Origin of the sequence: Mucilaginibacter rubeus, assembly GCF_014643835.1 — a bacterium.
Lineage (GTDB): Bacteria > Bacteroidota > Bacteroidia > Sphingobacteriales > Sphingobacteriaceae > Mucilaginibacter > Mucilaginibacter rubeus.
In genome coordinates this window covers 1-57,671 of record NZ_BMKD01000002.1, presented here as the reverse complement: position 1 = coordinate 57,671, position 57,671 = coordinate 1, and the positions used below count along the sequence as shown (strand labels likewise).

50 protein-coding genes (1 of these 50 running past the window's edge) are annotated in these 57,671 nt (G+C 44.5%); 28 read left to right on the top strand and 22 right to left on the bottom strand.

Annotated elements, in window-relative coordinates; genetic code table 11:
- The 5 genes from ppsA to IEX80_RS06830 all read left to right on the top strand — a co-directional run.
- On the top strand, positions 1–1,486 hold the 3' portion of the coding sequence (gene ppsA / locus IEX80_RS06850; protein ID WP_090526119.1) for a phosphoenolpyruvate synthase. 1,151 nt of this gene lie to the left of the window's left edge; 1,486 of the gene's 2,637 nt are visible here — the last part of the coding sequence; its start codon lies off the left edge, out of view; its stop codon occupies positions 1,484–1,486.
- Between the two features lie 168 nt (positions 1,487–1,654).
- A complete protein-coding gene (locus IEX80_RS06845; RefSeq protein ID WP_090526118.1) occupies positions 1,655–3,046 on the top strand; it encodes an MATE family efflux transporter in 1,392 nt (463 codons plus the stop codon).
- A gap of 46 nt (positions 3,047–3,092) precedes the next feature.
- Complete coding sequence (locus IEX80_RS06840) at positions 3,093–3,467, top strand: DoxX family membrane protein (protein ID WP_090526117.1); 375 nt, start codon at positions 3,093–3,095, stop codon at positions 3,465–3,467.
- Between the two features lie 116 nt (positions 3,468–3,583).
- Positions 3,584–3,817 carry a hypothetical protein gene (locus IEX80_RS06835; RefSeq protein WP_090526116.1) on the top strand — a complete coding sequence of 78 codons (234 nt, stop codon included), beginning with the start codon at positions 3,584–3,586 and terminating at the stop codon, positions 3,815–3,817.
- 301 nt (positions 3,818–4,118) lie between these two features.
- A complete protein-coding gene (locus IEX80_RS06830) occupies positions 4,119–5,207 on the top strand; it encodes an MBL fold metallo-hydrolase (RefSeq protein WP_188832462.1) in 1,089 nt (362 codons plus the stop codon).
- 101 nt (positions 5,208–5,308) lie between these two features.
- Here IEX80_RS06830 and IEX80_RS06825 read toward each other — a convergent pair whose 3' ends face one another.
- The 7 genes from IEX80_RS06825 to IEX80_RS06795 are packed head-to-tail and all read right to left on the bottom strand — an operon-like array spanning position 5,309 to position 12,271.
- Positions 5,309–6,661, bottom strand: coding sequence for an alkaline phosphatase family protein (locus IEX80_RS06825; protein WP_188832461.1), 1,353 nt, complete (start codon positions 6,659–6,661; stop codon positions 5,309–5,311).
- Positions 6,662–6,674: 13 nt separating this feature from the next.
- A complete protein-coding gene (gene eboE, locus IEX80_RS06820) occupies positions 6,675–7,886 on the bottom strand; it encodes a metabolite traffic protein EboE (protein WP_188832460.1) in 1,212 nt (403 codons plus the stop codon).
- A gap of 21 nt (positions 7,887–7,907) precedes the next feature.
- A complete protein-coding gene (locus IEX80_RS06815) occupies positions 7,908–9,080 on the bottom strand; it encodes a 3-dehydroquinate synthase (protein ID WP_188832459.1) in 1,173 nt (390 codons plus the stop codon).
- A gap of 30 nt (positions 9,081–9,110) precedes the next feature.
- The gene (gene eboC / locus IEX80_RS06810) at positions 9,111–10,001 is read right to left on the bottom strand and encodes a UbiA-like protein EboC (RefSeq protein ID WP_229701546.1); all 891 of its coding nucleotides are present in this window, start codon (positions 9,999–10,001) and stop codon (positions 9,111–9,113) included.
- A gap of 2 nt (positions 10,002–10,003) precedes the next feature.
- Positions 10,004–10,990 (bottom strand): TatD family hydrolase, encoded by a 987-nt coding sequence (locus tag IEX80_RS06805; protein WP_188832458.1) that lies wholly within the window; start codon positions 10,988–10,990, stop codon positions 10,004–10,006.
- 9 nt (positions 10,991–10,999) lie between these two features.
- Positions 11,000–11,872, bottom strand: coding sequence for an EboA domain-containing protein (locus IEX80_RS06800; RefSeq protein WP_188832457.1), 873 nt, complete (start codon positions 11,870–11,872; stop codon positions 11,000–11,002).
- Between the two features lie 36 nt (positions 11,873–11,908).
- Entirely contained in the window at positions 11,909–12,271 is a 363-nt protein-coding gene (locus tag IEX80_RS06795) for a transmembrane 220 family protein (protein WP_188832456.1), read from the bottom strand.
- Positions 12,272–12,646: 375 nt separating this feature from the next.
- Between IEX80_RS06795 and IEX80_RS06790 the strand changes: the two genes are divergently transcribed.
- Positions 12,647–14,017 (top strand): alpha-L-fucosidase, encoded by a 1,371-nt coding sequence (locus IEX80_RS06790; RefSeq protein ID WP_188832455.1) that lies wholly within the window; start codon positions 12,647–12,649, stop codon positions 14,015–14,017.
- A gap of 88 nt (positions 14,018–14,105) precedes the next feature.
- On the opposite strand, the gene IEX80_RS06785 is transcribed toward IEX80_RS06790, so the two are convergent.
- Positions 14,106–15,632, bottom strand: a complete 1,527-nt coding sequence (locus tag IEX80_RS06785) for a gluconokinase (RefSeq protein ID WP_188832454.1) — start codon at positions 15,630–15,632, stop codon at positions 14,106–14,108.
- Between the two features lie 24 nt (positions 15,633–15,656).
- On the bottom strand, positions 15,657–16,523 hold the full coding sequence (locus IEX80_RS06780; RefSeq protein ID WP_188832453.1) for an AraC family transcriptional regulator: 867 nt from the start codon (positions 16,521–16,523) through the stop codon (positions 15,657–15,659).
- A 247-nt stretch (positions 16,524–16,770) separates the two neighbouring features.
- Here IEX80_RS06780 and IEX80_RS06775 point away from each other — a divergent pair, with 247 nt between their 5' ends.
- The 8 genes from IEX80_RS06775 (at position 16,771) to IEX80_RS06740 (ending at position 29,143) form a co-directional block, all read left to right on the top strand.
- Positions 16,771–17,724, top strand: coding sequence for an RraA family protein (locus tag IEX80_RS06775; protein WP_188832452.1), 954 nt, complete (start codon positions 16,771–16,773; stop codon positions 17,722–17,724).
- 24 nt (positions 17,725–17,748) lie between these two features.
- Positions 17,749–19,032, top strand: coding sequence for a mandelate racemase/muconate lactonizing enzyme family protein (locus IEX80_RS06770; RefSeq protein ID WP_176627197.1), 1,284 nt, complete (start codon positions 17,749–17,751; stop codon positions 19,030–19,032).
- Between the two features lie 12 nt (positions 19,033–19,044).
- A complete protein-coding gene (locus IEX80_RS06765; protein WP_188832451.1) occupies positions 19,045–20,166 on the top strand; it encodes a bile acid:sodium symporter family protein in 1,122 nt (373 codons plus the stop codon).
- 172 nt (positions 20,167–20,338) lie between these two features.
- On the top strand, positions 20,339–21,175 hold the full coding sequence (locus tag IEX80_RS06760; protein ID WP_188832450.1) for a fumarylacetoacetate hydrolase family protein: 837 nt from the start codon (positions 20,339–20,341) through the stop codon (positions 21,173–21,175).
- 50 nt (positions 21,176–21,225) lie between these two features.
- On the top strand, positions 21,226–22,941 hold the full coding sequence (locus tag IEX80_RS06755) for an IlvD/Edd family dehydratase (protein WP_188832449.1): 1,716 nt from the start codon (positions 21,226–21,228) through the stop codon (positions 22,939–22,941).
- A 16-nt stretch (positions 22,942–22,957) separates the two neighbouring features.
- Positions 22,958–24,274 (top strand): gluconate:H+ symporter, encoded by a 1,317-nt coding sequence (locus IEX80_RS06750; protein WP_188832448.1) that lies wholly within the window; start codon positions 22,958–22,960, stop codon positions 24,272–24,274.
- Positions 24,275–24,460: 186 nt separating this feature from the next.
- Positions 24,461–27,619, top strand: coding sequence for a SusC/RagA family TonB-linked outer membrane protein (locus IEX80_RS06745; protein WP_188832447.1), 3,159 nt, complete (start codon positions 24,461–24,463; stop codon positions 27,617–27,619).
- 12 nt (positions 27,620–27,631) lie between these two features.
- On the top strand, positions 27,632–29,143 hold the full coding sequence (locus tag IEX80_RS06740; RefSeq protein WP_188832446.1) for a SusD/RagB family nutrient-binding outer membrane lipoprotein: 1,512 nt from the start codon (positions 27,632–27,634) through the stop codon (positions 29,141–29,143).
- Between the two features lie 344 nt (positions 29,144–29,487).
- Here IEX80_RS06740 and IEX80_RS06735 read toward each other — a convergent pair whose 3' ends face one another.
- Positions 29,488–30,207 carry a Crp/Fnr family transcriptional regulator gene (locus IEX80_RS06735; RefSeq protein WP_176627185.1) on the bottom strand — a complete coding sequence of 240 codons (720 nt, stop codon included), beginning with the start codon at positions 30,205–30,207 and terminating at the stop codon, positions 29,488–29,490.
- A 176-nt stretch (positions 30,208–30,383) separates the two neighbouring features.
- Here IEX80_RS06735 and IEX80_RS06730 point away from each other — a divergent pair, with 176 nt between their 5' ends.
- Both IEX80_RS06730 and IEX80_RS06725 read left to right on the top strand, forming a co-directional pair.
- Positions 30,384–30,809, top strand: coding sequence for a DUF983 domain-containing protein (locus tag IEX80_RS06730; RefSeq protein WP_188832445.1), 426 nt, complete (start codon positions 30,384–30,386; stop codon positions 30,807–30,809).
- Complete coding sequence (locus tag IEX80_RS06725; RefSeq protein WP_229701545.1) at positions 30,809–32,521, top strand: SulP family inorganic anion transporter; 1,713 nt, start codon at positions 30,809–30,811, stop codon at positions 32,519–32,521. The genes IEX80_RS06730 and IEX80_RS06725 overlap by 1 nt, the downstream gene beginning before the upstream one ends.
- 8 nt (positions 32,522–32,529) lie before the next feature.
- On the opposite strand, the gene IEX80_RS06720 is transcribed toward IEX80_RS06725, so the two are convergent.
- The 7 genes from IEX80_RS06720 to IEX80_RS06690 all read right to left on the bottom strand — a co-directional run bounded on the left by IEX80_RS06720 (position 32,530) and on the right by IEX80_RS06690 (position 36,267).
- A complete protein-coding gene (locus IEX80_RS06720; protein WP_090526096.1) occupies positions 32,530–32,766 on the bottom strand; it encodes a hypothetical protein in 237 nt (78 codons plus the stop codon).
- A gap of 91 nt (positions 32,767–32,857) precedes the next feature.
- Positions 32,858–33,037 (bottom strand): BF3379 family histone-like protein, encoded by a 180-nt coding sequence (locus tag IEX80_RS06715; RefSeq protein WP_090526095.1) that lies wholly within the window; start codon positions 33,035–33,037, stop codon positions 32,858–32,860.
- A 100-nt stretch (positions 33,038–33,137) separates the two neighbouring features.
- Entirely contained in the window at positions 33,138–33,518 is a 381-nt protein-coding gene (gene gcvH / locus IEX80_RS06710; RefSeq protein ID WP_188832444.1) for a glycine cleavage system protein GcvH, read from the bottom strand.
- Positions 33,519–33,617: 99 nt separating this feature from the next.
- Complete coding sequence (locus IEX80_RS06705) at positions 33,618–34,211, bottom strand: class I SAM-dependent methyltransferase (protein ID WP_188832443.1); 594 nt, start codon at positions 34,209–34,211, stop codon at positions 33,618–33,620.
- A 46-nt stretch (positions 34,212–34,257) separates the two neighbouring features.
- A complete protein-coding gene (locus tag IEX80_RS06700) occupies positions 34,258–34,923 on the bottom strand; it encodes a class I SAM-dependent methyltransferase (protein ID WP_188832442.1) in 666 nt (221 codons plus the stop codon).
- Between the two features lie 44 nt (positions 34,924–34,967).
- On the bottom strand, positions 34,968–35,228 hold the full coding sequence (locus tag IEX80_RS06695) for a hypothetical protein (RefSeq protein ID WP_188832441.1): 261 nt from the start codon (positions 35,226–35,228) through the stop codon (positions 34,968–34,970).
- Between the two features lie 16 nt (positions 35,229–35,244).
- Positions 35,245–36,267 carry an LLM class flavin-dependent oxidoreductase gene (locus IEX80_RS06690; RefSeq protein ID WP_188832440.1) on the bottom strand — a complete coding sequence of 341 codons (1,023 nt, stop codon included), beginning with the start codon at positions 36,265–36,267 and terminating at the stop codon, positions 35,245–35,247.
- A 139-nt stretch (positions 36,268–36,406) separates the two neighbouring features.
- Here IEX80_RS06690 and IEX80_RS06685 point away from each other — a divergent pair, with 139 nt between their 5' ends.
- From IEX80_RS06685 to IEX80_RS06650, 8 genes are all read left to right on the top strand, one after another.
- Positions 36,407–37,243, top strand: a complete 837-nt coding sequence (locus IEX80_RS06685) for a helix-turn-helix domain-containing protein (RefSeq protein ID WP_188832439.1) — start codon at positions 36,407–36,409, stop codon at positions 37,241–37,243.
- Positions 37,244–37,316: 73 nt separating this feature from the next.
- Positions 37,317–37,859 (top strand): YbhB/YbcL family Raf kinase inhibitor-like protein, encoded by a 543-nt coding sequence (locus IEX80_RS06680; protein WP_188832438.1) that lies wholly within the window; start codon positions 37,317–37,319, stop codon positions 37,857–37,859.
- Positions 37,860–37,877: 18 nt separating this feature from the next.
- Positions 37,878–38,801, top strand: coding sequence for a ketopantoate reductase family protein (locus tag IEX80_RS06675; protein WP_188832437.1), 924 nt, complete (start codon positions 37,878–37,880; stop codon positions 38,799–38,801).
- A 545-nt stretch (positions 38,802–39,346) separates the two neighbouring features.
- Positions 39,347–40,993, top strand: a complete 1,647-nt coding sequence (locus tag IEX80_RS06670; RefSeq protein WP_188832436.1) for a hypothetical protein — start codon at positions 39,347–39,349, stop codon at positions 40,991–40,993.
- Between the two features lie 268 nt (positions 40,994–41,261).
- A complete protein-coding gene (locus tag IEX80_RS06665) occupies positions 41,262–41,864 on the top strand; it encodes an RNA polymerase sigma-70 factor (RefSeq protein ID WP_090526084.1) in 603 nt (200 codons plus the stop codon).
- 69 nt (positions 41,865–41,933) lie between these two features.
- Positions 41,934–42,938, top strand: a complete 1,005-nt coding sequence (locus IEX80_RS06660; protein WP_188832435.1) for a FecR family protein — start codon at positions 41,934–41,936, stop codon at positions 42,936–42,938.
- Positions 42,939–43,168: 230 nt separating this feature from the next.
- Positions 43,169–46,501, top strand: a complete 3,333-nt coding sequence (locus IEX80_RS06655; protein WP_188832434.1) for a TonB-dependent receptor — start codon at positions 43,169–43,171, stop codon at positions 46,499–46,501.
- A gap of 20 nt (positions 46,502–46,521) precedes the next feature.
- Entirely contained in the window at positions 46,522–48,084 is a 1,563-nt protein-coding gene (locus IEX80_RS06650) for a RagB/SusD family nutrient uptake outer membrane protein (RefSeq protein ID WP_090526081.1), read from the top strand.
- Positions 48,085–48,354: 270 nt separating this feature from the next.
- On the opposite strand, the gene IEX80_RS06645 is transcribed toward IEX80_RS06650, so the two are convergent.
- Genes IEX80_RS06645 through IEX80_RS06635 form a run of 3 tightly spaced genes read right to left on the bottom strand, consistent with a single transcriptional unit; the run spans position 48,355 to position 51,429 of the window.
- Positions 48,355–49,032: an ABC transporter ATP-binding protein gene (locus IEX80_RS06645; protein ID WP_090526080.1), complete on the bottom strand. Its 678-nt coding sequence runs from the start codon at positions 49,030–49,032 to the stop codon at positions 48,355–48,357.
- Position 49,033: 1 nt separating this feature from the next.
- Complete coding sequence (locus IEX80_RS06640) at positions 49,034–50,293, bottom strand: ABC transporter permease (RefSeq protein WP_090526079.1); 1,260 nt, start codon at positions 50,291–50,293, stop codon at positions 49,034–49,036.
- Positions 50,290–51,429: an efflux RND transporter periplasmic adaptor subunit gene (locus IEX80_RS06635; protein WP_090526078.1), complete on the bottom strand. Its 1,140-nt coding sequence runs from the start codon at positions 51,427–51,429 to the stop codon at positions 50,290–50,292. Before IEX80_RS06635 ends, IEX80_RS06640 begins: the two co-directional genes overlap by 4 nt.
- A 224-nt stretch (positions 51,430–51,653) precedes the next feature.
- Between IEX80_RS06635 and IEX80_RS06630 the strand changes: the two genes are divergently transcribed.
- From IEX80_RS06630 to IEX80_RS06615, 4 genes are all read left to right on the top strand, one after another.
- A complete protein-coding gene (locus IEX80_RS06630; RefSeq protein ID WP_188832433.1) occupies positions 51,654–53,066 on the top strand; it encodes a L,D-transpeptidase scaffold domain-containing protein in 1,413 nt (470 codons plus the stop codon).
- 147 nt (positions 53,067–53,213) lie between these two features.
- Entirely contained in the window at positions 53,214–54,506 is a 1,293-nt protein-coding gene (locus IEX80_RS06625) for an NRAMP family divalent metal transporter (RefSeq protein WP_188832432.1), read from the top strand.
- A 258-nt stretch (positions 54,507–54,764) separates the two neighbouring features.
- A complete protein-coding gene (locus IEX80_RS06620) occupies positions 54,765–55,280 on the top strand; it encodes a flavodoxin domain-containing protein (RefSeq protein WP_188832431.1) in 516 nt (171 codons plus the stop codon).
- On the top strand, positions 55,270–55,524 hold the full coding sequence (locus IEX80_RS06615; RefSeq protein ID WP_188832430.1) for a hypothetical protein: 255 nt from the start codon (positions 55,270–55,272) through the stop codon (positions 55,522–55,524). Before IEX80_RS06620 ends, IEX80_RS06615 begins: the two co-directional genes overlap by 11 nt.
- Before the next feature lie 10 nt (positions 55,525–55,534).
- Here IEX80_RS06615 and IEX80_RS06610 read toward each other — a convergent pair whose 3' ends face one another.
- Together IEX80_RS06610 and IEX80_RS06605 are read right to left on the bottom strand one after the other, a co-directional pair.
- A complete protein-coding gene (locus tag IEX80_RS06610; protein ID WP_188832429.1) occupies positions 55,535–56,371 on the bottom strand; it encodes a phytoene/squalene synthase family protein in 837 nt (278 codons plus the stop codon).
- Positions 56,372–56,524: 153 nt separating this feature from the next.
- Entirely contained in the window at positions 56,525–57,418 is an 894-nt protein-coding gene (locus IEX80_RS06605; protein WP_188832428.1) for a MerR family transcriptional regulator, read from the bottom strand.
- Between the last annotated feature and the right edge of the window lie 253 nt (positions 57,419–57,671).

Below are 57,671 nucleotides of genomic sequence, written 5' to 3'. Positions count from 1 at the left end.
AAATCTGTTGAACGTGTTGGGGCATTCAGATCCGCTCATAAAAGACGCACTGATGACTGTAATCGATCGAAACTTTGTAAAAGAGGACCCTGAAGCCAATATTCCCGGACAGGTTAAAGGTCATCACGGGATGTCAGCGTCGGATATACTCACGGAAGTAGGGAACGACGTGGGAATTGTTGCCGATCTCATCAATAGCAGTGAAAAGTCGGTATCAGCATTGAAAGATAACATCCGGGCAAAAACAGGACCCGATGTATTTGATTACATCCTGGACGATATGCAGCAACGGAGGCAGCTGTCTTTAGAAAAGAAAAATCTGAACGTGATCATGGCGGCCATCCATGCATCGGCCTGGATCAATGACAAGATGAAAGAGTGGCTTGGTGAAATCAACGCAGCAGATGTTCTGTCGCTTTCTGTTCCAAACAACATTACCTCAGAAATGGGCCTTGAACTTTTGGACCTGGCGGATGTGATTCGTCCCTATCCGGAGGTCATCGCCTATCTGCAAGGGGCAAAACAGAATAATTTATTGAATGGGTTATGCCAGTTGGAGGGCGGATCGCAAGTACACGACGCTTTCATTGCTTATCTTAACAAGTATGGTATGCGTTGCGCCGGCGAGATCGATATTACCCGTACCCGATGGAGGGAAAATCCAGGTGCGCTGGTTCCGATGATCTTGAGTAATACCAAAAACCTCGAACCAGGGGAGAGCACCCGAAGATTTAAGCAGGGGAAGCAGGCAGCCTTAGAAAAAGAACAAGACTTAATGTTGCGCTTGAAACAATTGCCTGATGGTGAAGAAAAAGCCCGGGAAACGAAGCAGATGATTGACCTGTTGCGGAATTTTATCGGCTACCGCGAATATCCGAAATACGATATCGTGAGCAGGTACTTTATCTATAAGCAGGCTTTGCTTCAGGAAGCCGAACGCCTTGTAAAAGCCGGTGTGCTTCATGATGAAAAAGATAGCTATTATCTTTATTTTGAAGAGTTGCAGGAGGCGGTGCGTACCGGAGAAGTAGATTACCAGCTTATTGACCAGCGCAAAACGGATTATCAATTTTATGAAAAGCTGACGCCGCCACGAGTTATTACATCTGAAGGTGAGGTAATAACAGGTCATTACAGACGGGAAAATATCCCGGCAGGGGCCCTGGCCGGTCTCGCTGTTTCTTCCGGCATAGTTGAAGGGCGCGCACGAGTGGTGCTAAACGTAGAAGGTGCTGATCTGGAAGATGGCGATATCCTGGTTACAACCTTTACCGACCCAAGCTGGACCCCTTTATTTTTAGCCATCAAGGGCGTGGTTACGGAAGTTGGCGGACTGATGACACATGGCGCGGTAATAGCCCGTGAATACGGTTTGCCGGCGGTTGTTGGCGTGGAAAACGCGACCAAGCTGATTAAAGACGGTCAACGCATTCGTGTGCATGGAACCGCAGGGTATGTGGAGATTATGAGCGAAGCAGACGTGTAGTGGAAATAATCTTGTCGCGAATTACCCCCGGGATTGTCGCTTTTGCACACTGCGAAACACCGGCGTGCATCCCATCTTTGTATCGTTGATTAAGTTTATGATCAATTAGGATCGTGTTACGAAAACAACAAAGTAAACCGTACAAAATTTTTAAACAAGCAAATAACGATGAGTACAATACAAATTACAAGCTCAAAGCTTTGGAACGCCATTAAGCTTTCTCTAAACGGCGAGCAGCAGGATTATACACAAGGCAGTATCCCGAAAGCCATCTTTTTACTGGCTATCCCAATGATCCTGGAATTAAGCCTGGAAAGCGTTTTTGCGGTGGTAGATATGTTCTTTGTAGGTAAACTTGGACAAAACGCTATAGCCACGGTAGGTTTAACGGAGTCGGTGATCACCATTGTCTATTCCATCGCTATTGGCTTAAGCACCGCGGCCACGGCAATCGTAGCGCGAAGGATTGGTGAAAAGAAACCGGAAGCCGCGGCACATGCAGGAGCCCAGGCGCTGGTAATTTGCCTGATTACAACTATAATAGTAAGCATGGCTGGTGTTTTATATGCACCTGAGATCTTAAAGTTAATGGGTGCAAGCGAAGAAGTGGTGAGGGACGGAGCTATTTTTACCCGGATCATGCTGGGCAGCAGCCTTATTATTATCCTGTTGTTTCTGATCAACGGAATTTTTCGCGGCGCGGGTGACGCCGCCATGGCGATGAAGAGCCTTTGGATTGCAAGCATTATAAACATTATTCTCTGCCCGGTTTTCATTCACTTTTTTGGGTTGAAGGGCGCTGCTATGGCCACCGTAATTGGAAGGAGTTGCGGGGTGACCTTCCAGGTATACCACCTGTTTAAAGGCAGCGGCATTCTGAAATTTCGCAGTGTCCACTTTAATTGGGATCCCGCTGTGGTAAAGACCATCATCGCTGTGGCCTGGCCGGCAACCTTTCAATTTATCATTGCAAGCGGCAGTTGGATCATCTTGACGCGGTTGGTTGCTGAAACCGGCGGTACAGCAGCTTCAGCCGGCTACCAGATCGCTTTTCGGAATTTTGTTTTCTTTATTTTACCATGCTGGGGGTTAAGTAATGCTGCTGCGACCCTGGTAGGGCAAAATTTAGGTGCAGGTCATGTTGAAAGGGCGGCTCAAAGTGTGTTGCTTACGGCGCGATATAATGCTGTATTGATGAGTTTCGTCATGCTGCTGTTCCTGTTCTTTGCCCGTCCCATCATCAGCATATTTACAACCGAACCCGTTATTTTGAACTTTGGCAGTACGGCGCTCCGGATCATCGGTTCGGGATTTATTTTTTATGCTATAGCCATGGTCATGAGCCAGGCCTTAAACGGGGCCGGTGACACCAAAACGCCTACATGGATCAATTTTGGGTGCTTCTGGCTTTTTCAGGTGCCTTTAGCTTACTTACTCGCAAAAGGCTTAGGATGGCATTCGGCAGGCGCCATCGCAGCGGTGCCCGCGGCGGAGGCGCTTTTAGCCCTGGTTTCCTGGTATTACTTTAAAAAAGGGAACTGGAAAAAGGTGAAAGTGTAAGGCCGTCCATATTGAATTACTAAAAAACAATTAAACCACATAAAAAATGAAAAACAAAATCCTATTCATTGCATGCCTGTTATTCGGGCTGATGTTTATCAATGCAGGCCTGAACAAGTTTTTAAATTACATGCCTGTACCAAAAGATATGCCGCCAAATGCTATGGCCATGTTTGGCGCCATTATGCAGATCAAATGGCTGATGCCACTTATCGGCATCGCCGAAATTATTGGAGGGATCCTGGTGATTATTCCCCGTTTCAGGGCTTTAGGCGCGGTGATCATTTTTCCAGTTATGGTTGGCATATTGTTAACTGTTATTTCTTTATCTTCGGGAATACCGATGGTGCTTGTGCTTTGGGCGGTGCTCATCTGGGTGCTATTTGAAAACAGGGAGAAATATTTTCACATGATCCGGTAGCGGATGGCATAGTCTGGCTATTCCGCAACTAAATAATAACCGTCCGGTGAATTGGAAATTACAAATGATTATAGGCAAGTCGTGTTACGTATTTGAGAGACTTTATTAAAAATCACATGAAACTTTTTGAAAAGGAAACGGGCAAAACAAACTGTGTCGGGGTAACCGGAGCTTCTGCAACCGGGGCATCAGCAATTGCTGTGTTAGCATTGGGATCTATGGCTATTGGCGCGATTGCTATAGGCGCATTGGTGATTAGCCGAATCATGGTTAAAAAAGCTGTAATCAGAAACCTCCATGTCGGTAATCTCAGCGTAGATAACCTTGTAATTAAAAATCGCGAAGATTAGCACGTCCCTGGGGGATCCGGTTACGTTGAATTGAGGTGGAGTAAAGTGTTATCAGAGTTGTTTCTGAGTCTGCCCTTGTTCCCACGATAATTTCGTCTCGCCGTCGATAGCCAACAATATCGTTCTCGGACACTGGCCGGCTTGCGTCGGAAACTCACCTGCCTTAAAATCGTCTTTTGTTATGTTTTGAAATAAATTCAGAACGGCCGGCTCAAATTGTGGGAATATGGCAGCCGGGAAGACAGATTACGCATCGATAAAATAAATGTTGTTTTTAAGCGTTACATTCATCATTTAGTGCATGAAAAGAGCGTGTTTGGGAATTGTGTTGGCTGCACTGTTATTATTGACGGTCGACGGTTGCGGCGTAGTTAAATCTCTGGGTAAAAATCCGGATGGCGAAGAACTTACCCGGTTGGATTCTTTACCAAATTATAAAAATGGAGCTTTTATAAATTTGGCTGAACTTTCCGATTCTACGGTCAAACGTAAATTTCTTTTTTTGAGCAGACGTCCTGAAACCATCAGGCCTTCTCATGCACTTCCGTGGATTAAAACCGATCTGAATTCATTAGCTGCTCCTGCACCTACGATCGTTTGGTTTGGACATTCGTCTTTACTTATAAAAAGCGGACAGTTTAATATGCTCATTGATCCGGTTTTTAGCAATCATGCCGGACCGGTGCCCGGATTGATTACCGCATTCCCGGGTACAAAGCATTATCACGCCGATGATATGCCTCAAATAGATGCGCTGATCATTTCTCATGATCACTACGATCATCTGGATTATCGAACTTTGAAAAAATTAAAAGATCGTATTAAAATGGCTATCGTGCCGATGGGAGTAGGCGCTGATCTGGTATACTGGGGGTTTGACCCTAAAAAGATCATCGAACTTAATTGGAACCAATCGATTACGTTGTCCGGTGGTATTCGGATTACCGCCACCCCAGCCCAACATCGCAGCAATCGTACGTATAAGAATGAGAATAAAACATTATGGGCCTCTTACGTTTTTCAGATTGGCAGTTATAGGCTGTTTTACAGTGGCGATAGCGGGTACGGGCCGCATTTTAAACAAATAGGCCAGCAATTCGGGCCATTTGATCTGGCGTTTTTGGAATGCGGACAGTATAGCCCCAATTGGCCATGGACGCACCTGTGGTTAGGGCAACCCGCACAGGCTGCTGCTGACCTGCATGCCCGTTTGTTACAGCCTATTCACTGGGCTAAGTTTATTGAAGCTAACCAGCCCTGGAACGAACCGATAAAAAGGCTTGTGCCTGCAGCAAAGGAGTTGGGTGTCGAACTAAACGTTCCGCGTATTGGGGAGCCTTACACTTTAGGCAGCCCCCTCAAACAGGTTGCGTGGTGGAATTTTGAATAACTGCTTTTGTAATATTGAACAGTTAATAAAAAGGACCATATCGGATGGCAGGATGATCATTTGAACAACCGGCAATCAGTATACAAGGCCAGCTTAGCTAATCAATTTTTCAGGTGCCTCCAGATGATATCATGAATGTCGGTCGCTATCAGGTCCTGTTTTTCCAATGGGTTATCGGTAATGATCACCGGCTGATATTCTGACGGTACATCCACCCGGCCATGAGAGCCTTTAATCAGGGCGGCATCCAGGGGAATGACATCCATCACATACCTGAAACCAGCCTTTTTGCGCAGCAACTTGTAGCCGGCGCGGAGCTTTGAGCTCATAAACATCTCAACAGGATCATAACCCGGTTTTTTATGGATGTCAACTACGCGCGCGTAATCCGGGGCAAGCGCGTCATCCAGCCAAAAGTAATAAGTGAACCAACTTCTTTCATCAGCGATCAGGACCAGGTCGCCGGCCCGGGGATGGTCGATGTGATATGCGGCCTGCTCTTCCCGGGTAAGCACCCGTTCAACACCAGGCACGGCTTCAAGCAGCGCTTTGACTTTTGCCGTTACGCTCGCATCGTTGATGTAGACATGTGCCAGTTGGTGATCAGCTACCGCAAAGGCTTTTGAAGCGCCAGGGTCAAGTATCTCCAGTCCACGCTCAATCCTGATGCCTAACAAGCCGTTTTGCCTCAATACCCGGTTTAAATGAACCGGGCGGTCCACCGGGGAGATACCATATTCGGAAAGGATAATGATCTCGGCATCTTTTTTCCTGTAAAACGAAACCAGATCTTCGATAATTTTATCAATATCATTCAGGTCTTTGGCAATAATTGGTAAATCCGGACCGAATTTTTGCAGGCAATAGTCCAGATGAGGCAGGTATATCAGTGTTAGCGTCGGGTCATGCAGCGTATCTGTTTCCATTGCAGCGTCAGCTATCCAACGGCTTGATTTGATATTGGCGCCGGGCCCCCAAAACTGAAAAAGCGGAAACTGGCCCAACTTCGCCTGAAGGTGGTCACGCAGGTCGGCAGGCTCCGAGTAACAATCCGGTATTTTTCGTCCGTCGGCAAGGTAATTTGGCCTGGGCGTCACGGAGTAATCCGCCGAGGAGTACATATTGTACCACCAAAACATTATCGAGCTCGTGAAAGATGGATCTTCGCTCTTGGCCTTTTCCCATATTTTCTGTCCTTCAACGAGTTTGTTTGACTGCTTCCAGAATTTTACTTCACAATCCGCGCGGTCATACCACCCATTACCTACAATGCCATTGTCAACAGGAAATTTGCCGGTGACGTAGGCGGACTGCATGGCGGTGGTAACAGCAGGCAATACAGGCGTTATATGCGTCAAATGTCTGCCTTTGATGTAAGATTTAAGAAATGGCGTATGCTCGCCGATCAGAGACGTGGATAAACCCACTACATCGATAACTACCGTTTTATTCATATTGGCTTCTTTCTTATGATATTTGCGCTTTAACCCAATCCAATTCCCGGATGATCGATTGCGTTAAGGGTGCTTTCAGCTCATCCGGTAATACACTCCAGGTATATGTTTCCACTTCCAGGTGTTGTGTAAAAGCAGCGTTCCTGAATTTGTTGAGCACTCTGACAATATCGTTTTGTGTTGATTGCACCACACCCATATCCTCAACAAAAACAGGCACATGAAAGTGCGCACGCCATTCATTGACTGCCGGGGTCTGGTTATCTGCCAGGGCTTCCGGTAAATCCGGATAACGGATCAATTCTCCATTTGCGGTTTTCGCGATCACCTGGTGCAAATACGTTGGCTCGTTGAATCTGGCAAGCTCGTCGGTCACCTCGTCCCTCATCGCCAATTCCGCCGGAAGATGGGCCTTCAAGGCAGCACTGATTTGTATCTTGCCTACCTGGATACCTTTCGCGGCCAGTTCGTCAATGACGCACTCATGTTCCTCATAGCCGATAGCAAAATGGCAAACGTCATAGCATAGGTTAATGTGTTGTTTGACAGCTTCTTCTGCATCAGCCGGAGACAGGCCAAACTGTTCTCCCAACAATAAAATACCACGCGGCAACAGGTCGTTTTCAAACCAATCTATAAACTCCCGGCCTGATTCCAGGAAGCCATCCGGCTCGGGTTCGATATCCAGGTGCATCAGGACTCCGGCCGAACTGTATATTTTAAAAAGTGCAGCCATCACTGTTAAAATATTCTCCGTGGCGATCGCCCTTGCAGTGTTCCTGGCCTCACCGGCCGCATGCCATGGTTTATAGCTTAAGGGTGAGGTTGAAATCCCTCCCTGCAAACCTTCAGGAAGTAATTCGCCCAGTATATGAAACAGGCGTAAGGTATAATCCACGCGCTCAACTGTTGTCCAATCCGGCGCATGCACTTCGTCCTTAACTACGGTGTTATGGAAACCGCCATAGGGGAAACCGTTCATCGTGAAAACATAAGCATCATGATCAAACAGCCATTGTTTAAACTCCGCTAAATTATCTTCCTCTGCCAGCAAACCCAGGCTGGCCATATTAGAAAGGCGCAGGCCAATACCCATTTGTTCCTTCCCCGCAAGGGCAGCCCTGATTGCCGGGAAATGGTTTTTCAGGGCCCCGAAAGTTTCCGGCCAGTTCTCCGCGGGATGGATATTCGTACAATAGGTCAGGTGCGCTGCATTTATTTTCATGAGGGCAGATGTTTGTATTGTTTAAATTTGCGTTTGCTGAAGTTCGAATTGCCGGTTGTATAGTTCAATACTCGCTTGTTTCAAAAGCTGGGTATCAATTTCATGCACCTCGGCACCTTCGCCAATAGCATTGAGTAACGTAATGGTGAGCTCCCCGCCTAAATGCTCGCGAAACTCCTCCAGGCCGTGCAATAATGGGCTGTCATCTCCGTTGATCTTTAAGAGCCCATGGCTGATTTCAAAACCTAAGTTTTGGATCAGGCTTACCACGCGCTCACTGTCCGCAACGGTTAAACGGCCGCAAAGGCAGGAATAAACCGTATCCAGGGCTATCCCCATGGCTACTGCTTCACCATGTCGAACGTCGAAACCGCTGAGAAATTCCAGTTTGTGCGCGCTCCAATGCCCGAAATCCAAAGGGCGTGATGAGCCGCTTTCAAAGGGGTCGGCGCCGGCAATGTGCTGCATGTGCAGCTGCGCGCAGCGCCAAATCAGGTAATTCATTGCTGTCGCGTCGCGGCTCACGAGGGCGGGTGTATTCTGTTCTATCCAGTTGAAAAAAACAGGGTCTTTGATCAAGGCAACTTTGATAGCTTCGGATATTCCGGAACGCCAGTCTCGGTCGGTCAGCGTGGTCAAAAACTGGTCATCATTAAAAACAGCGGCAGGCGGTGCGAATGTGCCCAGAAAATTCTTTTTCCCGAAATAATTGATGCTGTTCTTCACGCCGATCCCTGAATCGTTCTGAGACAGCACAGTTGTTGGTATGCGGATAAGCTTTACTCCCCGGTGGGCTACTGCAGCAGCATAACCTGCCATATCCAATACGGCCCCGCCACCAATTGCTGCGATGTATGAATGCCGGTCTATACCGTAATTATTTACCGCTTCGAGGATCATATCAAAATAGCGTTCATCATTCTTTACGTACTCGCCGCCGGGTATCAGCAAGATCTCGGGCACCAGATGAACAGCAGTATGCGCCTGAAAATAAGAACTGATATCAGAGCATAAATGCTCGTGGGCGTCGGCCACCCCCTGATCCACCACAAAAAGAATCTTCCTTAACGCGCCTGAAGTAGCAGCGTTTGTCAGAAAATCGTTCAGAAGGGGATTGTCCTTTGCGAATAAAGCCGAAGTAAAAAAGACGTTATAACTATATTTTACGCTGAAGTTCTGTTGCAAATGTTCCATCGGAGGAAGATCTATTGTTATTGAAATTAATTAGGTGACTGCAAAGGTTTTCGACAGCCACATGGAGAGTGGTAAGAGGCAGGCGATCATCAGGGCGAATGTAAGTGAGCTGAATGTGGCAGACCAGGAAGCGTCCATCAATATCAGGGAGATCACCCCGGCCTTTACGGCATTACCAATATTTTTGCCGATAGGCTCTCTTATAGCTCTGAGCAACGGTTTGGATATCATCCAGGTAAAGGGTAAGATGAAAAGCAGTGACCATAGCAGCCGGTTATTAACGTACGAAAAGTAGCTGATAAAGGCGATGACCGAGGCGTACAAAAATGCCGCTATATACAAGTTGTTCCTTTTGCCCCCATGAACTTCGCCACGACTGGTCAGGGTGATCGAGAATATGTAAACCACAGGCACCAATGCTAACATTGACCAATGGTTGAGCGCATCCGGTATGATGCTGACTCCGAGCAACAGGTTTAATCCCCGGCACAACCCCATATTAAGCGGCCCGAAAAAGGGATGATGCTTGCCAAACTTGTCGTAGAGCAGCGCGCAGAGCGCGATAGCTGCCGCGAGTATACCAGATGCCGCCGAAACGAGAAATGCCAATAAAATGCCTGCGCTTAACAACAACGTGCCGAGCACTGAAGCTTCCGGTAAACTAACCTTGCCTGAGGGGATAGCCCTTTCAGGCCGTTCAATCTTATCAGTCTCCACATCGAAAATATCGTTAAAAACAATACCGCCGCCGTAAAGACAAGCTGTGGAAAGGCAAAGGAGGAGGGCCGTTGGCCAGGCTCTTTCCGTTAAAGTACCCGGAGCACTGGCAATAGCGATCCCCGCCAGAATATCTGCGACCGAAGTAACAATATTGGCGGGCCGCATGAGCTGAAGATAAATGTACAGTTTCCTCAAGATCACGATTAGCTAATGATGATGGATGATTTATCGATTCTCGGTTGCTGGCCGCCGCGCAATATACTGTTACCTTCAAATTTTACGCTTTGATCAACGTTCCTCACCGCGGCGAAATCAGTTTCATCGAGCTGTCCGCTTTGGGCAAAAGCGGTAATTGCGTTACCGTAGGTGATCAATTGGATATCTTTGTCACTGATACCGCGTATTTTCATTAGTGCGGCGGTTTTCGGCACAGCCAGGGGATCACTGATGCCCCAATCAGCAGCCGAATTGACCATGATCCGCTCCGGGCCATATTGTCTGGCGATTTCAACCATGCGCTCATTACCCATTTTGGTGAAGGGGTAAATCGTGAATGCGGCCCAAAAACCCCGGTCAAGGACCTCTTTAACGGTCTCCTCGTTGTTATGATCAATGATGACCTTATAAGGATCAATGCCATGTTCTATCGCGATGTCCATACTACGGCGTGTGCCGTTTTTCTTGTCGCGGTGCGGCGTGTGGACCTGTACCGGCAGGCCGGCTTCCCTGGCCAGTTCCAGTTGCAAGCGGTAATATTTTTCTTCAGCGGCTGTTTGATCGTCGAAACCTATTTCACCGATACCCACAACACCCTCTTTATAAGCAAACAGCGGAAGTATTTCCATCACTTGTTCTGCAAGGCTTTCATTGTTTGCCTCGCGGGAGTTAAGCCCTATGGTGCAATAATGTTTAATGCCAAACTGCGATGAGCGGAATCTTTCCCAGCCAACCAGGCTGCTGTAATAATCGCGAAAGCTGTCAATGCCCGTCCGGGGCTGTCCCAGCCAGAAAGCCGGTTCTATCAGCCCAACCACGCCCGCATCAGCCATAGCCTGGTAGTCATCAGTAGTACGGGATGTCATATGTACATGCGGGTCAAAAAAACGCATACCTTTTACGGCGGTTATGTCAAATGACTCTGGTTTTTCGCCAGGTATTTGCTCTCTGTTTTCAAAATTGCTGCAACACATATCCCAAAATTAATTTTTTGTATCGTTAATAAATTCGTTCCAACTCGTTTTTCTGCCCGCCGCCATCTTTATAGGATCAACTTTCAACAATTCTTTTGCTGGCTGAAAGCCACTTTCGGCAATAGCTAATGCCACCGCTTCCCTTTCAAGTTCGCTTAAACCCGGTAATCCTTCCTTGATGTCCTGCAGTATCGCTTCATCCATAAAGTGACTTACTAATCGCCATAGCATAGGATCTGTACTCCGGCCGGCTGACCAGCGCTCTCGCGCGTAATCGATCAATGTATGTGCAAGGCTGGCATTGGCACGCTGGTCCAATCCCGTGATCAGTTCCAGCTTTTTTTCGGTGAAAAGTGCCTTTAGCACCATTTGGTTCCAGGCCGGCTCGGGCAGGTTTTCCGTAGGGTAGGGGTTGTGATACATAATCGCTTCGAGCACAACGCCCAGATTGCTGCGGTTACCTTCCGTACAGCGTTGTACCCATATCGGGGAGTAAGCAAGCAGAGGCAAAGCCGAATATAAAGCCACCAATTCGTTCATTTCAGCAGCTAAAAATAGGTTTTCGATATTGCTTTTATAACGCTCCTTATCGGTGGTATCAAGCGTTAACAACAGCCATACCCTGGCAAGCCTGTCAACCGACCATCCTGCGATCGAAAAATCTTTACGGATAGCCGATAAACCAGCTTCGTTTTCAGGACCGGCATTGACCGGCGCTTTTCCTGTCTTACGCGGCAAAGCGGCAAAGGCAGCATTAAATGCTGTAGCAGATGCAGCAGGGGCTCCCAGGGCCAGCAGCCAGTCTTTTGCATCCGGGCTTACATGCGTTACAATGAGATCTGTAAGCAGGGGTTTAAATTTTTCTATATCATAAGTGAACATATCTTCAAATCATCAGGGTTGACCGATCTGTGCTGCTCAGGCCGCGATATAATTGATGAGCAATGCGCCGGCAATGATCAGCAAGCCAAAGAACTCCCTCGTTTTTTCTATATAAGGCTTGTCTGCCTGCATCGTTTCTACCAAACTTGGCCTGTTATATTTTGTTACCCAGTCGCGGACACCATCTTTAGAAAAATAAATGATACCTGCGTGAACAAGGTATATCGCGATCAGGCATAGATACAACTTCGGATAAACCTGGTGAAAAACTACTAGCCCGCAACACACCGCCGCACTAAGGTAGATTGGTACCCAAAGCCATGGATCGACATCATTCAGGTTAAGGTAAGCGAAAACCAGGAAAGAAAGACAGAAAATGATATTTATAATAGCAATCATATTGAACAGATCGGAGCCAGGCAAATTAATAAATGTAATGTAATCTAAGGCTCATATATCAATATATATTTTCTTACGCTTGACAACTTCATTTTCTATTGGAGATGGACAACGGTTTTGCATTGTAACCAGGTAAAAACGCTTACATATCGGAAGTGATGAGTTTTTGCTAAGCCGGAAGGGACACCGGCCGGAGGTCGTTTTTGTATAAAATAAAGTCTGGTTTAGGAAATTCAGCACCGCCGACTTTAATTAATTTAGCGTGGCGTACACCTTAATTATTAAACCGTCCTGAAAAACGTTGGGTTTATTATTATACAAAAGGTTTAAACCATTGCTATTTGGCTGAATTGTTACTGTACGAATACCCTAATTATGTTTAACAAAAAAAACACGATCAAGGCGGCTTGCTTGCTGCTAACATTATTGAGCCATTCTTTTGTGGTGAAGAGCCAGCAAATGAGCGACGCAGAAAGAAAGTCAATGGAAAAAGGTAAGGTATACCCCGCATTAAAGGGTGCAGGGCAGGGTGTATCGGACCCGGGCTCTAATCTTCCGCCCGAAAAGATGCAATGGTGGGCAGATCAGAAATTTGGGATGTTCATCCATTGGGGCTTATATGCAATTCCAGCCACGGGTGAATGGACCATGTTCAATCAAAAGATACCGGCAGAGGAATATGCCAGGTTAGCCGATCAGTTTAACCCAAAACATTTTAGCGCCACAGAGTGGGCTAAGGTAGCCAAAGAGGCAGGTATGAAGTATATGGTAATGGTTAGCCGCCATCACGATGGCTTTGCCCTTTGGAACAGCCCCTCAAGTTACCGGCATTTTGATAGTTGGGAAACTGCCGCTCACCGTGATTTTGTAAAGGAATATACTGATGCGTGCCGTAAAGCTGGCCTCTATGTAGGTATTTATTATTCCCCTCTGGATTGGCGTTTTCCTGGTTATTTCGACCCCAAAGGGCTTCCTGACAACGCTGCCTTGCTCAAAAAACAAACATATGGGCAGGTAGAGGAGCTAATGAAGAATTACGGCAAAATAGATATTTTGTGGTATGATGGCGGCTGGCTGGCGCATAAAGGTACCGATGCTGACGCTGCCTGGTTTTGGGAACCATTAAAACTTAATGCTATGGTACGTAGCTACAACCCGGATGTGGTCATTAATCCAAGATCAGGCATGGTGGGAGATTTCCAGACCGACGAAGGTGGCGCGGATGTTAAAGGGCCTATTATTTCCTTCCCTTGGGAAAAATGCTTGAACCTTAACGAAACCAGTTGGGGATACAATAAAGCTCAGCGATTGATGCCGCTGAAAAAGATTATAAACATGCTTGTTAATACCGTTGACCGCGGCGGAAATATGTTATTAAATGTTGGGCCGGATCCGGACGGTGTTATTCCTCCTGCTCATGTGGATCGCCTGAGAGAAGTGGGGCAGTGGTTAGCAAAAAATGGCGAGAGCATATATCAAACGCGTCCGGGGCCTTTTCAACCTGTTGATGATTTCTACGGAGCCACAAGCAGGGGTGATAAAATATATATCCACGTGCTGAAAATGCCGGCTGGAGATACTGTCATTAAATTACCGCCTGTTAAACAAACTATTACACATTGCAGGGTACTGCATGGTAAAAAAGTTAAATTTCATCAGGATTCAACGGGTATTAATCTTGACTTAGCCACAGTAAAACTGGATTCACTGGCAACCACTTTGGAGTTAAAAACAAAAGGTAACTAACTGTTTCAAATATCCTAAAGTTGAGCTAAAACTGGGGCTGTAAAATAAACTGTGTCAATCCCAGCCCGGTTCCGGCCACCTTGTTAATTTATTGACTATACCGTTGTTGCAAATCAGAAATAGCGTCAAATTCATCAGCGACTTTTGTTATCAGACTTTCAAATACTTTAAAATATTGGGCATACACCTTGTGGTTTTCCGCGTTGGGCAAATAGGTTTGATGCATGGTTACCGTTTTGGAGGCTTCTTCTAAAGAAGGATAAATACCCATCTCGGTCGCGCTTAGCAGGAACGCACCTTTGCCTATGCTATCCGCATGGTTAAGTGTGCTTACGGGTTTATTAAACAGGTCGGCTATAATTTGAGTGCAAAAGGGTATAGACGCGAAACTGCCGTTGATAGACAGGCTTTCGATATGACGGTGCTTTTCCAGCGTACGCCCAATACTGTACATCTCATATAAGATACCCTCAATGGTGGCCCGTATAAAGTGTTTGCGCTCGTGCCTGATGTTAACGCCAAAATAACACCCCCTCGAATTGGGGTTCCAGATAGGAGCCCGTTCGCCGTGCAAAAAGGGAAGAAAGATCAAACCGCCCGAGCCGACTTCGACACCCGCAGCTTCCTCTATCAGCATTTCCATTGATTGATCGATATCAAAAGCCTCCCGAAAATCACCAAATTGTTTCGCAAACCAATTGAATATCACACCACCATTACTTGTAGGCCCTCCGGTGATGATATGCTTATCGGTAAGCAGATAGTTGAAAATCTGCTGTTTGGGGTCTTCTATTATTTTATCGCCAATGATCCGGAACGCGCCGCTATCTTCAATGGTAATAGTGGCCATACTGTTTTCCCAAACGCCCGCGCCCAGTGTAGCCAGGCAACCATCACTTGATCCAATCAGGATTTTAACCGTTGGCGACAGTTTTAAAACCCTTTGATATTCTTTTTTCAGCGTTACCCCCGAATAGAAAACCGGGTGCAGATCCGGAAGCTCCTGTGGTGTTATGCCGGCAAACTCTAATGCAGCCTCATCCCAGGTTAATTTATGAATATTCATTAGGCCTGTTGCAGATGCTATACTGTAATCTATCACACAGTCTCCTGTTAGTTGCTGAATGATATAGCTTTTTATAGGCATAAACTTTTGTGCCTGTTTGAATTTTTCGGGTTCGTGGTTTTTCATCCAGGCAATTTTAATTAACGACGACATCGGGTGGATGGGAGTGCCGGTAGCCCTGTAAATCTCCTCGCCCAGGCCGCTTTGTTTAAGTTCTGCGGCCTCTTTTTTGCCCCGGTTATCAGCCCAGGTAATAGCGTTGCCTAACGGTATGCCATCCTTATCCACCGCCAGTAAACTGTGCATAGATGAGCCAAAGCAGATACAGGTTACGGTATATTTTTTTGGGTAGATCTTTTCATTAAGCAGATTTTTCAAAATGTAGAGCATGGTAATAAACATCTGCTCAGGGTCCTGTTCGCTATGGTCAGGTTGTTCATGAAAGGTGGGATAATGCCCCTTTGACGAACTGATCAAGTTACCGGAAAGATCAAAGGCGAAGACCCTTACAGCGTCTGTGCCCATTTCTATGATGATAATACAATTCATGATGTATATTGATGATCTGGTGTTTTATTTTTTTCTGAACTCGCTTGGGGTGTACCCGGTAAGTTTTTTAAAGGTTGTGGAAAAATGCTGAGACGAATAAAATCCTGTGCTCAGCGCTATGTCGGTAACATTTACCTCGTTTTTTTTAAGCAGTTTGGTGGCTTCGGTTATCCTTATGTTGATTAAATAGTTTAGAGGTGAAAAGCCTGAATAGTTTTTTACTTTTTCCGTGAAGGCAGTAGTCCCCATGCCTGTCAGTGCGGCCATTTCTTCCACCGTCCATTGGTGGGCAAGGTTTTGCCGCAACGTTTGCTCCAGCTTTAAAAATGTTTGAGGGAAATCTCTCCTTGAATTATTTTGCCTGATCAATTGCCTGCTGATCAATACAAAAAGCTCATCAAGCAGCTGGTTTACACGTGTGTAAAAGCCCACCTCCTCATTTTGCAGTTCCAGTTGTAAATTATACATTAAAACCTGCGCTTCTTTCAGTTTTAAAACAAGCTGTTGTTTATTGACGAGCAAAATCTGGTTGATGGATAATTTTTCCTTTTTACTAAGCCCGCTCCATTTGCCCAGCAAAAGCTTTCCACAATCTTCGGCAGAGATCTTTAACCCAAATAGAGCGCCGATATTTAATATCCCGCTTTCCCCGCCAATGCGTTGCCCGGGCAATACTAAGGCAAAATCGCCCGGATATAAGGTATGTTGTTGTAAATCAATCATCCAACTGAATTTTCCCTCTAAAATATAATACAGGCAAATGCAGTCTGTAACGTTGCTGTTAAAGGAATTGAGTTGGATAGTATTGTTCTTTTTGTGGGTAAACTCCAGAATATGCGGAAAATGCATAAGTTCTTTAGATATGCCCTGCTGAAGTATCAATTGATTCATTCAGTATAATAATTGGTATACGTTGCTGCCGCCTCTGTACTGCAACGGTTATCGGGCATCCAACAGGGGGCGCCCATTGAAAGCAAGTTTACACATTACAAAACTAAAATTTGTATAAAAACCAACGCTGTTTTTTAATGGTATTTTCCGGGTTAAATATTATGATACTTTGTAAGTATTATAACCAGTTACAACCAACACCAAAGCCGCTACTCCCCTTAATAGTGTGCGTTTTAAATTTATTACGATGAGAAAATGTTTTCTTCTTTGCCGTATTGCGGGTATTGCATTGCTGCAATGCTGTTTGTTTTTTCATCACGCCTTCGCGCAACAAATATCCAGGGACGAGTTGCTTTTCCTTACTCCGGAATGGAAGGGTGAGCGCTTTGCCGACGGGCGTCCGAAGGTATCCGACAATATTTTGGCCCGGATGAAGCACGTTAGTATTGAAGAAGCCTGGGCCGTTTTAAAAAACGCAGGCTACGGCTACCAACTCACCGAAAACTGGCTGGTAATAAACCCGGATAGCGTTTTGGTTGGCCGCGCGGTAACCGCGGTTTTCATGCCTGCGCGCCCCGATGTATGGAAAGCGATTGACGACAGGGGCAAAACCCAGGGAAAAAAAGGGCAAAACACCTGGCCGGTAGACCTGCTGGTAAAAGGCGATGTGTACGTGGCCGATCAGTTTGGGGCTCATAAAAACGGGCCTACCATTGGCGATAACGTCGGTAACGCTATCTACGCGAAAACCGGTAACGGTATAGTTTATAACGGCGCGGTGAGGGATCTGCGGGGATTAAAAGAGATAGGCGGCTTTACATCCTTTGTAGAAAGCTATGATCCATCGTACCATAACCCGCCCGGCGACCTGAACACCATGATTGTCGGGATCAATCAGCCTACCAGGATCAAGCAGGCTACCGTAATGCCCGGAGATGTGGTTTTGGGCGAGAATGGCGTAGTCATATTTATCCCGCCGCACCTGGCCGAAAAGGTAGTGACCACCTCCGAAGTGGTGAGGTTACGGGATATGTTTGGCCACTTGCGGTTAAAAGAAGGTAAATACACAGCCGGGCAAATAGATGCCCGCTGGAGCGCGGATATCGAAAAAGATTTTTCCGCATGGCTTAACGAGCACATCAATGAACTGCCGGTACCCAAAGAGCAGATCCAAAATATCCTGAAAAACCGGACCTGGTAAATAAATCTATCCTAAATATAAAATATGTCAAACTATCAAAACAGGCGCAGCTTTCTTTCGAAAACTGTATTAGCCGGTGCAGCCGTACTGGCAGGACCATTAAATAAAACATTTGGGCAGGGGTTAATAGATGCCAAAGAGCGTACCCCGCAGGCATCATCCCCATCCGACCTTAAAATTACAGAAGTTAAGTGTGCCTACGCGGGCGGCGGGCTTTTTGTAAAAATATATACCAACCAGGGCATCTGGGGTTCGGGCGAAGGGGTTGATGCCATAGCGGGAACGTATTACCTGGTTAAACGGTTGGAATGGATGCTGAAAGGCCGGAGCCCCTTAAACCCAAACCGGATAGCGGAGGAGATCAGGAAAGCTCATTTTTTTGCCGGGGCGCAGTCAGGTATGTTTGTCGCAGTGCTTACTGCGGTTGAGGCAGCCCTTTGGGATTTGACAGGTAAGGCTTTAGGCTTACCGGTTTACCAGTTATTAGGCGGTAAATACCGTGATAAATGCCGCGTTTACTGTGATACAGAATTATACACAGCCACAAACCCGGTGCCTGATGATTATGCAAAGGCTGCCCGCGGCGCGGTTAACCGCGGTTATACTGCCGTGAAATTTGATATTGATGATGCCCGCGATCCGAATAAATTCGACCGTTATAACTGGACTGCCAGTAATGCCGAGCTCGACAGGATGTATAATGCCATAGCCGCCGTGCGGAAAGAGGTAGGGCCCAATATTGATATCTGCGTAGATATGCACGGCCGTTACGATGCTACAACTGGCCGTAGGGTTGCAAAAATGATGGAACCTCTTAATTTAATGTGGCTGGAGGAACCAGTACCTGCAGATAATATTGATGTGTACAAAACAATAACCCAGGAAACAAGCACGCCAATTTGTGCCGGGGAAAATTTTTACCTGGCCTATGGTTATACCAGGCTGCTTTCGGAAGCCGGAATTGATATTGTGATGCCCGATCTTCAAAAATGCGGCGGGCTGGGCGAGGGGCAGCGGATAGCTAACCTTGCCAACTTATATTATGTGCCGTTTTCGCCGCACATGGTGGGATCTTTCCTGGGGGCTATGGCAACCGCGCATGTTTGTGCCTCGGTACCCAATTTCCATATCCTGGAATGGCAAACGTTGAGCGATACCGAGCCAAAATGGAAGGAAATAGTACAATACGATAAACCCTTTATTGAGAAAGGTTTCCTGGTGCTATCTGACAAGCCCGGAGTGGGTGTTGAGATCAACGAGGAAGGGTTGAAGAAATACGCGATGCCCGGAGTCCCTTTCTTTGCTTGATCAATGCCGGGTATGAATACTTTTTTCAAAGTCACTATCACGTTAACCATCGCTGCGTTTGCCGCTGTACTTATTGTGATACCTAAAGGCCTTGGATACACAGGGCCTTATGTACTTGCATTTTTTATACTGCTTGCAGTAAGCCTCTGTGCTTCGCCAAAAACCAAAAGCTTTTCTTATACGGTATTGATTTTTGGCGCGGCGGCCATGGCGCTTTATTATCCTGGTTTTTTTATCAGTTATGGCAATTTTAAATATGCCACACTTATTATCCCGCTAATACAGCTCATCATGTTTGGCATGGGCACTTCCATGCATTACCAGGATTTTCTTGGCGTGTTAAAGTCGCCCGGAGGAATCATTATAGGGGTGGTGAGCCATTTCATTATAATGCCCTTACTTGGCTTCAGCATCGCGACACTGAGCGTAAAATTAGCCGGAATGCCTGCCGAGATAGCGGCCGGCATTATACTGATCGGTTGTTGCCCTAACGGCATGGCATCCAATGTGGTATCCTATCTGGCGAGGGCAAACCTGGCGCTCTCGGTTACTATAACCAGCATTTCCACCATGCTGTCACCGGTATTGACACCATTTTTAATGAATTTACTTGCCGGTCCGCTTATTAAAATAGACCCCTGGTTAATGGTGGTGGATATTTTTAAAATGGTCATGATACCCATTGCTTTGGGTGTGCTGTTTTCTTCAATAGCCAAAACACGCAGTACATGGCTAAAAAGGATAATGCCCATGATATCCATGGGAGGGATTATCTGTATCATTATTATTATAACAGCCGCGGGGAGAGAAAGCCTGCTTAAAGTTGGCCTGCTACTGGCATTTTTGGTATTGCTGCATAATATTGGCGGCTATTTACTTGGCTTTTGGTCGGCTAAGGCATTTGGAATGGAAGAACGTGACTGCCGCACCATCGCTATAGAAGTAGGGATGCAAAATGGGGGGATGGCTGCTGGACTTGCCAAAGCGATGGGCAAAATCGCTACGCTGGGCCTTGCCCCGGTTATCTTTTCAACTTTCATGAATATTACGGGCTCATTGCTGGCTTCTTATTGGCATAAAAGAAAGCCCGGTCCCGCACACGAGACTACTTTGCAAAATTCTGCTGAGAACTAAGGTGGCACTGGGTTTTTACGCTAAGTTTTTTGTGTAAAAATCAACACTGTGTTTTTTTGGAAGCTTAAGCGATTTGCTTTAGCATTCTTTGTACATAACCAAGTAACCGATTTGTTACACTTTTTGATAACGAAATAACTGCCGCATAAACGCCGGACAGCAATAAATAGCTATGCATATATTTAAAACCAACGATAAAGTTATTGTAAAATACGCCGGTCTGTTATACAGTTCGCCGGATTGGACCTGGGACAATTTTATAAACCGACAGGCATTGCACGGCGAGGTTTTAAAAGACCTCCAAAGTATTGCATCCAACTCTTCGTTGGCTCATCATCTGGAAAACATAAGCGCTCCCATTGCCAACCAAGAGATTTGGGCGTCGGGTGTCACTTATCTGCGCAGCAAAGATGCCCGGATGGAAGAATCTAAAGATGCCGGTGGAGGTGATTTTTATGCAAGGGTTTACAGCGCCGAACGTCCTGAGATATTTTTTAAATCATCTGCATCCCGTGCGGTTGGCCCCGGCGGAACGGTTCGCATCCGGAAAGATTCGGAATGGAACGTTCCGGAGCCCGAGTTGGTATTGTTCATTTGCAGCGCGGGGACTATTGAGGGTTATATGATTGGCAATGACATGTCCTCAAGAGATATCGAAGGAGAAAATCCCTTATATCTTCCTCAGGCTAAATCATACGACGGAGCCGCCGCGGTTGGCCCGTGTCTTTATGTGCCGGGAACAGCTATCCCGCCTGACACCGAAATTCAAATTGAAATAGTGAGAGATAATGTTCAGGTATTTGCCGACACCATATTGATCAGCAGGATGAAGCGTACGCACCAGGAGCTTGCCGGTTACCTGTTTATGGAGATGTCATTTCCTGCAGGTGCATACCTGATGACCGGTACCGGTATAGTGCCCCCGGATTCTTTCACACTTAACTACGGCGATGTGATTAGTATTACAATAAGCAATATAGGAACACTTACAAACCTGGTGGGCAAATAATTGCATCAGGGCAACGATATCAATTAAATAAAATTATAAAAGAAAATAAAATGTCACAGTTCAGAAGTGCCGATTGGTTTGGAAAAACAGGTAAAATGGGGTTCTTATACAGGAGCTGGATGAAAAACCAGGGTGTGCCTACCGACCTTTTCGACGGAAGACCGGTCATCGGGATCTGCAACACCTGGTCGGAGCTAACCCCTTGCAATGCACACCTACGGGACCTTGCCGAAGCTGTTAAACGCGGGGTTTACGAAGCAGGCGGTTTCCCGGTAGAGTTCCCGATCATGTCCTTAGGCGAAACTTTGCTAAAACCAACCGCTATGCTGTTCAGGAACCTGGCCAGTATGGACGCGGAAGAATCAATTCGCGGCAACCCGATAGATGGCGTGGTATTGCTGACCGGCTGCGACAAAACTACACCATCTACCATGATGGGAGCGGCCAGTGTAGGCTTACCTACCATCGTAGTGCCGGGCGGGCCAATGCTCAACGGTAAATATCGCGGCGCTGATATCGGATCGGGCACAGCGGTATGGAAGCTGACCGACGACCTCAAAACCGGTAAAATAACCAGCGATGAATACCTTGCTGCTGAAAGCTGCATGTCAAGAAGTGCAGGCCATTGTATGACGATGGGTACCGCGTCTACCATGGCTTGTATGGTCGAGTCGCTTGGCATGTGCCTTTCGCAGGCCGCGGCTACCCCGGCGGTCGACTCCAGGAAAAAAGTACTGGCGCAGCTATCCGGCAGGCGTATCGTTGAAATGGTAAAGGAAGGTTTAACGATATCAAAAGTTCTTACACGTGCCGCTTTCGAAAACGCTATTAAAGTAAACGCGGCAATAGGAGGGTCAACCAATTTCATTATACATCTTACGGCAATTGCCGGGCGTATCGGGGTTGACTTATGCCTCGACGATTTTGACAGGCTGGGCAGCAAAATACCTTTGTTACTCAACCTCATGCCTTCCGGAAAATACCTTATGGAAGATTTTTACTATGCAGGCGGCCTGCCGGTGATATTGAAAGAGCTTAGCAATGAGCTGGATATGGACGCGATAACGGTAACAGGTAAATCGCATGCGGAAAATATAAAAGACGATGCTATATGCTACAATAAGGACGTTATCGCCGCTTATGAGGATCCAATCATTGCTGAAGCAGGCATAGCCGTTTTAAAAGGAAACCTGGCCGTTAACGGTGCGGTTATCAAGCCGTCGGCGGCAACGCCAACACTAATGCAGCATACCGGCAGGGCGGTGGTTTTTGAAACTATCGAAGACTATCACGCCAGGGTTGATGACCCGCAGCTTGATATTGACGAAACCTGCGTGATGGTGCTTAAAAATGTTGGGCCGGTAGGTTATCCCGGCATGCCCGAAGTTGGCAATATGGTGCTGCCCAAAAAACTGCTGGATAAAGGTATTACGGATATGGTAAGGATCTCCGACGGACGGATGAGCGGCACCGCATACGGTACGGTTGTGCTCCATGTTTCACCGGAGTCCGCCATCGGCGGTAACCTGGCGCTGGTTGAAAACGGGGACCTGATATGCCTCGATGTACCGGCCAAAAAAATAGAGTTGCTTGTAGATGAAGTTGAATTGCAAAGACGGCGGTTGTTATGGCAAAAACCTGCTTATCATACCGATAGGGGGTACGTATCTATGTATCAGCGCCATGTGCAGCAAGCCGATAAAGGAGCCGATCTGGATTTCCTGGTTGGAAATTCAGGATCTGTTGTAACCCGCGATTCGCATTAAATTAACCTGATTGTAAATGACAATATTAATACTGATCCTTTGTATTTTATTGCTTATAGCGCTGATAACATGGGCAAAAGTGAATGCTTTTCTTGCCTTTATTATCGTAGCACTGTTGGCGGGCTGCTTTTTCGGTATGCCATTTACAGCGGTTATCGTATCCATAAATAAAGGACTGGGCGATACCTTAGGTTCGGTAGCGATCATTATTGTATTAGGTGCCATGCTGGGTAAATTGGTTGCTGAAAGCGGTGCCGCGCAGCGGATAGCCCATTTCATGCATGATTTGTTTGGTGCCGGATATGTAAGCTATGCCATGGCCCTTACAGGCTTTATTGTAGGGATCCCATTGTATTACAACGTCGGGTTCATACTGCTGGTGCCTATCATTTTTTCGGTTGCTTCCAGCTACCGTTTACCACTGTTGTATGTGGGGATGCCTATGCTTACGGCGCTATCTGTAATGCACGGCTTTTTACCACCTCATCCTTCGCCAATGACACTCATCAGCGTTTTTCATGCCGATGTAGTAAAAACATTTGGCTATGGGCTGATCATCGCTATTCCTGCTATAATAATTGCCGGACCGATGTTCTCGGCCACCCTTAAAAAAATTGGGCCTAACGGTTTGCAATTTACCCATAGTTCGGCCGCCTTGCCTGTTCATGAACTACCGGGTATTGTTAACAGCATACTATCATCTCTTTTACCTGTAGTATTGATTTGCCTGGCCCATTTGCTGCCTGTGCTTTTTAGGGATAATTCTTTGATAAAGAGTTTATCTGAATGGCTCGCCGAACCAATTATAGCCATACTGATCACCGTAATTATAAGTACGTATACGCTTGGTTTGCGTAAAGGTAGGTCATTGGCAAAATTAATGGATGGTTATGTGTGTGCAGTAAAAGATATAGCCATGGTATTGCTCATCATTGGCAGCGCGGGTGCACTAAAGCAGGTATTTGTGGATAGCCACTTAAGCAATGCTCTTGCATTAATGCTGGTCAGCAGCACCATACACCCTTTATTACTCGCATGGCTGGCGACAGCTTGTTTACGGCTTTGTCTTGGTTCGGCCACGGTAGCTGGTGTAACGGCCGCGGGCGTGTTGTTCCCGATAGCTCATCATGCGGGCGTAAATACCAATTTACTGGTGCTGGCTATTGGAGCGGGCAGCCTGTTTGGTTCGCATGTAAACGATACGGCTTTTTGGCTATGCAAAGAATATTTCGGGTTAACAGTTAAGGAAACGCTGCGCTCATGGACGGTAATGGAAAGCCTTGTAGCTGTAATAGGGCTTGCCGGAGTCTTATTATTAGATATTTTACTATAAATAGATTATACCTACAAACTGTATATAAACCAATTTAAAACTAAAACCCTGCGTAACATGAAGAAAAAGCGATACTAAAATGAAAAAGCGGCTTTTAAAGTGCCGCCCGGAAAAGCTCTTTCACAACCACCAATTTTGAGAAAGAAGTTAAAGTAAGATTTGCCAATTTGAATTAACCCTAAAATTATGGAAAAAGAAATCAAAGTATCAGGAATGATGCTGTCCATTGCAATAAGTGTTCTTTTTACACTTATGATTGCAGGGCATGTGCAGGCGGAAAGCGCCGTCGCAGCCCGAACCAACCCCGAAGTGGGGGTACAAATAGTTACCGGTAAAGTGACCGACGAAAAAGGCGGCCCGCTTATCGGCGTTAGCGTAAGCGAAAAAGGAACAAAAAATGGTGTTTTAACCGACGCGAACGGTAATTACAAACTCCAGGTATCTGCCGATAACGCTGTTTTACTATTCAGCTACGTGGGCTACAATCCAAAAACCGAGCCCCTTAACGGGCGCACTACGCTGAATGTTTCGCTTGAGCCCAAGTCAACCGCCATCAGCGAGATCATCGTAACCGCCTTAGGCATCAAGCGCGAGTCAAAAAAATTAGGCTATGCGGCAGAAAATGTGCGTGTAGCCGAAATAACAACTAACCGCTCAACAAACTTTGTTAATTCGCTTGAAGGAAAAGTCGCCGGTTTAGACATTTCTCCACCGGCAAGTGGTCCCGGTGGCAGCACCAAGATCAGGCTGCGGGGGCAGTCTGCGTTTCAGGGCGATAATGCGCCGCTGATCGTGTTAAACGGCCTGCCTTTATCGCAAAGCCCGTCAAGCACTAACGGTTACACCCAGTCGGTGGATTTGGGCGATAATATGCAGCAGATAAACCCGGATGATATCGAATCGATGACTGTATTAAAAGGAGCTACAGCCGCGGCGCTTTACGGTTCAAGGGCAAGTAATGGCGCGTTGATCATCACTACCAAAAGCGGTAATAAAAATGGCGGGATAGGTATTGAGTTTACCTCTAACTTTACCCAAAACAAGGCCCTGGATTTTACCGATTTTCAGTACGAATACGGACAAGGCGAAAATAACGTGCGCCCAAAAACACAGGGACAGGCGCAAAGTTCGGGCGCATGGAGCTTTGGGGAAAAATTTGATAATGCGCCTACCTACCAGTTTGATGGCGTTCAACGCCCTTACGCGCCCGAAAGAAACCGGATCAGCAAGTTTTTCAGGCTCGCCAACGCCTGGACCAATACCATCGCGTTTTCAGGCGGTAATGAAAAAGGCAGCTTTAGGTTTTCTTATTCAAACCAGGATGCGCAAGGCATCATACCTAATAATGACTATCATAAAAAGATCTTCAATCTGGGGCTCAACTATAATTTCACCCCCAAATTGTCTGCGCAGATCTATGTGAACTATGACCATGAGAACAACAAAAACCCTCCGGTTATTGGCATCCAGGGATCTTCGGTTACCAATTATATCTACCGTTACAGTAACTCGGTTAGTTTGGATGTGTTAAAAGCGGCCGCGGTTGATGCAAACGGCAATGAAACGCCCACATCACGTTTCACTACGCTTACCAACCCGTACTGGATCATGAACAAGCAATTTACCAGGCAAACTAAAGATCATCTTTTAGGTACCGCTACCCTGCGATACCAGTTTTTTGACTGGCTTTATTTACAGGGCCGTGTAAATATGGAATATAGTCCATCTTACTACGAACAAAATTCGCCAACAGGTACTTTAGCAAATGCGGCTGCACCGGTTGGCCTTTATAATGGTAGTTATAACTCAAATGATAATACCTATCGTGCGCTTAACGCCGACTTCTTATTAGGCGGCGGCCACAAATGGGGACCCTTTTCTTTTGATGCCACGGTAGGAGGAAATACATTCCCCTCCTCATCACAAGGATATACTGTCACCGCTACAAATTTCTACGTGAGGGATTTTTATACCCTTGGAAATGGCGTAACCAACACATCTGCCTTCGCGGTTTCCAAATCAACAGTAAACTCGCTTTATGGCACCGCCGAGTTTGGCTATAAATCATATTTGTTTTTAAATGTAACCGGCCGTAACGACTGGTTCTCGGTGTTAAGCCCCGAACATAACCATTATTTTTATCCATCCGTAAGCGGCAGCTTTGTTTTTTCGGAGTTTTTAAAGAACCCGCCTTCATGGCTCACCTTTGGAAAGATCAGGGCGACTTATGCTAACGTAGGTAGTGCTAACGGTATTAATCCTTACAGCAATTCGCTCACGTTCACGCTTTCACAAAACGCGTTCAACGGCGTTCCGCTGGGAAGTATCAGCAACGTTACTACGCCGAATCAAGCAATTAAGCCGTACAGTGTAAAAGAAAAAGAAATCGGGCTTGAGTTGCGTATGTTCAACAGCCGGGTAAACCTGGATATTGCTGCATACGATAAGCATACCACCAACCAGATCTTAAGCGTTGCCATCTCTAACGCTTCAGGTTATACGGGTACCATCGTAAACCTTGGCGAGCTGCAAAACCGTGGTATGGAGTTCTTATTGGAGTTAGTACCCATCAGGAAACCCAACTTTAGCTGGCGTTCGGCATTTAATACGGCTATAAATACCTCTAAAGTTTTAGCGCTGGCTAACGGTCAAAAACAATTGACACTGGGTGCAGGAGAATTCTTCGGCTCTATTGTTGACCAGGTAGGTCTTCCGCTGAACCAGATCCAGGGTTCAACCTACCGCAGGGATGCTAATGGTAAAATCATCGTATCTGGTGGTAAGCCCGTAGCAAGTGCTGCTCCCGTGCTTTTCGGCAGCGCGTTGCCTAAGGCTACCGGTGGGTGGGTAAATACATTTACTTATAAAAGGGTTACCCTGATGGCGCATATCGATTATAAAACCGGAGGTAAAATATTGTCGAGCTCCAACCTGAATTTCCTGAGGGAAGGGTTATCAAAAGAGTCGCTGGTAGGCAGGGAGGGAGGCGTAACGTTTGACGCGGTGAATGCCGACGGCACTCCTAATACAACTGCAGTGAACGCCGAGGATTTTTATGCCAATTATCGGTCGCAGGGCATCCTGGATCCTTTCGTTTATAAATCGGACTTCATCAAGCTGAGGAACCTATCGGTTAGCTATGACTTTTCGAAAATGATGAAAACCAAATTTATTAAAGGGCTTGTGCTTTCAGCAGTATGCCACAACGTGCTGATCATCAAAAAGTATACACCAAATATTGATCCGGAGGCTATCTCATCAAGCGGTGATATTTTAACCGGTTACGAGCAAAGTTCACTGCCTACCACGCGGACTTATGGCTTTAACTTAAACGTCAAATTTTAAAAGAGTACGATCATGAAAAGATATATAAAGATCATATTGTCCGCGGCCTGCCTGTTTTCTGCAGCAGGTTGCGATAAAGGGTTCAGAGAGTTGAACGTTAATCCAAATAACACTACCAGTCTCGATCCGGTGTTTTTGTTTTCCAACGCGGAAGTTTTAACATATGCGGCATTAATGGAAACTGAACCAACGGTTGTTCAGCAGTTTATTGACCCTTTTGGCGGGGTCACATCAGCATTTAACTTCAATGTATTAAATCAAACCTATACGGTGATGCGGTGGAATAACGCTTATCCAAACACCATAAAATTGCTTGAGCACATTTTGCCGGATTTAAAAAGCAACGCTTCCCGGTCTAATTTGTACAACGAAACCAGGATATGGCGGGCTTATAATTATATGATGCTGGTTGATACTTATGGCGATGTACCGTACAGCCAGGCTGGCCAGGCCTACCTCAATTCTGCTTTTCTGCCTAAATACGATAAGCAACAGGATATTTATGCTGATCTGGTAAACGAACTCACCACGGCCACCGCAGCGTTAGACCCAGCGAAGGACCTTGTTAAAGGAGATGTGTTTTATGGAGGAGATATTACGCAATGGAAGCGCCTGGGTTATTCACTTTTACTGCGCATAGGCATGCGTTATTCTAAAATAGACCCGGGCAAGGCAAAAACTATTGTTCAGGCAGCTGTTACCGGAGGAGTAATGCAATCAAATGCCGATAACTGTTACCTGAAATATAACAATACGTACCCCAACCTGGTTACGCAGCAAATTCAACAGTTAACAAACACTTATTATCTTGCCGAACCGTTTGTAACACAATTAAAATCTACCGGCGATCCAAGGCTGAAGTATATCTCGGCTATGTATGCCGATCCGGGGAAAGCATTATCTCTTGCGCCTGATACAGCCTCAGCCAACCAGTTTGGTTTGCCTATAGGCTATGATAGCGGTACACTGCCAACAGCACCTGGGTTTCGCGGCGTAAGCGGATCAGGGTTCAAATATTCGCAGGTAAATTACAGCGTATTTGGTAAAATAACCGCTCCGCAGTTCTTTGTAACCTATGCCCAAACGCAGTTGTTACTGGCCGAGGCGGCTTTTAGGGGATATATAGCAGGTACGGCAAGTACTTATTATAATAATGGTGTAAAGGCCGCCCTGGATCAATTTACCAGCTATGATGCTACCGCTGTTATCAGCAGCGATGCACAAAACGCCTATTTAAATAACCCGGCAATTGCATATTCTGATGCCAATGCCCTTAAGCTGATCAATACACAGTATTGGGTAACTTCGTTTGGAAACGGCGCGGAAACATGGGCTAATTTCAGGAGGAGTGGGTACCCTGCATTAGCGCCAAATACCTATCCGGGCAGGCAAATAAAAGGCAATTTTGTACGCAGGTACACCTACCCGCAAACAGAAGCAGCCATTAATGCCGATAACTACAGGGCGGCGGTGGCCAGCATAGGCGCAGATGACCTGGATACACCTGTGTTTTGGGATAAATAAATTAGCCCTGATTAATTACAGTTTAGTACCCCGGCAGCATTTGGCGCCGGGGTATCATTAAACGGGTCACAAAACGTTGCGGGTTGCTGAAGTAACTGTTTACTCACGAGTGTTCAACTTTTAAAAGTATGAACAGTTGATATTTTTTCAAAATAAATTGCCATTGATAATCAATGACTTATGGTTGAATTAAAATCTGATAAATCTCAATTTGAACAAGTTGTTGTTGATAATCAATTAGTTGTGAAATTGCATTTTAATTGATTGAACACCTGTTTTTTAAAAATTGAACACTGACAAGATATTGTCACTAATTCCTCGCTGATGCAATTGCGCCTGCGTAACTACGGGTTCCCAAATCCGTAGTTCGATTTTTTAACCAATCGTTTAATGTCTTTGATCCATATCTTCCGGCCATCGGTTTCCAGTACGCCTTCCTCTTTAAATTCTTTTAATAGGCGGATCACATTTTCCTGCGCTATCCCTGCCATGCCGGCCAGGTCCATTCTTGAGATATTGAGAATAACATCTTTTTCACCTGATCCTTCCCCTTTAAATTTTTCTCTCAAAATGATCAGGGAAATAGCGAGGCGTTCAGATGCTGTTCTCTGAGAGATCACGGAAATACTGTTGGCCAATACACTAAATTCATGGCTCAATGATTTCAATAAGCGCCGCATGAAAAGCGGCGATCTGTCCAGAATAGTTAAAAAGTCCTCTTTAGGGATAAAACTGATCAGGCAGTCTTCCAATGCAGCTGCAGAATCAGGGCAACGCTCTTCCGCCAAAATCGCGTGATATCCTATTAATTCGCCTTTATTAGCTACATATATGATCTGCTCCCGGCCATTCCGGTCAACTTTGTATTTTTTTATCTTTCCCTGGTGAATAAAATAGATACCGGAAGGTACAATACCTTCCTTAAAGATGATTTCTCCTTTTTGATATTTCTGCGCGCCTTGCCGGGAGATTAAAAAGTTATAATCTTCTTCGGAAAGTGTATTAAGAACAGATTGTGTTGTGAATTCCCACTTATCAATTGGAAAAATTCCGGATAAACTCATATTACAAATATATAAATTTAATGAAGCCGATGTGATTGGCTGGTATGCCCTGTATGACCGGAAAAACCCGTAAAGCATGTACAGGCGCGGGCTTGCAGTCTAAAACTGATAAATATCAGTTTGTTTGCTGATGTCATACCATATCAGGCCCTTATTATAAGCATAGCTTTGTATTAATGGTAAGAACATCAAAATCGTGGGCAATGCTCCATGCAAAATGCCCGCGCTGCCGCAGGGGCAATATGTTCGAAGGAGCAACATACCGTTTGGGTTCCAACAAGATCAATCTGAATTGCCCGCATTGTCAGATGATCTTTGAGATCGAGCCCGGCTATTTTTATGCGGCGATGTATATTAGTTACGCTATGAATGTAGCGGAGGGAGGCATCTTGTGGGCCGCCACTTTCATGATAACCCAAAATAACGATTCGCCATGGTTATATCTCAGTACCATTCTCGGTGGTTTGTTCTTGCTTGCACCGCTGAATTTCAGGTATTCCCGTGTAATATTACTTTACTGGTTATCTCCCAAGGTCCATTATCACCCCGAACTTGATATTGAAATACCGGTGGATGGGAATAAATTTAAATGGTTTCAATAATGAACAAGATGATGAATTTGTTCAGGCCCAAGCTGATTGACACCCTTAAAGGTTACACCCCCGCGCAATTTTATAAAGATGTTGTTGCCGGAGTAATTGTAGGTGTTGTTGCTTTGCCCCTGGCCATAGCTTTTGCCATTGCTTCAGGCGTATCCCCCGAAAAAGGAATTTTTACGGCTATCATTGCGGGGGCAATTATATCCGCATTGGGAGGCAGCAAGGTACAGATAGGAGGGCCCACAGGCGCATTTATCGTTGTGGTTTATGGGATCGTTCAGCAGTTCGGTGTTAGCGGGTTGGTTATTGCCACATTTATTGCCGGCATCATTTTGATCATAATGGGGGTAGCTAAATTAGGTAATACTATTAAATACATTCCCTATCCGCTGGTTATTGGTTTTACTACGGGGATCGCCGTTATCATTTTTTCTTCAGAAGTTAAAGATTTTTTAGGGTTGAAAATGGGTAATGTCCCTGCTGATTTTATCAGTAAATGGATCGGCTATAGCCGGCACCTGTCTTCGCTGAACCTTTATGCCTTGTTTATCGGGGTTTTTACCTTACTGGTGGTTTTGCTGTGGCCCAGGGTAACCCGGAAAGTTCCCGGTTCGCTGATCGCAATTGTCATAAGCACACTGCTTGTCCGGTATTTCCATCTTCCGGTAGAAACTATTGGCAGCCGTTTTGGAGTGATTACTGCTGCTTTACCGCACCCGGTTATGCCAGATGTAAGCCTGGAAACCATCAGGCAATTGATCAGGCCTGCCTTTACCATCGCTTTGTTGTGCAGCATTGAGTCTTTATTATCAGCCGTTGTGGCAGATGGCATGACCGGCGGAAATCACCGGTCTAATACAGAGCTCATTGCACAGGGAGTGGCCAATATCTGTTCATCTGTTTTAGGGGGAATTCCGGCCACCGGCGCAATAGCAAGAACGGCTACCAATATTAAAAATGGCGGAAGTACACCCGTAGCGGGTATCATACATGCCATTACCTTACTTCTTATTATGCTTTTTATAGGCAAATGGGCAGCACTGATCCCCATGGCAACACTTGCAGGTATATTGGTGGTGGTGGCCTGGAATATGAGCGAACTGGGGAATTTTATAGACGTATTTAAAGGCTCTAAAAGTGATGCTTCCGTTTTGTTGATCACTTTCGGCCTCACCATATTGGTAGACCTGACCGTAGCTATTGAAATTGGGATAATTGTTGCCGCTTTCCTTTTTATGCGCAAAATGATGCAGTCCAGTTCGGTACAGCAAACCATTTTGTCTCCGGATCAATTATCTGATGATGAATTTAACCAGTCAGCTATCCCCAAAGGGGTTGACGTTTTTGAGATCAATGGGCCTTTGTTCTTTGGTGCGGCCTATAAATTTAAAGACACAATGAAAGTGCTGGAAAAACCCGCCCGGGTATTGATTATCCGGATGGGGAATGTACCCGTCATTGATGCAACCGGTATCAGGGTATTAAGGGATGTTCATCAGGAAATAAAAAAGAAAGGAACTAAACTTATCCTGTCGGAGGTAAACAGCGAACAGGTAACAGGAGCGTTAAAAAAGACGCGTTTATTATTTCAAATCGGGAAAGGCAATGTCCGGGACACATTTGAAAAAGCATTAAAACGGGCAGATGAAGTTTTATCAGACACCGACCTCTCAAAAAAAACTATGCAGGTTAATAAAGGCTTTGATCTGTTATAATCCTGGTATTAAATAGGGTAACGCAAGATCACCGCTCTGCTTATGGCCAGCACCAATCCCTGATCAAGAGGGCGATCTTTATCCGGATCTTTTTCGATCCATAGTTTATTTAAACCTAGAATAAAGGTGTAACTTTTAGCATCTAAAAGAATCTCGAGGGTATGGTTCTTTTTACTTGGGGCAGCAATGATATAATAAATAAAATCATGCTGCTGATAAGTAACACGTAAAGGAAATCCGATCATATATCAAAAAGAATGATTTGTCAGGCTGTTATTGATAAAATAAACCAGGTCAAAGGTTGACCAGGTTTATTTTCCCAAAACAGTTCTTAAACTATTGTTGATTGTTTTTCTTTTCTGTTATTTCTTTACGGATATCTGTTGCCATAACTTTTAATTGCTGCATAGCATTTCTAACCCTGGTTCCTGCAGCTTTGTTGCCTTTTTCGTAAAAGCTGAACATGTCTTTCTCTATGGCATCTATCAAATCTTTTGCCGCTTTAAATTTTTCCATTGTGTTTTGTGTTAAATAAATAATGTGTTTGATTTTGTTTTTTAGCCAGTAAGGTTAAATATTTGGCTTAATACCGTCAAAATGGTATCAACGCAGAGGATTAGTTACCTCCGATCTGTGCCAGGTATTGTTCTGCCGTCAACAGCGACTCGCGGTCGTCTGCTAAGCTTACCAGCACTTTGATCATCCAGCATCTATAAGGGTCCTGGTTCACCAGTTCGGGGTTAGTTTCAAGCAAAGGATTAACCGCTATTACTTTACCATTTACCGGCATAAAAAGGTCTGATACTGTTTTTACCGCTTCAACTGTGCCAAATATGGCCTCTTTAGCAATGATCTTGTTCAGGCATGGGATATCAACATAAACGATATCACCTAATTCCTTTTGTGCAAAATCGGTGATGCCGATCAATGCATGGTCCTGCTCGAAGCTGATCCATTCATGGTCTTTGGTATAAAATAAATGTTCGGGGTAATTCATGATTTTTATTTTTTATCGTTCAATTATTATTTAATAAAGATTGCCGCGTTTATCAAGCCTGATTTGAATGTTTTCTATAGCAAGGCTGAACCGGCTCTTTTACTTCTTGATCCACATTTTCAGCACCCGGCTATAGGAATTGTTCATTAATTGATAACTGACCGGAATCTGTTTTTCCGGTGCATGGAAAGTAACCAACCGGGTGCCGGCCGGTCTTTTGTTCAGCATTTCGTAAATGAACAAAGTATAGTAGTTGTACAGATCAAACGAAGTATTGACGTTATGATCGATCCGGATGCTTGGTTCTATATTTTCATAAAAGGGATTGAAGAAATAAAAATGATCAAACAGGTCATAATCCAGGTTAGTGAGGTTACCATGCATAAACTGCACATTGGGTACACCGATCTGCGCTTTGGCTGATTCTGCATAATTGAACAACTCTTCCCGCTGCTCAATGCCATAAAAGATAGCCTCCGGATGATAAACGCCCGACGCGATACAAAATTTACCGACACCGCTGCCAATATCCAGGATTCTGGCCCCTGGGGCTGCAAGGAAATTGCTGGCTTCGAGCGAAATGTCCAGGCCAGTCCAGTGCATTTGCGATAGCTCCCGGATGTGTATCGGATACAAAGTATCGAAAGCCGCGTCTTTGCGGAAATAAGAAATGCTTATTGTATCACTATACATAAAAAAGGGAACTGCATGTTATTCACGTGTTTAAATTAAATCGTAATTAATCTTTGACCCACAACTGAAGTAAGGAATCATAAGCGAGATCTTTCATGCTGTAATCTATCGGAATAATTTCTCCGAAACTCTGATAGGTCACTACTCTTGTACCCGACGGTTTATCATTCAGCATTGATTTTAAATACCGTGAATAATAGGCGTAGAGGCCGTAGGAAGTTTCTATATGATCATCAATAGCGTTCTCCTGGTCTAAATTTTCAAAGAAAGAATTATAGAAATAGAAATGGTCAAACTGATGAAAGTTAACCTGGGTGATATTGGCATGTATGAAACTGACATTATTAAGATCCAGGTATTTTTGTGTGGCTTGGGCGTAGTGCACCAGTTCATGCCGCTGTTCAACCCCGAAATAAAAAGAATCAGGATAAAAATGCGCCGCGGTTAAGCAAAATTTTCCTATGCCGCTACCAACATCCAGTACTTTGGCGCCTTTTACTGCTAAATATTCGGCGGCCTTTTTGGCGATGGCAATAGGTGTCCATTGTTTTTGTGATAACGACTGCAAATGCTCCGGGTAGAGCCAGTCAAATTCCGCATCATTGCGAAAAAAACAATCATTGGGATTTTTTTTCTTAAAAAGTGTCGTCGCGCGCTGCTGCTGTTCTTCGGAACGGGCGGGAAATGCTGAAAATGGGTATTGTGTTGGCACATGCAAATATATCCGCCATTACAGGCCGCTTTACCTGCAAGAAATCAATGATAAAGATGATATTTATCAGTTTTAGGTAGCAAGGTTTGGATAATTGAGGCAGGAATGATCCGACCGTAAACAAGTGCCTTCGCGACATTGTTGGCGAAGGCATCTTGTTCAGTTAAACCATATGGCCCGCCACCGGCAGCGGGGGGAGCTATCACATCTGCAGGTATGCCGAAAGCCGCCGCCATGATCTCATGGGCATACAATTCGAAGCGCGAATCATAGGCGCCTGCCGTCAGGATGGCTGCAGGCCGCATGCGCTTAACAAGTGTTTTAACGCCAACCCAGCCCGGGAGCCACATGCTCCAGGATTGAAGACAGCACATGCACGTTGTAATCAACACCTAAGGTGTTAGGTATAGTCAAAAGCACCGTATCTGCTTCCTGGATGGCTTCATCTTTTGATAGTTCGGCGATCAGCCGGTCCGGTTCGGCGGCGTAACTTCTGCCGAAGACCGCCCGCTTGTCCGCCTCTATATAACCGAAACTGTCTGCTCCTTTCCCTTGCTGGCCAAAATAAAGCCTGTCATGGTCGTTTACCAATGCAAAAATAGAACGGCTTACTGACACCCTTGGCTCGCGATCATGACCAGCCTTCTTCCACGCCTCTTTATACACCCTGATTTGCTCGGCCTGCTGCACATGGAAAGGCTTGCCGCTTTCATCGAACTTTAATGTGGAACTTTGCAGATGCATTCCCTGTTCGGCTGCCCAAACAGCCGTGGCGTTCGAAGCAGCGCCCCACCAAATGCGTTCCCGCAGTCCTTCTGAGTAGGGTTCTAAACGTAACAAGCCCGGCGGATTTGGAAACATAGGGTATGGGTTTGGCTCGGCGAAACCAACACCTTTTAACTTATCCAAAAACACCAGCGCTTTTTTACGCCCCATATCCGCATCGTTTTCGTCCTCAGCGGGCTCATATCCAAAATAACGCCAGCCCTCGATCACCTGCTCCGGAGAACCGCGGCTGATGCCCAGTTGTAACCGTCCGCCCGAGATCAGATCGGCGGCACCGGCGTCTTCAACCATATAAAGCGGGTTCTCATACCGCATATCGATAACACCTGTGCCGATCTCAATCCGACTTGTTTTTATACCGATAGCCGATAGTAAAGGAAAGGGAGATGCCAGTTGAGATGCGAAATGATGGACACGGAAATAAGCGCCGTCAAGGCCGATCTCTTCGGCAGCAACCGCCAAATCAATAGACTGCAGCAAGGTATCAGCCGCGGTACGCGTCTTATATGCAGGGTGGTCGGACCAGTGTCCGAATGATAAAAAGCCAATTTTCTTCATGCTAACAACAAATCTAAGGAATGAATCGCTGATTCGGCATCAGGGAAAAGTCAAGGTTTTAGTCCATGAACCGCGGGTTTTTATCCGCACCCATTTTGGATTGAGCGTATTTTGCGGTTTATTTGTTCCAAAAAACAGCATGGAAATCATACAGGTACCGGAAGTTACACGTCACCATTCCCACATTTCGGCTGGTGAGATCACTTTCGTGGATTATCATGATAAGGGCAGCGCTTTCCGTACGCGCGTTTTTTTTAGCCGGTGCGCGGTCAGCTTTGTACAAAACGGTCAAAAACAGATCTATCGCGCTGCCGAAAACACTGTTCTTACTCCGGGCTACGGCATGCTGATACCTGAAGGTAATTCAATTATTGCCGAGCACAGCAATAATGCCGAGCCCTATGGTAGTGTAATTGTCTTTTTTCCGCGCAGCATCGGGCAGGAATTCACGGTAAGCCGTCCCGGCAAGGGGGGAGCCAGCGCCGGTGATGCGCCGTATATTTATTTCAAGACCAACACTTATATCAATGAGTATGTGCGCAACATCAAATCCCTGATCGCCGGCAGGCAAAGCCTTTCTTATGAAATGGCCTTACTCAAGCTTACTGAATTGCTCACCGCTTTGCACGAGTTGGCGCCCGAACTTTTGACCAGCATGTTCTGCACCCCTGCAGATATATCCCTTAAAACTGTTGTTGAAAATAACCTGTTGGGCAGCCTTACACTCGATGAACTTGCCTTTCTGAGTAATCGGAGCGTGTCGTCATTTAAGCGTGACTTCGAAAGAGATTACGGGGTAGCTCCTCAAAAATACATCCGGGAGCGGAAACTGGAAATGGCATGTACCGAACTGCTAAAAGGCAAGTCGGCCAGCGAGCTCTACCTGGACTACGGTTATCAGCACGTGTCCAATTTCAACACGGCTTTCAAAAGGAAATATGGCGTAACTCCGGCAAATTACCGCAAAACGCCATAATTTGAGCTTATCTCAATATATTCTGAACTTTCCGCAACAATTACCTTATGCAATACGCAGGCATATTTGGGGCATGAAAAAATTCACCCTCTTTTGCGCCTTTGCAATCAGTTACTACTGCTCTTCAGCACAGACATTTACCCTTAAAAGTGCAGACCTTGGCGGTCAGTTTACCAATGAATTTGTGGCCGGCAACTTTGGCTGCAACGGACAAAATCATTCGCCGCAGCTCGGCTGGTCAAACGCGCCTGCAGGTACAAAAAGCTTCGCGGTTACCATGTATGACGCTGATGCACCTACCGGGAGCGGGTTCTGGCATTGGGTGATTGTCAATATCCCTCCGATTGTTACAGAACTGAAACGTGGAGCAGGTGACCCAAAAGCCAGCGCTGTGCCGGCCGGTAGTTTGCAAAGCATTAACGACACGGGCGCTGCCGGCTACCAGGGGCCCTGCCCTGGTGAAGGAGAAGCACCGCATCGCTACATCATCACGGTTTACGCATTGAATACAGATAAATTGGGTATTGCAACTGGCACGCCGGCTGCGTTATCAGGATACCTGCTTAACAAAGCGGCCCTGGCTAAAGCTTCCCTCGTGGTTTATTGCAAGCGATAACCTGGAAACACAACAGATATGAAAACGATATATATTGCAGGAGCGGGCGTCATAGGCCGCACGCTTGCGGTTATATTAAAGCATGCCGGTAAGAATGTGCTGTTGATCCGCGGAACTGTTGATGGCTTGCCGGGCACATCTGAAAGGATCAGGATTAACTTGCCCGACGGATCAGAAGTAAGTGAAAACATTGATGTAAAAACTTTCAGTCAAATAAAAACGATTGATGGTATCGTTGTCATCACCGCCAAATCATTTGCCAATAGCACTTTAGCGGCGAAGTTAGCTTTGAAGGGAGTCCATTATCCTGTCGTCCTTTTGCAGAATGGTCTGAATGTGGAGCAGCCATTTATCATGCTTGGTTTTACGCAGTTATATCGTTGCGTGTTGTTTGTGACGGGCCAGTTTACCTCCGAAAACGTGGTACGGTTCAAACCGGTAGCAACCTGCCCGGTAGGGGCGATCAATAGCAATGAGGAAAGTCTTGCAGCAGTCGTATCAGAAATAAACAGCCCTGCATTTTCCTTTAAACCAGAATTAAACATCCAGGCAGTGATCTGGAAAAAAGTGATCGTCAACTGCGTGTTCAACTCTGTGTGCCCTTTGCTGAGCATTGATAACGGTATTTTTCACCGTAATAATGAAGCGCTGGCAATCGGAAAACGAATAATTAAAGAGTGTATCCAGGTAGCTAACACTTATGGCGTATCCCTTCCGGAGGAAGAGGTAACCGAGACATTGCTTGCCATCAGCCGCTCATCCGATGGACAATTGATATCTACCCTGCAGGACATCAATGAACACCGCCCTACGGAAATTGCCACCCTCAACCTGGAGATCGCACGGATAGCCAAAGAGCTGGGCCTGGAAGATATGGTAAAAGAAACGCGCCTTTTAGGGGAACTGACAGCGATCAAATCAAGCTTAAGCCTGAATCGATAATTACCTTGCCTTATATCTATACTACAAACCGAAAGCAACTGACCCGGACAGTGTATTATTTTGCGCGGTTCAAGTGAGGGGCAAAATCTGCGGAGTTTTTGATAGTTGTCGTTTTATTTCGTGAGATACGCAAGGCAAGACAGCGGTTGATCCACCGGGTTTGCTCCAAAAGTGTTCGGAAGAAATAAAAAAAAGCGAGGATTGTGCGATTCCCTCCCCTGGGAGGGTGTAGAGAGGGGTTTCATTCACAGACTTATTCGCCTGAAATGACGTATATACCCCTCCCTGCCACCACGAAATCCAGCCGCCCCCCTCCCAGGGAAGGAATTAAAAATCTTCCGAACACTTCTGGGGTTTGCTTCGACAGACAGTTGGGGACGGTTACGGATACGCATTATATATCTTAGCAGGCTGTTTGAAAAAATCGAATTATGATAACTTAGCGGTTACAATCGTTATAAACCAGTCAAACGGAATACTTATTCATCCGCGCGCAAAGCTACCGATACCTGTTCCCGGAAAATAAAATAGAAGCACTATCGTCTATGAGATTTAAAACTCTTTTGATCTTCACTTCAGCGGCAATGGCGGCGGTCGTTACCACACCTTTGTTCGCTCAAAAAACAAAGCCAGGCAATACGCCTAAAATCGTTAACATTGTCAATTTTATCCGCGACATCGAACCACGTGATGCGGGTATCACCAAAGATGTCCTGTACCAAACCGTGGTGAACCAGATTGCGCTGATGAAGCAATATCACCTGGGCGGAACTTTTTTGTTACAGTACGATGCCCTGATCGATAAGCGCTACCAGGATTTGCTGAAAACACTTCCGAAAGATGAGTTTGAGATTGGGGGATGGTGGGAACTGCCGCAACCGCTGATTGAAAAAGCTGGGATCAAATGGCGGGGAAAATATGCCTGGGACTGGCATTCAGACATCGGTTTTTCTGTGGGTTACACGCCTGCCGAACGCGAAAAGATCATCGACGTTTATTTTGCTGATTTTAAAAGCATATTCGGGTATTATCCCAAATCCATTGCTTCATGGGTCATCGATGCGCATTCGCTGAACTACATGTGTGATAAATATAAGATTGTTGCCTCTGCCAACTGTAAAGACCAGGTAGGAACCGACGGCTTTACCCTTTGGGGCGGTTACTGGAACCAAGCCTATTACCCGAGCCGTTTAAACGCTTATATGCCTGCCCAGCATGCGGATAAGCAGTTGCCCGTGCCCGTATTCAGGATGCTGGGCAGCGACCCTATACGGCAATACGCCGATGGCAGCTCGGTAACCACGCTTGAGCCTGTTTACCCCCATGCTGGCGGAAATGAGCAGTGGATCAACTGGTTTTTACAAACTTTTGCCGATGACCCCTCGCTCGGTTACAATTATACGCAGGCTGGGCAGGAAAATTCATTCACCTGGGATGCCATGAAAAAAGGGCTGGAATGGCAGATGCCGGTAATTGCCCGTCTCCGCAAACAGGGCAAGGTTCGCGTAGAAACCATGGCACAGTCGGGCGAATGGTTTAAACATACCTACAAGGTAACCCCGGCTACTACTTTTACGGTAAGCAGGGATCTGGCAAACAGCGATAAAAAAACCGTTTGGTATAACAGCAGGTTTTACAGGACTAACCTGCTTTGGGAAAATGGAACGTTGCGGATAACAGATATCCACCTGTTTAACGAAACCGTGCCGGATAAATACCTGAATAACGTTACTACCGTTAATCAAAGTTTCTTTTACACGCTCCCGGTGGCAGATGGTTTTCAATGGGGAAAACGCGGCAAACCCGAGGGCTTTCGCCTGATGATGAACGACGGGGGCGGGGAGGTGCCGGTTCAGGGAGGAGATCCTGTTTTCACAAATCTGAATACGACGACGGCCCATGCTTCATGGCCTGTTGGTAAAGGTTCTTTCGAAATCAATATGAGCGAGAAATCCCTGACCATCACGGCGACGAACCATCCGGCCGGCGACTGGTTCCTGGACTTATGCATTGCGGAAGGTGCTAAAACCCCGTTTAAACAATTGACAGGCAACAGCGCCCTGTATGAATTTGATGGCCATACCTACCGGCTTGCTATGCAGCAGGGCACTCTGGAAAAAAGCGCCAATGGCAGTTTATACCGCATCAGGCCACAAGACCAGCGTGTTGTATTATTACTGGCAGATCAATAAAAGCTCTGCCGGTATACAGGCGGCATTTTGCTATTATAGTCAAATAGTAGGAATGCAAACAAAAATTGGTGAAGAGGGGCAACCAAAATCTTTTTTACAGGTCAATCAACAATTTAATAAAAGTAAAAATTGCATAAAGGGCTTAATAAAATGCCTGATTCGTACATAAGAAAGTCGGATTATGTTAATGAAAAATTAAAATACTATTTTAGATTTGACTGCCAGTGCGTTCTTAGCACCGAGAACCAATTTTAAATTTAGTTTAAGCATGAACAATTGGAAAACATTAACCGATGAGGAGTTGGTTGAGCGGTTAAATTTTTCTGACCATGCAGCATTTACAGAAATTTTTCACCGTTATCACGGGGCTTTATATTCATTTGCACTAAAACGGTGCCGCGAAGCAGAAATAGCAGAAGAACTGGTGCAGGACCTGTTTGTGAATTTATGGATTAAACGCGGGCAATTGTATATAAAGGCAACCCTGAGTGGATACCTGTATGTTGCGTTACGAAATTTGGTGTTGAATCATATTCAAAAGCAAATGCTTCGTGATAGGGCCACTGAAATTTTGCGTTTAGCGGCGCCTGTTCCGCAAACCGCCCCTGAGGAAATGCTGATAGTTAAAGAAATTGGGCAGGAGGTTGACCGGAATCTTCATTTACTCCCCGAAAAATGCAGAACTGTTTACGAACTCAGCCGGAAACAATACAAATCTAATAAGCAGATTGCCGCCGAGCTGGGTATTACCGAAAAAACGGTAGAAAATCATATGAACCGGGCACTCAGATTTTTGCGATTATCCCTCCACCAGTTGTTTACAATTGCTATTATATACTCCTTGCTCTATCTTAAAACTTTTTTTAAATAAAAATAAAATTCTTTTGGGTGCTACATAGGTTTTAACTGTCTTGGTTATTAAAAGGACAATTTTAAAACCATGCAACCTATTACACCGGAACTTATTGAGAAATACCTTGCAGGGAAATGTAATACTGACGAAGAGGCCACAGTACTCACGTGGTTTAATGCGCCGGAAAATGAACCGGATGCGTATGATCAGCTTTCGCCGGAGGCTAAACAGGCCTTACAGGACCGGTTGATATTGGGAATACGCGAGAAAATACGCTTGTCCGAACCTCCCGTAAAGAAATTTAATTATTATTGGGCCGGTGCAATAGCAGCCAGCATTTTGATTTTTATTACAATTGGCCTTTTATGGTACAAACAACCGGCGGCAAATAAATCAACGGTTAGTAATGATAATGTCAGGATTGTAAATACAGGGCAAAAGATAAAAAAAGTAACGCTGCCCGATGGTAGTACGGCCTGGCTTAGCCCAGGGACTATGGTTGCATACGACCGTGCATTTAATCGTGAATTCCGGACTGTTTCGCTTACCGGCGAGTCGTTTTTTGACGTGAAAAAAGATCACGCCCATCCATTTATTGTCCGGACAGCGCACATGTCAACTAAAGTTTGGGGAACCAGTTTTAGTGTAAAGGATAATGAACATGCGCTTCGCGCCGAAGTAGCAGTAGTTACCGGAAAAGTATCTGTCGCGATAGCTGATCGAAATAAAGACGTTGCAGATGTTATGCTCCATCCTCAGCAAAAGGCAGTTTGGCAGGTAACAGCAAAAAAGACTGATAAACTTGAAGTTAGCCTTGTAGAGAAGCACTCGGTATTGAAAATTTGGGGAAAAACCAGCCTTTCATTTAATGATGTGTCCCTTAGAGAAGCAGTTCGTGTACTTCAACAGCAATTTGATGTGATAATTATATTGCCCGACGGAGATCACGATCTTGCAGAAGCCAAGTTACAGGCTGACTTTAGCAATCAAAGCCTGCCCGAAATAATGGAAGTACTTGAAAAACTCCTCAACGTTAGCTATGTAACCGATGGGAAGAAGTTTGTGTTACAGAGAGCCATAACAACCAATTAACCAATTATTATTAACCCTAAAGTTAAATTATGAAGAAAGATTAACCTCAGCAAACACCACTTATGTAAAATGAAGAAAGCGTGTCGTTACCACGCTTTCTTCGGGCCCCGGCCGTGTCATTACACACCTTTCGTAGAGGTGCGGGGCTTTTTTGTCTCATTTTTTTACCAAATAAAACACACTAATGTATGAATATTAATTTACTAATATCGATCAACTGGTATAAAATTATGAAGTTATCCTGTTGCCAGATTTTGTTGGCCATCATATTTGCAGGTGTATCGGTAGCCGGCACCACGCGTGCGCAGGGAGTCCTGGACCGCAAGGTTGATATCGCCGCTGTTGATATGGATATGAAGTCTTTTCTTAATATGCTTTCAAAAAAAGCGGGAGTTAAGTTTGTCTATTTAAAAGAAACTTTAAGTAATCAACAAAAGGTTACGACTGCGGGAGGGCAGAAAGATTTAAAAGCAATATTGGAGCAGGTTTTTCTTGCTAATGGTATTGGTTTTGAACTCGTTAACAATCAAATTATCCTGACAAAACTCCGAACACCTGCCGACACCGGCTCACGAAATAGTGAAGATAAAAATGATGGACCGGAGATAATACAGGTAAAAGTTACCGGGCAGGTTACCGATGATAAGGGAGTAGTATTGCCGGGAGTTACCATTAAGGTAAAAGGAACCACTGTAGCAGCGGCAACCGATGGACAGGGTAATTATACGATAAATGCGCCCGATTATAACGCGACGTTAATTGTCAGTTATTTAGGCTACGTAACCCGTGAAGTAGCGATAAATGGCCAAAAAGTTGTCAATATTCAATTGCAGGAAGATAACAAGGCCCTTAACGAAGTAGTTGTTGTTGGTTACAGTACGCAGAGCAGGCATAAATTGACCAGTGCAGTAGTTACCGTTTCTGGCGATGAACTTAATAAAAGGGTCGCTACTTCACCCTCAACTTTACTGCAGGGTAAGTTGCCGGGTTTACAGGTTGTTCAGGGTTCCGGAGAGCCTGGAAATGAAAATGTTCAATTAACCATAAGGGGCGTCGGTACATTCAGCGGGGCAGGGTCCAATCCATTAATTATTGTTGATGGCCTTCCGGGAAGCCTTGATGTATTGAACGCCAATGATATCGAATCGATATCTGTATTAAAGGATGCTTCTTCGGCGGCCATTTACGGCTCCCGGGGTGCTAACGGTGTTATTGTAGTAAAAACTAAAAGAGGTAAGGCCGGTAGCCTGGCTATCCAGTATACATACAATCTGGGGGTCTCCAAGGCTACCAAACTCCCTGATATAATCACCAATTCGGCAACGTACATGCAATTGTCAAATGAGGCACGGACAAACTCCTCGCTCGCGCCCCTGTATACGCAGGCCCAGATAGATCTGTACCAAAACGCAACCGACAGGGTAAAATATCCGAATCATAACTGGTTGAATGATATTTTTCGAACAGCTTATACCCAAAACCATTATCTGAACATGAGCGGGGGTAAGGATAGTACAACGTATAGTGTTGGCGTCGGTATTACCAACCAGCCTGGCGTGATGCGGGGATTTGACTATTCGAAATATACGTTTTCACTGGGTTTAAACTCAAAGCTAAATAAACGGATCACTTTTGGATCGGATATCCAGATGCGGTACGGCAGAAAACTGACCCCTGAAAATGGCGCAAGTGATCAGTTTCTTTCGGCATTGGCCCAATCACCATTATATCCTGCCCAAAGTTCAGATGGCAGATGGATAAAAAAAGCATACTCCAACGAGCAGGGTAATAAAAATCCCGCGGCTATTGTAGGCGAGGATATCAGAACACGGGGTAATGATTATTATTTACAGGGTAACCTATCCCTGGATATCGATCTTTTTAAAGGTTTGCGTTGGGAAAATAAAGGAGGGTTTAATTATGGCTACTATAAATTCAATGATTTCAGGCCGGTAATTCCTACATATTATTATAGTGATATGTCTCCTGCGGGCAACCTTGATGATGGGTCGCCGGGTTTAAATGTGGGCAATTCAGACAATATTTATACGGTATATTATAGCCAGCTGACTTATAAAAAGAGCCTTGGGCTTCACAATTTTTCGGCATTTGCCGGTTATCAGCGGGAAAAAAATAATGCCAGTAACATCAACGCGTCCCGCACCCAGTATGTAACAAACTACCTGCGGGAACTGAATGCCGGGCCTTCTGACGGGCAAACCAATAACGGCACATCATCCGCATGGGCGATCAGCTCATTTTATGGCAGTGCCAATTATGATTATGCAGATAAATATTTACTGGGCGCTAACATCAGATACGATGGAACCTCCCGTTTGCCTTCAAACTCAAGGTATGGTACTTTCTATTCATTCTCCGGTGGCTGGCGAATTTCCAAAGAGAATTTCCTGAAGGATGTTTTGTGGTTAAATGACCTTAAAGTCCGGGGCTCGTGGGGACAGTTGGGTAATCAGAATATCGGAACTTATCCTTATCAATCAACTCTGTCGGGTGCCAATTATGCCTTTGGAGGCTCTGTTTCTTCAGGTTTCGTCGCCAATACGCTGGTTGATCCGAGCCTGACCTGGGAAACCACGCGGGTTGGAGATATTGGCCTTGATATGACCATTTTAAATAACAAACTTGTTTTGTCGGCAGATTATTTCAATAAATATACTTTTGATATTTTGAGAAGCTCGCAGGTGCCATTCTATATTGGTTTGAACGCGCCTACAATCAATGACGGGGCGCTTCGTAATAAAGGTTTCGAGTTTGCCCTGCAATATAACGACAGGATTGGAAGAGATTTCTCTTATACCGTAGGCGTAAATCTTCAAACCTACAAAAACAAGCTTGAAAGGTACGGATCAAAGGATATCAGCGACCACACCATCAGGCAAGAGGGACATGAACTGGATGCTTACTACATGTATGTGTGGGACGGGATATTCCAAAGTCAGCAGGAGATAGACAATTCGCCTAAACAGCCGGTTACACCTACTCCCGGCGACCTGAAGATCAAAGATGTTAACGGCGACGGTAAAATAGATGCCAATGACAGAACTTATGTGAGCGGCAGATTCCCTTCATATCAATATTCGGCCAATATCGGCGCTGCTTATAAGGGGTTTGATTTTAGCGCTCAGCTATATGGCTCCCAGGGCCAAAAGGCTTATGTTAATGGCTGGGGAATTGAGCCTTTCAGGCAAGGTTCTGTTCCAACAACAGATTGGCTAAATCGTTGGACTCCAACCAACCATACGAATACAATGCCTAAGATTTACGTGGCAGATGGTTATGCGGCGGTTCAAAATTATCCTTCTACTTATTTCTTAAAAGATGCCTCGTTCGTTCGTCTTAAAAGCTTACAACTGGGTTATAATTTCGCCTTACCTGTGCTAAAAAAGGTGTCGATAAAATCGCTGAGGGTTTTTGTAGCGGCTGACAACGTATTTACTATAAGTAAGTATCCGGGCCTTGATCCTGAACGGGTAGGGGACGGAACCTACGTTACTTATCCGCAAAACAGAACGATAACCTTTGGAGCTTCCATTAAACTTTAAAATTATTAAAGAAAACGATTATGAAACTTTATAATAAGTATATATACATACTGATGACGGTGGTAGTCATACTGGTATCTTGTAAGAAAAGTTCCCTTGACCTCAATCCACCGGATAAACTTTCTACTCAAAATTTTTGGAAGTCAGAAAGTGATGCCGACCTGGCATTAACAGGTTGTTACAATTTCTTATATGCACAGGGAGGGAGCTATTCCACATCGCAATATGAGGTGGTTGCATGGGATAATTTTAGTGACAATTCTTACGGGCAATATAACTATGGTGGCGGTACCAGTGCACTGTCATCTGGTTTATCTCCCGGCGTTTTTGATACTTATAATCTTTATCAATCGTCCTATTATGTTAATAATTATACTGCTATAGCCTCCATTAACTATTTTTTGGCAAACGTTGATAAAGTACTTACCGGCGATAAGCTTAAACAATACAAGGCTGAAGCCTATTTTTTGCGTGCCTTTAATTATTACTGGCTTGCTATATTATACGGAAATGTGATCATTACCACGGCCGATCCTTTTACGCTGGATTATAAAAAACACATGGCCAAATCTACCAGGGCCGATGTTTTGAAACAAGTAGAGGCAGACCTTGACCTGGCGATAGCTGGCTTACCGGATGTTGCCTATGGCAACGGACATGCTGTTAAAGCTACAGCCCAGGGTTACAAGGTAAGGGCATTGTTATTTGAGAAAAAATACGCCGATGCGGCCACGCTCGCCAATACCATTATCGCAGGCGGGAAATTTTCTTTAAACCCGTCTTATCCTTCAAATTTTTATAAACCTGCGCAGAACAGCAGCCCTGAAATCATGTTTTCGGTTAAATACCAACTGCCAAATCTCTCGCACCAGGATAATGGTATAAGTGTGCCCTTACAACGCTGGAAAGGAGAATTAGCAACCCAGGATTTGGTTAACGAGTACGAAGCTGCTGATGGCAAGGACACAACCTCATCTGCCGTTTATGTAAAGGGAAAACCGTTTGACAATCGCGATCCCCGGATGCGGATGACCCTGTTTTTTCCAGGTGATACCAAAGCGCAGGGGTGGCCATTTACAGGATCATATGCCGTGGCCCAGCCCGGAAAAGATTCATGGATAGTAGGTTACTATGCTGTAAAAAAATGGCTTGATCCAACACTTGTAGACCCTGACTATGGAGTAAAGGGTGATAATGACTTTGTTTTATTGCGTTATGCAGATGTATTACTGATGTATGCTGAAGCACAAAACGAGGCAGTAGGCCCGGATGCAAGCGCTTACAACGCAATTAACCTGGTTAGGAAAAGGGTTAATATGCCCGACCTGGCTGCCGGCCTATCACAGGCCCAGTTTAGAGAGAAAGTGCGTCATGAAAGAAGGGTTGAATTTGCCCTGGAGGGGATCCGTTATTTTGATTTGAGGAGATGGGGAATTGCTACGCAGAAGTTGAACGGCTTTGTGCAAAATCCTTTATTCCCCACTGTGAAAACCAAGTATGCCGATAACTATGATTTTTGGCCGATTCCGCAACCCGAAATTGACAGGAATTCGCCCGAACTGGTGCAAAATCCCGGTTATTAAATAATAAATAATTGTTAGACAGCGAGGCCGTATCAATTTATTTTGATACGGCCTCTTAATATAAACCTGTTTTTGCCAATAGATCACCATGATTATAATAGCTGTAACTGTGAAATAATTTCAGGATGGCCCAATTCGTTGATTGAGAAAATGACTTGGCAGATCGTTCGACAAAACCAGGAAAAGCCCGGATAAAAGCAAGAAAACCTTGGATGATGAGATTCCGCTGAGAAGCATTCTTACATGCCGATGCGGTTGCTGTTTTTTCAATTAGTTTATGATGGTTCCGTCTTCCATTTCAATAATTCTTTGGGTCTTACGCGCGAATTCACTATCATGTGTAACTACAAGTATCGTCTGTTGATAATTGGTAATCAATTCGTTAAAAATGTTAAAAACGATTTCAGTATTTTTTTTATCCAAATTACCGGTTGGCTCATCAGCCATGATGATTAGCGGATCATTGATCAATGCCCGTGCAATGGCTACCCTTTGCTTTTGCCCGCCAGATAATTGATTCGGCTTTTTTTTTGCTTCCGTTTCAACGCCTAATACTTTTAATTTTTCAAAAGCCCGGTGTTCAGTTTCTTCTGCGCTGTATTTTCCAAGCCTCAGGCCTGGGAGCATCACATTTTGGAGTACAGAGAATTCATTTAACAGGTAATGGAATTGAAATACGAAGCCTATTTTTTCGTTTCTTACCGAGGCCAGCTCCGGTTCGTTCTTTTGTTTCATACTGATATGATCAATCCTTAGGTCTCCTTCATAATCAGTGTCCATGGTTGAAAGGATATATAATAGTGTTGATTTGCCGCAGCCTGATTTTCCCATAATTGACGCGAATTCGCCTTTATGAAGCGAAAAATTAACATCCCTCAATACTTTTACCGCTTTGGGTTCATAAAAGGTTTTTGAGATGTTTAAAGCTTCTAATATTATTGAGTCCATGTTATTTCCCTCTTATAATGATTACAGGATCTACTTTACTTGCTTTTTTTGAGGGAAAATATCCCGCGAAATAGGTGGTTAGAAAAGAGAACAGACCAGCGATAAAATAAAAACCTATATTGAAATCAATGGGATAGGTTTTAATTGTAGGAAGCGCGGTTGTATTAAATGGGATGTGGTTTATGATAACAGATAAGATGAAACCCAGAATCAGCCCTGCCAGGCCGCCAAAAATACCTATGCCTAATGCAATTGTGCTAAATATGCGACTGACATCTTTGCCTGAAAATCCTGTGGCTTTTAATATTGCGATTGAATCGAGCTTTTCATAAATCATCATATTCAGAATGTTATATATCCCAAAACCTGCTACAATCAGTAAAGTTACCCCAACTGTGTAAGATATCAGCGAGCGGATAAAACTACCGGTATCAAATTGTGAATTGGCCGTTTGAATATCCATCGCATCTATATTAAATACCTGCCTGTAATAAGCTGCAATTTTCGGTGCTTCGCTGATGTTTTTTAATTTGACCTGGATGTCTGTGATATAATTGTTTGATTCGTTAAGTAATTTTTGAGTTGTTGCGATAGAGGTATAACTTTGCTTGTTGTCAATCTCTTCAAGACCGGATTGATAAATCCCTACTACTTTTAAAGGCACCTGGTTTCCATTAGCCGGAGTTACATGAATGATATCCCCGAGATGGACTATCATTTTTTTTGCGATGCCTTTTCCTAAAATAATACTGTTAGGAGTATTTTTCAGGTCAATGAATTTGCCCGCTATAATATAGTCCCCAAATAAAAAAAGTTCATTTTCCTTGTTCGGATCAATCCCGTTAATAAGCCCGGTGATATTAACCTGTCCCGTATTGTAGAATATTTGCGCGGTAATTAGCGGTGAAAGTCCCTGTACGCGCGGATCGAGTGCGATAGCCTTCATTATAGCCCTGCTATTGTAAATGCCCAGGCGCTTGTTCTGCGGCTTGACGGAGCTTACAAAGTTGTAACTGTGGCGATATGCGTTGGTAAGGTCCACCGGTTGATGCCGTGCGGCTGCAATTTCATTATACAATCTGATATGAGGAGTGCGGTTTATTACCAGCCCATCTAAAAGCTTGTTTAAGCCACCCATAAAACTCAATAGGGCAATAAACATTGTTATGCTAAAAGTTACACCGGTTGCGGCAACAATCGTCTGTCTTAAGTGGGCTAATAATAAAGCTACCGCGATGTTCCAGGTCAGCTTAAAATTCATGGTATCGGTTTTATTAGTTCATCATTTAACTGGAGACCGGAAATTACTTCTACTTGCAGGTAATCACTAAGACCTGTTTTTATTTTAAGTTTTTCACCGTTGCTTCTTATCACAACGGAATCATTGAGCAAGTAGCTTCTGGGGATAAGCAAAGCCTTTTTCCGGGTTTGGATAATTATATTCGCTTCCAAAGTAGTGTTAGGATACAATTTTAGCGGCGGGGTAGTAAAAATAGCTTCGACGCGAAATGTTTTGGTGTGTTCGTTCATTTCCGGATATATTTTGGTCACTCTGGCTTCAAATACCTTGCCTCTGTAACTATCCATTGTGACAAAAACGGTAAGCCCCGGATTTACTTTAACGATATCATATTCGTCCACTTGTAATTCAAGCAGGAAACGGTCGGCTTTGCCAATGAGGGCCAGCGGTGTTTGCGGGCTAACAGTTTCGCCTGGATTTTTGTAAAGGTTATATACTACTCCGTTTATATTGCTTTTAACAGTAAAGTCGCTTTCCTGTTGTTTGTTAATACTGAGATTATTTATGCTTTGCGCGGCGTTATAACGCAACTGTCTTTTCAATTCTGTGAAGTTAATTATGGCTGTTTGCAGAGCTGTTTTTGAATTGACTACTGCTAATTCACTTTCCTCAAGCTGTACTTTAGTACCGATCTGCTGCCCCCACAGTTCTTTTTGCCTGACCAACATTACTGAGTCGTTAAGCATCCTGGACCGGGCCTGATCAACCGCGATTGCCGCTGCGGCCAGTTTATCTTTATTTAGCCTGAAGTCGGCAAACGAAGCCGATATCATCGCGTTTTCAACATTTAGCTTTTGATTTTCTTTTTTAATAGATATTAAAGGAGTGCCAGCAGTAACATATTGACCTTCAGTTACAAATTGTTCCTGAATAATACCGCTAACTGAGGCAAAAGCTTGATATTGATCCTTGCTTTTAATTATGCCGGACGCATATACGGACTCTGATATGGAAGCAACTACCGGGCTTATTTTATCGCTTTTTAATTGACAGGAAAAGCTGAACAGAAACGTGGATGCAGTAATTATCGCTTTTACAATATTTATCTGATGGTTTGTTATATTATCAGTAATACTAAAGCCCCTAACAATTTTCATATCGCTAATGTCATCACTCTTAAGTACTTTAAGTTTGATAAATATCAGGATGAATAGTGACGGTGCTCACGCCAATTTGGTGGCAGGCATAATTTTATGATCTGCATCAACAAGTTATTTGATGTGTGTCATTCTTTTTGCTGGGTCTTATTCAAAACTTTACACAATATCAATGTAGCCATGGGCCGCACTGAAGAAGATTTGGATACTCACAAAATATTGCAATGAAAAAGTCGGTTCTTTTGTTATTCACTTTCAGTTCGTTTTTTCTGGTTAATGTATTTGCCCAGGAAAAGAAGGGGATTACCAATAACGTAATTAACGAACAGCTCAAAAGTGCTGCTACGTCGCAACAATTACATTACCCACAAAGCGTTACCCGGTTTTATCGGCAAAACAATTACCTTCCGGTATGGACTAACCCGCAATCACGTCAAAACACCGGGAATGCAATGGTGCTTTTAGATTGTGTGTTACAATACGGATTATCGCATGATGATTTTCATCCTAAAGAGCTTCAGTTTGATATGCTCCGCGATATTTTGGAAAATCCAGGTTCGGTTAGTGACTCCTTAAAGGCACAGTTTGATGTTTTGCTTACAGATGCTGTCATTACCATGCTGAACTATTTGCATTATGGAAAGCTCAATCCTGACTACGGATCCGACAGGGTAGATCATGGCATGGATGTACCATTTCATGCAGAAGCTAAACTGCAGGACATTATACATTCGCAGGAGTTTACGAAGTCTGTTTTGGAGGTACAACCTAATGCAAAACTCTATACCGCTTTTCAGGAAATGCTGCACATAATCAGAGGACAAGCTCCGGATGATTGCTATGGAACCCCAGGGAATGATGTAATGAAAATCGCCGTCAACATGGAAAGAATCAGGTGGGCAAACGTTGATGACGGGGAAAAATATATACAAATCAATATCCCTACCTACGAGCTGACATTTCATTTGCCGGATACATTGGTGGTATTTAAAGCTATTGTCGGGACGCCACAAACTCCCAGCCCGACTTTGCAGAGCCAAATCACCTATTTTACTTCTTTTCCAGACTGGCTTGTTCCTGACCGGATATTTATCCGCGACATCCTCCCGAAAGCAATAGCTGATAGTTTATTCCTTGACCGGCTTCAGATCAGTATTTATAATAAGGCTGGTCAATTAAAAGATATCACTAACGCCCAACTTAAGAGCATATTGACTTCGCCCCAGGGCTATTACGCTAAACAGGCGCCCGGCTGCGATAACACCCTGGGATCGCTGGTTTTTCATTTTCAAAATGTGTACAACATATACTTAAACCAAATTGCTGATCAAAAGCTGTTTGAAAAAGATAAACGTGATTTAAGTAATGGTTGTATCTGGTTAGATGATGCTGCCGGGCTCGCCGCGTTATTGCTCAAATATGACGCTTCAGAGCAAAGCGACAAATTGTTTAAAATTCTTAAAAAATCAAAGACACATAATTTCGTGCTTAATAAACCTGTTCCTATAAAAATCACTTACCTGACATGTGACATAAAAAAAGGTGAATTAATCAGGTTTGAGGATATCTATAATATGGACACAAGCCTGGAATTGGCTATTTACAGCAAGCTTCAACGCAATACGAGCATAAGATAAGCTTCATTTTGCGCGAAAGTTGTTAAATCAAATTTTAAACCTTTAACTTATAAGCGGCCACTACTACCAGCGTCAAAACATAGTAGGTGATCAGAAAATTCATCATTTGGTGTATGGGAATAATATAATTTTCTGATATTCAAGACCATGAAAGGTAATCAACAGAAAAAAAAGAACCGCTTTTTGAGATTTTTTTCAATTTTAGGCCCGGGCCTTACTACTGGTGCTGCTGATGATGACCCCTCTGGCATTGCTACTTATTCGCAAACCGGCGCACAGTTTGGCTACAATCAGCTGTGGACAGCGCTATATATGTTACCTTTTATGATTGCCGTTCAGGAAGCTTGCGCACGTATCGGCATGGTAGCAGGTAAAGGCCTATCAGCTGTAATTAAGGAACATTACAGCAAAACTGTTTTATATGCAGTTGTCGGGCTCGTATTAGTGGCCAATACAATCAATATCGGGGCCGATATAGGAGCTATGGCAGCTGCGGCCCAATTACTTATCCCAGCCCCGTTTGTTGCATTAACCTTGTTTTTTACATTGTTGACCCTTGTTCTGGAGGTTTTTACTTCTTATCATTCTTACGCCAGGATACTAAAATGGCTTGCAGTAACTTTATTGGCATATCCCATAACTTTGTTTATTGTACACCAGCCATGGCTTACCGTTCTGAAAGCAACTGTTATACCTCATTTTGAGTTAAATTTTAGTTTTCTATTTATCATAACGGGGGTTTTGGGAACCACAATTTCTCCATATATGTTTTTTTGGGAGGCCTCACAGGAAGTGGAGGAGCAGAAAGAAAAGGAGAGGATTTCGCGGCATAAACCCAGGCCCGGTTGGATGCAAATAAAAAAAATGCGTATTGATAACACTATCGGCATGATATTTTCAGAATTCACTGCCTGGAGTATTATTGTAGTTGCTGCAACCGTTTTGCACAATAGCGGTGTAACTGACATAAAAAGTGCGTCTGATGCGGCAAGGGCGATAGAGCCGCTGGTGCATACCTTTCCTAACGCCGGATTTTTAGCCAAATTAATTTTTTCTACCGGCATTATAGGCCTTGGTTTATTGGCTGTCCCGGTACTTTCCGGCTCGGTAGGATATGCCGCTTGTGAGGCCTTTAACTGGAAGGCAGGGCTTAATTTAAAATTGAAAAAGGCGCGCTCTTTTTATGCTGTCATATGCATTGCCACTTTAATTGGATTACTAATCAATTATATTGGCATCGATCCGGTTAAGGCATTAGTTTATGCGGCGGTATTAAATGGGATAGCAGCGGTACCACTATTGTTCCTGATTGCCAGGATCTCCTCTAACCCCAAAATCATGGGAGAGTACAATAGCAAGTTTATTTCCAAATTGATGCTTTGGAGCAGTTTTGCTGCCATGGGGGCAGCTGCAATAGCTTTGTGTTATACATTGTATTAGCACGGGATTTGGCCCCTTTAATTTAATGATTTAAATTACACAATATACTGTGCTGTGATTTCTGTCAGCAAGATCATTGATTCTCGTCATGAATAACAGGGGAGTGGTACTCATAAAAGCTTTATGTATCTCGTTTCGGGTTAAGAATCGACTGACGCTATTGTCGGCTTTGATATAATTGACGGTTCAGAGATGACCATTGTCATTTTTGCATTAGCTCCGGTTCGGTAACTTGTATAACCAAATCAAATTACCGCCATGAACGGAATTATTATTTATCAGGGCAAATATGGTGCAACCAGGCAGTATGCGCATTGGCTTGGAGAAACATTGCAGATGCCGGTATCAAAAGTAGAGAATGTAACACCTGCAGTTTTAGCCCTTTATGATACCATTATTATAGGCAGCTCAGTTTATATCGGCCGGCTGGTACTACGCGATTGGTTAAAGGAAAATGACATCAGGCTAAAAGACAAAAAGCTTTTCATTTTTATTGTTTGCAGCTTCGCAGTTAATGACATGACGCAACAATTGGAGATAATAAAAAATAATCTTGGTGCCAAAATCAAAGATGTTGCCGAAATATTTTTCCTGCCCGGCAGGTGTGTCGTTTCCGGACTGTCGTGGAAAGACCGGCTTATGCTAAAATTGGGCGCCTGGATTGAAAAAGATCCTGAAAAGAAATCGGTGATGCGTAATGGGTTTGATCATCTTGAGCGGAGCAACCTCAAACCTCTCATCGAAAATATTCACCGTATGGCTGATGACTATTGATGGCGCGATAAGAAAGAAGCGTTATTATGATCAACTGGTGTTTAAAGCAAGAAGCGAAGAACTCGCGTTCATTCATTCGCATGAAGTTCGCCGTCATCTTTCCAATATCATGGGCATTATTGGACTAATAAAGGACGCTGATGACCGTCAAACGGAATTTGAGAGTTCGGTGAGCTATTTGATTGCTTCCGCAGACAATCTTAATAACGCTATAGGACACATTTCTGAAAAATTGGATATCTGAAAAACGGTTTTTAAAGGTAATTGAGTTGGTGTTTAAGCAAAGTATCGAATATCAATATAAGCTTGCTGCCATTAGAAATTCTGAATCTTTTCGAAAAAACCACGCAGGCGCTCGCAAGCTTAATTTTTTTAAACAACTCGCGATAATATTGATAAGCCAGATAGACGCCCCGGCGGGAAGATTTTGGTAGCTTTCGGATGTCCTTCAACGCTTCATTGAAGTCTTTTTCAATTTCTTGTTCTATCTTTTTTTTATCTGTTTCGGAAAAATGCTTAAGGTCAATCCCCGGAAAGTAGCTTCTGTTGAGCTGAAGGTAGTCCGCACCGATATCTCTCAGAAAATTAACCTTTTGAAAGGCCGCACCTAAGCGCATGGCTCCCGGCTTAAGAGCTTCGTAACGTTCCTTATTGCCGTTTGTGAACACATATAAGCACATCAGGCCAACCACTTCTGCAGATCCAAGGATATATTCCTCAAATTTTTGTTGATCATAAAGCTGGTCGTCCAGGTCCATTTCCATGCTATGCAGAAATTGGTTAATCAATTGGTGATCTATACGATATTTATTAACTGTTTCCTGGAAAGCGTTAAGAATGGGATTCAGGCTGATACCCAGTTCTATTGCTTCAAAGCAATCCTTTCTAAATTTATTTAGTAATTCACGCTTGTCATAATTATGAAAGCTGTCTACGATTTCGTCAGTAAGCCTGACAAAGCCATAGATAGCATAAATTGGCTGATGCAATTCTTTATCAAGAAAATTGATGCCCAGAAAAAAGCTGGTACTGTACCTGCGCGTTGCCAGTTTACTGCATTCCGCAGAAAGGCGGTCAAATTTTTCTTTCATCGATTAGGTTTTTCAGAGAGTTTAATAATTGATGTATTGAAACATTACCGGAAACGCTGGCTGGCGGAACACCCGCAAAAAAGAGGTACGCCGCGGCGCTTAATCCCGCAATGTCAGTGCCTGGTATCGCGTACCTTTTTCGTTCCTTTTTGCTCATATAACCGGCGCGATTATTTGTTCAAAATCCGGAAGCGTTTCCAACCAATACACATTTTTCGGGAAGTGAACGCTATTTATGACTTGCTTGTTGCCAGATAAGTATATTTTAACAGATTTGAAAGTAGACGCGAGCTGGTCAATATATGCCTGTGCATTAGCAATTGGCCTTACACGCGTCATAAAAAAAAGAAGGTTGTGAGGTTGCGTACTTTCAAGCGCATGGTTTAAAGCCGACATGGGCACCTTCGGACCTAAATAAATCACCCGATGGCCGGCAGTCCGCAACATATAGCTTGCAAGGAGGAGGCCAATATCATGATCTTCGTCTTCCGGTAAAAATAGCAGCCATAACGGTTTGCTATTTTGCTGTTGCTCCATACAATCATTGATTGCAGAAAATAGCTTTTGCCTGATAATGGACGAAAGAAAATGCTCCTGTGATGGGCAAAGCGAATTGTTTAGCCACATTAAACCAGCACGTACTAACATGGGGTATATCACGAATTTATATGTCCCTAAAACTCCATTCTGCTCGAACGATTTGGTTATAAGCTCGTTTACTGCATACTCATGAAAAATTAATGCATTGCTGATGATCTGAGAAATGAAATACTCATGCTTATGCCGCGCGGGCCGGGTTTTATCTATTTCAGTCTGGAGTAGTTTGTTCATTTCCTCCCGGCTTAACGCGCAGGCTTTAGAAATTTTGTAGCCCGCGTGGTAAAGTCCGGCTATGTTCAATAATTTCTTTAGCTGGTCATCATTATAAAAGCGCGTATTTCCGGCTGTCCTTGAAGGCGTAAATGCTTGGTACCTCCTTTCCCAAATACGGATATTATGGGCGGAAACACCTGACAATTGCTCAAGATCAGAAATGGAATAACTCATTTTGTCTAAATTTTTCTATTTCAAATTTAGACAAAAAAATGAATTAACAAATGTTTCTTTATGAAGTATGCCAATTCCTTAGGCGCAAGTATTGCAGGGTTGTTAAGCACGGAAAAAAACGGAGGTGTGTCTCGTCCTAAAAAAAGTTTACAGTTTAACTGCTAAATCCTGTTATACGTTTACAATATTAATTAATCCTAAAATAGGTTTACAAAATCACATTTTGAGGTTTATAATAACTTTTCCATGTTCG

Excerpts from the sequence above, each read along its gene's own strand:
- IEX80_RS06695 (WP_188832441.1), bottom strand. The coding sequence starts at position 35,228 with ATGCGGCCTGCAGCCATCCTGACGGCAGGCGCCTATGATTCGCGCTTC.
- IEX80_RS06740 (WP_188832446.1), top strand. The coding sequence starts at position 27,632 with ATGAAAAGATATATAAAGATCATATTGTCCGCGGCCTGCCTGTTTTCT.
- IEX80_RS06815 (WP_188832459.1), bottom strand. The coding sequence starts at position 9,080 with ATGGAACATTTGCAACAGAACTTCAGCGTAAAATATAGTTATAACGTC.
- IEX80_RS06780 (WP_188832453.1), bottom strand. The coding sequence starts at position 16,523 with ATGAATCAATTGATACTTCAGCAGGGCATATCTAAAGAACTTATGCAT.
- IEX80_RS06790 (WP_188832455.1), top strand. The coding sequence starts at position 12,647 with ATGTTTAACAAAAAAAACACGATCAAGGCGGCTTGCTTGCTGCTAACA.
- IEX80_RS06830 (WP_188832462.1), top strand. The coding sequence starts at position 4,119 with ATGAAAAGAGCGTGTTTGGGAATTGTGTTGGCTGCACTGTTATTATTG.
- IEX80_RS06640 (WP_090526079.1), bottom strand. The coding sequence starts at position 50,293 with ATGAATTTTAAGCTGACCTGGAACATCGCGGTAGCTTTATTATTAGCC.
- IEX80_RS06735 (WP_176627185.1), bottom strand. The coding sequence starts at position 30,207 with ATGAGTTTATCCGGAATTTTTCCAATTGATAAGTGGGAATTCACAACA.
- IEX80_RS06680 (WP_188832438.1), top strand. The coding sequence starts at position 37,317 with ATGAAAAAATTCACCCTCTTTTGCGCCTTTGCAATCAGTTACTACTGC.
- IEX80_RS06745 (WP_188832447.1), top strand. The coding sequence starts at position 24,461 with ATGGAAAAAGAAATCAAAGTATCAGGAATGATGCTGTCCATTGCAATA.
- IEX80_RS06605 (WP_188832428.1), bottom strand. The coding sequence starts at position 57,418 with ATGAGTTATTCCATTTCTGATCTTGAGCAATTGTCAGGTGTTTCCGCC.
- IEX80_RS06625 (WP_188832432.1), top strand. The coding sequence starts at position 53,214 with ATGAAAGGTAATCAACAGAAAAAAAAGAACCGCTTTTTGAGATTTTTT.
- IEX80_RS06770 (WP_176627197.1), top strand. The coding sequence starts at position 17,749 with ATGTCAAACTATCAAAACAGGCGCAGCTTTCTTTCGAAAACTGTATTA.
- IEX80_RS06840 (WP_090526117.1), top strand. The coding sequence starts at position 3,093 with ATGAAAAACAAAATCCTATTCATTGCATGCCTGTTATTCGGGCTGATG.
- IEX80_RS06685 (WP_188832439.1), top strand. The coding sequence starts at position 36,407 with ATGGAAATCATACAGGTACCGGAAGTTACACGTCACCATTCCCACATT.
- IEX80_RS06795 (WP_188832456.1), bottom strand. The coding sequence starts at position 12,271 with ATGATTGCTATTATAAATATCATTTTCTGTCTTTCTTTCCTGGTTTTC.
- IEX80_RS06690 (WP_188832440.1), bottom strand. The coding sequence starts at position 36,267 with ATGAAGAAAATTGGCTTTTTATCATTCGGACACTGGTCCGACCACCCT.
- IEX80_RS06835 (WP_090526116.1), top strand. The coding sequence starts at position 3,584 with ATGAAACTTTTTGAAAAGGAAACGGGCAAAACAAACTGTGTCGGGGTA.
- IEX80_RS06825 (WP_188832461.1), bottom strand. The coding sequence starts at position 6,661 with ATGAATAAAACGGTAGTTATCGATGTAGTGGGTTTATCCACGTCTCTG.
- IEX80_RS06805 (WP_188832458.1), bottom strand. The coding sequence starts at position 10,990 with ATGTGTTGCAGCAATTTTGAAAACAGAGAGCAAATACCTGGCGAAAAA.
- IEX80_RS06760 (WP_188832450.1), top strand. The coding sequence starts at position 20,339 with ATGCATATATTTAAAACCAACGATAAAGTTATTGTAAAATACGCCGGT.
- gcvH (WP_188832444.1), bottom strand. The coding sequence starts at position 33,518 with ATGAATTACCCCGAACATTTATTTTATACCAAAGACCATGAATGGATC.
- IEX80_RS06660 (WP_188832435.1), top strand. The coding sequence starts at position 41,934 with ATGCAACCTATTACACCGGAACTTATTGAGAAATACCTTGCAGGGAAA.
- IEX80_RS06670 (WP_188832436.1), top strand. The coding sequence starts at position 39,347 with ATGAGATTTAAAACTCTTTTGATCTTCACTTCAGCGGCAATGGCGGCG.
- IEX80_RS06715 (WP_090526095.1), bottom strand. The coding sequence starts at position 33,037 with ATGGAAAAATTTAAAGCGGCAAAAGATTTGATAGATGCCATAGAGAAA.
- IEX80_RS06730 (WP_188832445.1), top strand. The coding sequence starts at position 30,384 with ATGGTAAGAACATCAAAATCGTGGGCAATGCTCCATGCAAAATGCCCG.
- IEX80_RS06665 (WP_090526084.1), top strand. The coding sequence starts at position 41,262 with ATGAACAATTGGAAAACATTAACCGATGAGGAGTTGGTTGAGCGGTTA.
- IEX80_RS06655 (WP_188832434.1), top strand. The coding sequence starts at position 43,169 with ATGAAGTTATCCTGTTGCCAGATTTTGTTGGCCATCATATTTGCAGGT.
- IEX80_RS06620 (WP_188832431.1), top strand. The coding sequence starts at position 54,765 with ATGAACGGAATTATTATTTATCAGGGCAAATATGGTGCAACCAGGCAG.
- IEX80_RS06800 (WP_188832457.1), bottom strand. The coding sequence starts at position 11,872 with ATGTTCACTTATGATATAGAAAAATTTAAACCCCTGCTTACAGATCTC.
- IEX80_RS06650 (WP_090526081.1), top strand. The coding sequence starts at position 46,522 with ATGAAACTTTATAATAAGTATATATACATACTGATGACGGTGGTAGTC.
- IEX80_RS06610 (WP_188832429.1), bottom strand. The coding sequence starts at position 56,371 with ATGAAAGAAAAATTTGACCGCCTTTCTGCGGAATGCAGTAAACTGGCA.
- IEX80_RS06645 (WP_090526080.1), bottom strand. The coding sequence starts at position 49,032 with ATGGACTCAATAATATTAGAAGCTTTAAACATCTCAAAAACCTTTTAT.
- IEX80_RS06750 (WP_188832448.1), top strand. The coding sequence starts at position 22,958 with ATGACAATATTAATACTGATCCTTTGTATTTTATTGCTTATAGCGCTG.
- IEX80_RS06725 (WP_229701545.1), top strand. The coding sequence starts at position 30,809 with ATGAACAAGATGATGAATTTGTTCAGGCCCAAGCTGATTGACACCCTT.
- IEX80_RS06785 (WP_188832454.1), bottom strand. The coding sequence starts at position 15,632 with ATGAATTGTATTATCATCATAGAAATGGGCACAGACGCTGTAAGGGTC.
- IEX80_RS06845 (WP_090526118.1), top strand. The coding sequence starts at position 1,655 with ATGAGTACAATACAAATTACAAGCTCAAAGCTTTGGAACGCCATTAAG.
- eboE (WP_188832460.1), bottom strand. The coding sequence starts at position 7,886 with ATGAAAATAAATGCAGCGCACCTGACCTATTGTACGAATATCCATCCC.
- IEX80_RS06630 (WP_188832433.1), top strand. The coding sequence starts at position 51,654 with ATGAAAAAGTCGGTTCTTTTGTTATTCACTTTCAGTTCGTTTTTTCTG.
- IEX80_RS06765 (WP_188832451.1), top strand. The coding sequence starts at position 19,045 with ATGAATACTTTTTTCAAAGTCACTATCACGTTAACCATCGCTGCGTTT.
- IEX80_RS06755 (WP_188832449.1), top strand. The coding sequence starts at position 21,226 with ATGTCACAGTTCAGAAGTGCCGATTGGTTTGGAAAAACAGGTAAAATG.
- IEX80_RS06635 (WP_090526078.1), bottom strand. The coding sequence starts at position 51,429 with ATGAAAATTGTTAGGGGCTTTAGTATTACTGATAATATAACAAACCAT.
- IEX80_RS06775 (WP_188832452.1), top strand. The coding sequence starts at position 16,771 with ATGAGAAAATGTTTTCTTCTTTGCCGTATTGCGGGTATTGCATTGCTG.
- IEX80_RS06675 (WP_188832437.1), top strand. The coding sequence starts at position 37,878 with ATGAAAACGATATATATTGCAGGAGCGGGCGTCATAGGCCGCACGCTT.
- IEX80_RS06705 (WP_188832443.1), bottom strand. The coding sequence starts at position 34,211 with ATGTATAGTGATACAATAAGCATTTCTTATTTCCGCAAAGACGCGGCT.
- IEX80_RS06615 (WP_188832430.1), top strand. The coding sequence starts at position 55,270 with ATGACTATTGATGGCGCGATAAGAAAGAAGCGTTATTATGATCAACTG.
- IEX80_RS06720 (WP_090526096.1), bottom strand. The coding sequence starts at position 32,766 with ATGATCGGATTTCCTTTACGTGTTACTTATCAGCAGCATGATTTTATT.